The following is a 53716-nucleotide window of genomic DNA, read 5'->3' as shown; positions in this document are numbered from 1 at the left end:
TCATAAGGGAAGGCATTCCCTATTTCTATACAATTCAGAAATCTTTTATGCATTTACACAAGATATTTTACGCTCTCTAAATAACTTTAATAATGGTAGTTTGGCTGCTATCACCGGCGGGTAAAGTAATTTGCCCATCTACAACCTTATTATCATTAACGGTGTACCCGGAAATAGTTGGTACACTTACCTTATCACCCTCTGTACCAGGAAATGATGTTGGCGTATAGCCACTAATGTTGTTACCATTTTTATCGACGGGTTGAATCTCATATTTAGATTCGGCCACATTGGTCTCATATGGAATGTAAGCCGTAAAAGTTGGGTTTGTGTTTTGGCCTTGTCGATAATAAGCAATCATGTAGTTCTTATATGTGTTCTTTACAACTTTCATTTGATTATTCCAAGGATTATCAGTCGTCGCCTCTGCTTGTGGGGCTAAGTCATTAAACAAAAGTGAACCACCACTAATTGTTGGCACGGCACCACCGTAAAAAATTTCAAGATAAGTATGTGGAAAATTTGGACCAGCCGGGTTGTCCTCTGGAGCATAATTTAAAACAACCCCTTGCCGGGCAGCAGAGTAAACTTCCGTTGGCAAATAGTTAACGTCCTTTGGTAACTTCCCCTCAAAAGGTGTTACCCAACTATAAGAATCACTCGGTAAGTTTTTGAATGGTAAAACATATGATTGCCCCTCATACCAAAAGCCATCGGTATATTGTTTAGCATCTAATGACGATAAATCTGAAATGGAATTAAAATTGATGTTCAAATAAGTTACGTTTGGTAATTTACTAATTGGTGTAATATCCGTAATTCGTTCACGACTTAGATCAATTTTTTGAAGTTTAACTAAGCCACTTAAAGGTGAAACATCAACAATATCATTTCTGAATAGATGATGGCCAAAATCAAAATTAGATTGTGAAAGTTCAAGATCGGTCAAATTTTTACAATATTCCAATCCTTTTAATGAATAATTCCCGGGATTTGGATTTGGTTGACCAATTGCCCCATTACCGCCATTCCAAGCATCCAGATTATTATAGTCATCTGACTTATCATCACCTGGCTGCCAAACCAGTTGAGTCATTTTACCCAGATCATCTTTAAAACTGGTTGGAGTAAATTGACTTAATGTGTATTCATCATCAACGATCCCTTGATCCTTCATGTTATACAAAACTAACTGTTGCAATCGTTCGTTAGGCATTAATTCATCAAGTGCCGCGTTAGTATTAGTATCAGCAGCCAGAGTGCGCTGCTGTCCCCCTCCCATCAGATTAAACGATAGGCCAAACAAGACTGTTGCCACGGCCACCATAATGGTCTTAAAAAGCCATCGCAGTTTTGCCTTTTGGTGATAATCAATATTATCCATGACAAAATTCCCCCTCAAAATTTATATATAGTCTATACAAAAAATACATACGCTTATACCCCTTCAACAATTTCATTCTAACATAAAGCGCTTACAAATTGGTCAACATATAATAAAAATCACATCTATCCTCTCCGGATGAATAGATGTGATTCACTTAAATATCTATAAATAATTAATTTATCTCTGCGCTTCCTGGGCCACAATCTCCGCCTCATCGGCACCCTTCTTCTTGGATGAGCCAATTCGGTGTTCGAGATACTGTGACAACAGCGACAGTGAGTAGCAAACGATAAAGTACATAACCGCAAGTGCCAGGAACATGGGGATCGTGTAGTTGGTGTTTTGCCCGTAAATAATCTGAGCGTGGTTCATCAGATCCGGCAGGACAATGATCGTCGCCAATGATGTATCCTTAACCAGCGAAATAAATTGGCTCACAATCGCTGGGATCATATTCTTAACCGCTTGTGGCAGGATAATGTATCGCAGTGCCTGCCAATAAGACATCCCAGTAGAACGGGCGCCTTCCATTTGGCCAACTGGAATTGAATTAATTCCGGCCCGGACAATTTCGGCCACCATTGCCGACTCAAAGACCGCCATGGCAATGACTGACGCCCAAATTGGATCCGGCTTGAAACCAATGTTTGGTAGGCCAAAGTAGGTAAAGAAGATGATCAGGATCAATGGCAGGTTCCGAATGATATCAATCAAAAAACCGACGATTGCCGAAACATACTTGATCTGAACGTAGCGGATCACTCCTAGAATCAGCCCAAATATGTAACTCAGGATGATCGAGAGAACTGAAACCAGAATCGTGACCCAGGCCCCTTCAAGAAGGAACCGAATGTTAATCCATGAATATGCACCTAAGATCGTTAACATATGATCATTCCTCCCTTAAGCCAATTTCTTTTCAAGATAACGCATGTAATAACTCAACGGCAAGGTCAAAATCAAGTACAATATCCCAACGCAGAGGTAAGTGCTCATACTTTGCAGTGAGTCGGACGCAATTACGTTACCTTGGTACATCAAATCAAAGCCGGCAACAAAGGCCAGGACTGATGAATTTTTAACCAAGTTAATAAACTGGTTGCCCAATGGGGGAATCACGTACCTAAACGCCTGTGGCAACACAATGTATCTCATTGATTGCCAGAAGGACAAGCCAGTTGAGCGAGCCCCTTCCATTTGACCAGGATCAACGGATTGGATTCCAGAACGAACCGTTTCAGCGATAAAGGCCGATGAGTAAAGGATCAAACCAATTGTTCCGGAAACGAAGCCGCTAATTTCAACAATATACATCGGAATGACCACGTAGAAGAACATGGTAATAACCAATAATGGAATGTTTCGAAAAACTTCGATGTAAATTTTAGCAATTACTCTAAAAAACTTGTTCGGCACAACTTCTAGGATGGCAAACCCTGAGCCGATGATTAACGCAAATACCAAGGCGATAATACTGCACAGGAGCGTTTGCCCTAATCCATATAGGAGCGCACCACCATAATTTTGAAATATACTAATCATCGTTCTGCCCCCTTGAAGTCAAAGCCTTTAACTTTATGGAACCACTTATAAAGAAGCTTGTTGTATTGGCCAGAATTTTCGACCTTGGTCAAAGCACTGTTCATGGCATTCCTAAGCGGTGCCTGACCTTTATCAACCGCAATCCCATATGGTTCATTGGTGAATGTTCCACCAACAACGGAATAACCGGGGTTTTCAATCGACATCCCGTAAAGGATCCCGTTATCAGTGGTTAAGGCATCCCCCTGCCCAGACTTCAGAGCAGTTAAAGCTTGCGAATAATCTGACAACTGAAGCACCTTAGCTTTGGGCGCAAACTTGCCGATGTTTTGAACGGAGTTGGAACCCACAACGCCAAGGACAACGGCGCCCTTCTTATTCAAATCACGGACATTCTTAATTGGGCTGCCATTCTTAACCAGAATTGCTTGCCCAGCGTCAAAGTATGACCGGGAAAAATCAACTTGCTTGGCTCGTTCCGGCGTAATGGTCATCGTCGCCATAATTGCATCAATATTACCATTTCTAAGTAACGGCATCCGTGTTTGGCTGGTAACTTGAATGAACCGCGCCTTGCCATCTTTACCAAGGATCTGCTTGGTCATGGCCTTGGCGAGATCGATTTCAAATCCCTTAATCTGATTATCCCGAACATCCATCAATCCAAATAGCTTGGTGTCGGCTTTAACACCCCAGGTAATGGTCTTCGTCTGTTGGTCGTCTTTAAGCACATTCTTCTTGGAAGCCGAACTGCTGCACGCTCCCAATGACACGACCATCACAGTTAGGGCAACTAATAACCCTATCTTTGAAAAAAGCTTTTTCATGATGTGACCCTCCAATACCAATTTTAGTGGGTAATAATCTTACCAAGAAATTGTCGTGCCCGTTCATTGGTAGGCTCACCATTAAAGAATTTATCGCTGCTATCATCTTCCAAAATGCGGCCGTCATCCATAAAGACAACCCGGTTGGCAACTTCACGAGCAAATCCCATTTCGTGGGTAACCACCAGCATGGTCATATCTGAGTCGTTCGCAATCTCTTTCATAACATTTAAAACATCGTCAATCATTTCAGGATCAAGGGCACTGGTTGGTTCATCAAATAAGAGGCACTTAGGCTTCATTGCCAGTGAACGGGCGATCGCAATTCGTTGTTGCTGACCACCTGATAATTGAGCTGGCAGCTTGTTAGCCTGGCTTCGTAACCCAACTTGATCCAATAACTGCAATGCGACCTTTTTGTTCTCATCTTCCGGTCGGTGCAATACGATCCGAGGTGCCAGCATGATGTTCTCCAAAACCGTCTTATTTGCATACAAATTAAAATGTTGGAAAACCATCCCGACGTTTTTCCGAATTCTGTTCATATCCGTCTTACGGTCGGCCAAATCCTGGCCATTCACAATTAATTTACCTTCTTGAATCCGTTCAAGACCATTAACCGTCCGAATTAGGGTTGACTTTCCAGAACCTGAAGGGCCGATCAGAACAACGGTTTCGCCTGCTTCAATTTTTAAATTAATGTCCTTGAGGGCGTGAAAGTCGCCATAGTACTTTTGGACATCTTGAAATTCGATCATTGCCATGTCTTTCTCCTCCAATATATTAGGCTTCATTAAAATCGCCTAAGAATGATACTAATTCCATATTATGTTAAAAATCCTCATTGGTCAAAAAATTGTTACAAAAGTTTTACTTGATTGTTATCATTCCGTAGCACAGCCAAAAAAGCAAACCTTCAGATTAATAAATTCGGGTATCGATTGAATAATTATATCGAATATTTTATGAAAATACAAATCGGCACTGATAACGGTACTGTTTATAAGTATAAGTGTATAATTATACCTCTTTAAGCAAAAACGACCATGCGTTCCAGAAACGGAATGCATGACCGTTTTCATTCGAAATTTGGGATCAAATCCATTTTAGTCCCAAAATTAGTATTCCAAACACGATATTAAATTCACGATCGTTTCTTATACGCAACTGACGCCCGAACCGTGTACTCCTGGGGGGCTTCAATCACGCCGGAGCGACCGATCTGCTTGTAGGGGCCGCCCACCAGAGTGACGGATGCGAGGTACAGTTTCACTTCCGATAAATCAAGGGGGCGAACCGATTGCAGTCCCACCCGCTTAATTTCGCCGACTGGATAAATCTCAGATTGATTCATGCCGCAGTAGACGATCATTGACAATCCCTGCTTCCGCATTTCAAAGTAAGGCATTAACACGTCTTTGCCGATTGCGTAGATTGGCTTACCATCGTTGACCTTGAGCAACTCGTAAATCTTGCGGTCACTCATGCCATCGTAATCGGTGGTAAATAAGCCCTCCTGTTCCATTTGAGCAGCTAATCGATTGATGTTTTGCTGCTCTGAGGCAGTGACTTCAATCTTAGCCGGTAATAGATGAGAGTCATCAAACAACCCATTGGCGGCAATGTTACTTCGCCTCGTTTCCGGCACCACTGTCGACCCCATCCGTGAATTCACCTGAGTCTCTTGAGGATGTTCTTGAATGTGCAGCCACTTAGCCAATTTGGGCGAAATGTCAAACCACGGCTGCTTGGTTGTAAAATAATAGAAGAAATTACAAAGGGTGAAGTACAGCAAAATGATCGCAACCGCCAAGATCAGCGAGCCTTGCTTCAAGTAGCTATTTTCCAAGAACCGGAAACTAATGTAAAACAAATAAAGGTCACCAAAGGCTCCCAGGATTGTGTAGATGCGGCTCTTTAATTTGACGTTAATATTAAAATAACCGAGGTAATGATTGACCATGTCTAAAAAGCTAAACATTATTGATTACCCCCTTCACCATCCTGCGTGGTGGTTGTATTTCCCGCAGTTGTTGTGCCAGTATTGCCACCGGTGTTGCCCGTGGTTGTACTGCCAGTTGTGGTGTTGGCATTATTATCCGTTGTGCCTGTCTGAGTGTTGTCATCATTATTCGTCTGAGTATCACTCTTATTAGTGGTGCCACCGGTTGTTGTTGATTTATTGGTATTACTCTTGCTACCAGTAGTACCAGTTGTCGATTTTTTGTGCCAGTCGTTTGATTGGTATCGGTATCGTCAGTCGTTGTGTCGGTATTATTTGATTCTTCTTTTGCTGAAGAAGCCTTCTTGGATTCCTCGGCTGCTTTCTTTTCAGAGGATTCCTTAGCAGCTTTTTCAGACGATTCCTTAGCCTTCGCTTTTTCCTTCTCGGCGTCAGAATCCGACTTCTTTTTAGGTGTACCAAATATTTTATTTGACGTATTTTTTTGATTGGTCGTCTGAGTGGTAGTAGGCGTTCCTTCATTAGTGGACGTTACCTTATTAACCACGACGTTTGTAGCTCCGAGTGCGAGCGAAATTGACAGAATCGCAAACGGTGTTATTAATGGCGGAATTCTATTATCCATTCACAAAAACTTCCTTATTCAGATTTGGTAGACCAATTATCGCACATTAATTTGAACGATTGGTAAATTTTTATTTAATTATTCGTTAAGTTGAGCGCATTCAGGACACAGGCCATAAATCTGGAAAAGGTGGCCGGTCACTTGGCAACCCTGCAATTGGTTAACGATTTCCTCGCTTAGTGGGCAGTCTTTTAGCTCAATCACCTTGCCGCAATTGCTACAAATAAAGTGATGATGATGTTCATGTTCAAAATCACATTGAAATTTAACTGAGGCTCGGTCACCCTGGACTTGGCGCTCAACGATTCCCAGATCCGCAAACTCAGAAATATTGCGATAAATTGTGTTGTGGCTCATATTGGGGAACGTCTGGCGCATGAAGTCATCGATGCTGGTGACTTCAACGTACTTCTTTTTGGCCGTGTTAAATAGAAATTCAAGCATGGCTGTCCGTTGTTTCGTGATTTTTAAATGATTACTTTTTAATACGTTCGTTGCTTCTTTGACTGTTGAAGGCATTCTATTCACCTCATGATATTGTTGGGTGGGATTCACTTGTTTGAGTTGATTTGGACTGGGTTACTCAAAACTTGAATCGGCACTTTCGTTATAGTAACAATTACTATTTAAGTGCATACTATCACATTTAGCTCCTTGCAACAACTATCCCATTGGTTCAATTAAATATTGAGTGACAATCTTGTCAACTTTACGCTGAGTTTTGCCAAGATCCCAGTTCACGATTTCATAGGCCTTACCTTCCAGTTCTTCAGGCATTTCCAAGTCGCGAAGATATTCCTTACTATGGATACGTTTGGCCACCATCGCCGAATTGTCGCCGCGGCAAGCCATGCGTTTTTTCAGCTCTGTCGTGTCACCGACCTTGAGATAGATAATCACCGCTTGATCGCCGAGCTTTTGCTTATATGTAATCGCTCCCGCCGTATCCAGGACGATGCAGGCAAACGGTGACGTCTTCCAAGCGTTCTCCAGGCCTTCATAAGACGAGCCATAGCGATTGCCGGCGTAGACAACCGACTCCAGGTAGTGATTTTTCGGGAATGATTCCTTGGTTTCAAAATAGTAATCGACGCCATTCTTTTCGCCATCCCTTGGTTTTCGAGTGGTATGGGTGATCACTTTGGTCATATGAAATTTATCGTGTAAATAATTCCGCACGGTGGTTTTGCCACTGCCCGCCGCACCGGTAATTACGAAAACTCGATTTGTCATCCACTATTCTCCGATATTTTCTTTATTATAAATATAGTCGTTTGCCCGTTTCAATAACTGCTTCAAGTTGTCATAGGATAATGTGTCATAGGCCTCTTGGAAATTAAACCAGCCGTATTGGTTAATCTCTTCATCCTGCTTGGTCACCTTCACATCGGGGTGAACCTTGCTGACAAACAAGGTTACGTCCTTGTGGTGACCATTTTTCATATCGTATTCCAACTTTTCTTTGAAATTGGTGTCAATAATCGTCTTCAAATTCGTTTCTTCCCGAATTTCGCGGACGGCCGTTTGAATGAGATTCTCATTCTTTTCCACGTGCCCTTTGGGAAATCCCCAAAAATCATCAGTCGCACTTCGCAACAATAGATAGCGGATACTGCCATCTTTGACCTCATAAACAACTGCGCCACTTGCATATTCTGTAACCATCAAAGACACTCCTTTTATAATAGTGTGCGGAACAAAGCGATTAGAAGCCGGAACCTAAGTTACTTTCACCATAAATCCGGGTTTTGGATTTTTGGGGGAAGTGACTTAGGTGCAGACTTCTGCTTTGTGCAGCACGATTCAATAGTAGTGTGCGAAACAAAGCGATTAATAACCGAAACCTAAGTCTCCTCAACTATAAGTCCCGTTTTTGGGGATTTGTAGTTGAGGTGCTTAGGTGCAGGTTATTGCTTTGTGCAGCACGATTCAAACATCAGACTTTCAACGTTCGTTTCAACAACAATGGTGCCACGATCGTCGACAACACGATCACAATAATAATTTCTGAATATAAATTTTTGGCCATTAAATTGGCAGATAGACCAATCTGGGCAATGATCAACGCCATTTCACCCCGAGAAACCATCCCGGATCCCACGACAAAGGCACTCCGCCAGTTCATCTTGGTGATGGCTGCACCAAGCGCCCCACCGAATAGCTTCGTGGCGATTGCCAACAACGTCATGATGACAATGAAGCCTAAATTCTTGAGGACGCCACCAAATTCCATATCCAGCCCGATGCTTACGAAGAAAATCGGGATAAAAAATGTGTAACCAACCGAACTAACACTGCTAGAAACTTCATCTTGGAACTTCGTCTGGGAAACGGCCACTCCGGCGAAGAAGGCGCCAACAACTGAGCTCAAGCCAATCACATCAGCGAGCCAAGCCATTGATAAACATAATACCAACGAGATAATGGCTACCGAGCCGTGAACTGGAATCCGCTCGGCGAACCGTAACCCAATCGGTGCCACGTATTTGACCAACAAGATCACACCTAAAAAATATAACAATTGAAGTATGGTTGCAACCACCAAATTGGGGGCATTATCGTCTGCCACGCCAAATGAGCTGACAAAAATACTCAATAGGATGACGGCAATAATATCGTCAACCACCGCGGCTCCAAGGATTGTCGCCCCTTCCTTGGTGTTCAATTTCTTGAATTCACGGAGAACTTCGACGCTAATCGATACAGAAGTTGCCGCGAAAATAACCCCCCAAAAAATCGACCGTTCAAACCCTTGTCCCATCAACTCACCATAACCATAGAACGCAATCATTGGAAAGAGGACACCAATCGCGGCAACGCTAATCGCTGGCTTGAAATATTTCTTAAGCAGATCTAAATCACTCTCAATCCCAGCAATAAACATCAAAATGATGACACCAATTTCAGAACCAGCGTGCATCAGGTGGGTATTTTGCAGGACACCAAACACCCCCGGCCCCAAAATGACCCCAACAACCAGTTGCCCAATGACTGCGGGCATCCCCAATCGTTGACTAATGGCTGCCGCAAGCAGTGTCGCTATCAAAATCAGTGCTATTTGTCCAATAAACCCCATTCAATATCCTCCAATCTGTCTTGTCCGGTTCGTAACTTATTAATTGTAATAAGTTTACCATATTGAAGAGAACAGTGAGCGGAGTATAGCGATTAGAAACTGGAGCCTAAGTCTCCTATTGCTGAAATTCCTGGTTTTGGAATTTTTGCAATGGGTGCTTAGGTGCAAGTCACTGCTTTGAGAAGCTGTCCTAAGAACAGTGAGTGGATCCAGGCGGTTAGCAATCAGAGCGTAAGTCTCCAAAGAAAAAGAGATCCCCGCCATTGTTTTCGCAGGTGATCTCTCAAAATCTTCATATTATATTGGTAAGTGATTACTTTGTTTTATAACCAAAGTCAGGAATATTTGTCCAACGATCTTTCAGATATCGGACGACCATCTTTGGCTCACGGGCTCTGGTGAAGATGCCCTTCTTGTTCCCCTGAACGCGTTGGATGCCAAATTTGGTCTGGAAGTCCGCAAAGTTCCAAAGCTGTTCGCCAACAAAGTTTGGAAGTTCATCGAAGACTTTGCTGGACATCCGGTAATAATCTTCTTGGAATTCTTCAGAGAATGGCTCGCCGTACTTACTGTGAAGGCCAGCAACTGTGTCGGCACCGTATTCCGTGTACATGATTGGTTTATCAGGGAATTTTGCTTGATATTCCTTCAGCTCATCGCGAGTAGCCGTTTCAGCCGTCTTCAAATCTCCGTTGCCAATGTACCAGCCATAGTACCGGTTCAGTGCGATCACATCAACCAGATCTATACATTCATCCGTCTTTGGATTAGCCATCATAATACTGGTGTAAGTGCATGGGCGTTTTTGCGGATCTAATTCTCTGGCTTCATCGAACAATGGTTTGAAATAGTCATGCGCGCCCTTGGAGAAAGTTGCGGCTTCATTGGCAATCGACCACATCACCACAGATGCATGGTTCTTGTCACGATCGATCAGCTCACGAATGACTTGTTGATGTGCTTCGGCAGTCTTCAATTCTTTCCAAGTATCATCTTCGTAATCGTCACTTTCCAGCATTGAAACGTCGAAGCCAAATGTGACCATCAGCCCAACCGCAGTGGTTTCGTCAATCACAACGATTCCTTCGCGGTCACATAGACGCATCATTTCTTCTGAGTATGGATAGTGAGACGTCCTAAATGAGTTGGCCCCCATGTCCTTCATGAGGTTAATGTCCAAGACGTTGACGGGTTCATTGAAGCCACGACCGTGAACGTAAGTATCCTCGTGCTTACCAAATCCTTTGAAGTAGAATGGCTCGCCATTGATCAAGAATTGACCGTTTTGAACGGCGATCTTTCGAACACCAAATGGTTCCGAGTAAGTATCCTCAACGTCACCATTTTTGATAAGGTCAACTTTGGCTGTGTATAGGTAGGCGTTCAGTGGCTGCCATAAGTTGACATTAGAAATGGTTAAGACTTCGTCGGTGCCCTTGCCACTCGCAACTTCTTCACCGGCGTGATCGAGAATTGTCACTTTGACCTCATCAAAATCACCAGCTGCTTTAATCGTTGTGTGAACATTGGCTGATTTTGCTGCTAAATCAACATCGGGGACAACCGTGATATCATCGATGTGGGCTTGTGGCGTTGAATAAATTTTAACGGGGCGTTGGAGGCCAGCGTAGTTGAAGAAGTCAAAATTTTCGTCAACTTTGCGGACCAGATGACCATTTTCGTCCTTGGATTCACTGTAATGACCAACTGGCAACGTCGAATAATCAAGTAAGTTGCTCAATTTAACGGTCAAGCGGTTATTGCTATCTTGAAGATAATCATTAATTTCAACTTCAAACGGGGTGAAGCCACCCTTATGATGAGTAATTTCTTGACCATTTAAATAAACCCAAGCCTCATGAGTAGCGGAGCCAAACCGCAAAACCAGTCGCTGTGAACGGAGGGGCTTGGCGATATCAAAGTTGGTCTCGTACCAAAAGTAACCGGAATGATCACGAATTTTTTGAGAAGCCGTCTGGTCATTAAATGAAGCGGGAACAGCCAGCACTTCATCAGTTGGTAGCGGCTTGGTGACATCGATTGGGGTCACTTCTTCATCGATCATGAATTTCCAAAGGCCTGATAAATCAAGTAAGGCGCGGGTAGGTGTTGCAGTTGGGTATAACATAAATGAATTCCTCCGTTCAATTTGAATTGTGTCGTTGGTTAAAGATTAACCGAATTAGCCAACATATTCTTCTACTATTTTTACATAAATTGATCTATAATGACTTTTATGGAACCGCTAACATTTTTTTAAGGAGTGACCCTTTTGCCTTCACCAGATTATCAACAATCAGCCAAGCTATTTCATTCGGCGACCCAACTTAATATCGCTATTTATAGTCATACCGGTGACCAACTATTAGACCTAACCGATAGTGACGCCATTCAAGCCTTTCATAGCCACACCGAATTTCACCAAATCGTGATCCAAGTGGCCGCTCAACCCGCTAATCGTTACCTGCATTTTGTAACAGCCACTAAGCTCGAATACCTGATTGTGGGTTTAATCAAGCAGCCTCAATCGGTGGGAATGGTCGTTGTCGGCCCCTTTATCACGAATACCTTCAACCGCGAGGCCGTCAATGACATCTTAATCGACAATTCATATACCGTCAGTGAACGGCGGCGTTTGGAACAATTGTACCAAGGGCTGCTAATTCTATCGTCGACGAGAATCGCAGATATTGGCGCGCTCTTGGTCAACTTATTTAATCACGCACTGATTCAGCCCAAACCAGTCAAGCTTATTGATAAACGGGTCCGCCCTCACCAACCGACCTTGATAGACGTCAGTGCTGAATCTCAGGTCCAAATTGAAAAGCGGTATCTGGAAGAACAGGAACTCATAGATGCAATTGCGGCGGGGAACAAACAGGGCGTTGAACAACAGCAACATTCGATTGCGCGGATTACCGAGCTGTTTTCCAACCGAATTCCCCATCAGCCGCTCCGCTCAACCAAGAATATTTCGTTTGTCTACAATACCCTTTGCCGAATTGCCGCTCACCGTGGCGGGGTTCAACCAGTTTACCTGAACGATATCTCCGAAAAGTATGCCCTACTGATCGAGCGGCAGAACACCGTTTCCGGATTGAAATCATTGACAGCTGCAATGGCACTGGAATATTGCGCACTCGTCGATTCAGTCTCAACCAATCAGTACAGCCCCATGATCAAACGAGCGGCAGACTACATTTTGCTCAACCTGGGCCATCATATTTCACTGGCACAAATTGCCACTGAAATCGGCACGAATCCTTCTTATCTGTCGCGAAAGTTCAAGGCAGAGGTTGGCTTGACCATCACCGATTATCTGAATGAAAAGCGTATTTCAGAAGCTAGGAAATATCTCGAACGACCCACGCCGTCCGTCACTGGCATCGCTTTGATGACCGGTTTTAACAACGTCACCTACTTCATAAAGGTGTTCAAACGGGTTGTTGGGCAAACGCCATTAGACTATCGGAATTCGGTTGGGCGAAGATAACTGTCATCGTTTGGTTATCCCCTTTATGAATATCTGTAAGAAGGTTAGCACCTTCTGAGATAAATTTTTGTGAAAATCAATGGCAATCATGGCTGGAAAAGTAATGTATAATGGCTTTAACAATTGTTTTGGGGTGCTGTTTTGGGCGGTATCCTGGATCTGCGTTTTTAGGACAGCTGCGCAAAGCAGGAGTCTGCACGTAAGCACCTCCAACAAAAATCCCTAAAAACCAGGGATTTCTGTTGAAGGAGACTTATATTCCAGTTCCTAATCGCTTTGCTACGCTCACTTTTGGAGGTATTCACATGAAAATCAATCAGTTTGCATATGTACCCACTAGTCATGACCAAATCATCAAGGAATTGGCCGACGTTCGTTTTTTAACATCCCGGACTTCCAAGATTTCTGATCCCGTCATGCTGTTCCGCCAATTTTTGCTCAAGTTTTACCTTGAAAAGCAAGGACTTTCCACCCGAGTTCAAAAAGTTGCTAATCTCATGGCTACCAGTGATCTGAATGCCTACGACTACACTGCCAATGAAGGTACCCTGACAAAAGATGCCTTCTATAATGTTGCCTTGCAGTTACTGGGCTTTGAGGTTGGCTTGGACTTCAGCCTGAACGATCCCTTTACTACAATGAAAAAATTGAAGCTACCGACTGCCAATGTCAGTGATCAGCTCAGCCGCGACGACGTAATAGATGCCTGGTACAAATTACTGAACACCCGCACCAAGTATGGTCAGACGTTAATCGACTATCTGGCCGGCCAGGGCTATTATCATCAATTTGCCGATGATGGCTTAAAACGGCCACTAATCTTTAATGGCAAATCGCAAGCCGTATTCGATACCAGCAAACTCATTCACGAAGTCGTTTACGTGGAGGCGCCACTCGATACCGACCACGATGGCAAACGCGACCTGCTAAAAGCCGAAATCATCCGCCCGGCAGAAACTGAAGCTGGTTTGAAAGTGCCAATTGTCTTCACCGAAAGCCCCTACGATCAAGGAACCAATGACAAGCAAGCCGACGATTTGACCCACAAAGTTAATCTACCGCTCGAACGCAAGAAACCAAACACCCTTACATACGATGACATCAAAGTGACCTATGACAATTCTAATCTCCCAGCACCGCGTGCCGCCAAGGAAACAACGAAAGTGGCCGAAGAAACCTTCGTTAAGACTTGGACCTACTCACTGAATGATTATTTCTTGGCACGCGGCTTTGCAGTTGTCTACTCTTCCGGTGTAGGCACCAAAGATTCCGACGGTGTACGAACAACCGGGACTCCCGATGAAACGATCAGTGCCACTTCAATTATTGAGTGGCTTCATGGTGATCGCCAAGCCTTTACCAACCACCACGATCAAGTTGCTATCACCGCCTGGTGGAGTAACGGCAACGTTGCAATGACGGGTCGCTCTTATCTTGCTACGCTTGCAACGGCTGCCGCAATGACCGGAGTTAGTGGTCTCAAAACCGCCGTCGTTGAAGCCGGCATTTCCAACTATTACGATTATTATCGTGAAAACGGCTTAGTGGTTGCCCCCGGTGGTTTCCAAGGAGAAGATACCGATGTTCTTGGTGAATTTACGTTTAGTCGGGAACAAACGGCCGCTGATTATCTTAAGATCAAGGATACTTGGCTGGCTCAGTTAAAAAAGTTAACTAGCGGTCAGGATCGAAAAACCGGCAGCTATAATTCCTTCTGGGACAACCGAAATTTACTAAAGAACGTCAATGTCAAGGCGGATATGTTGCTGGTTCACGGACTGAATGACTGGAATGTTAAATTATCACACGTTTATCATCTCCGGAACCGATTAAAGAAGGAAGCAATCACTCAAAAATTAGTCCTCCATCAGGGGCAACACGAGTATTTAAACAATTTCCGGTCAATTGATTTCACCGATATCGTTAACTTATGGCTTACCAACAAATTACTCGATGTCGATAACCAAGCCAACGACATCGTTCCAGACGTGCTGGTGCAGGATAATGCCGAACCAGAAACCTGGACGCCATATCAAGATTGGGGCGGAGATGCCAAAGTTGAGAAAATTTCATTGGCTGATAAACGTTTCACCGATCTCAATGAGAACACCAGCTTCACAGACAGACTAGACGATGACCTGTTCAAACACTATATTTCAGACACCAAGAAGTGGCAGCGGGCCCTCTTCACCAAAGAACACTCCAAGATGGACAAACATTGCATCAAGCTGGTTTCCGAACCTTTGAGCGAAGATCTGATTGTCGATGGTCAAGCCACGATTTCGCTGCGTGGATCAACCAGTGCCAACATTGGGCTATTAAGCGTTACCTTGGTAGATTATGGCAAGGCCAAGCGCTTAAAGCCAGTGCCCCAAGTTTTGGCCGCTCAACAAATTCTCACTGGCTACCATTGGCGCAAGGATGATTTGAAAGAATTTCTGCCAGAAAAAAAGGCCACCGCTTACAAGAAATTTACGGACGCTCATATGAACATGCAAAATCGAACTAATAATTATCGATCAGATGAGCTGCTGCCAAAGCAACTTTATACATTTGAGATGGCCTTCCAACCAACCTTCTGGCGCTTGCTGGCCGGCCACCAACTTGGACTGATCATTTATGCAACCGACATGAATTACACCATTCGTGGCAATCAAGATATTACTTACACAATTGATTTAGCGGCTTCAAACATTGAGCTACCCTACTTACGGTAGTTGAAACGGTTTCTTTCAAGCAGTATTATGATTACAAATACAAATTAAGGATTGGTGATTACATGCGAACAGGAACAAAGATCATTACCCTGGATAACGGTTATCATTTATGGACCAACACGCAAGGCACTGGCGACATTCATTTGCTGGCACTGCATGGTGGCCCTGGCGGTGAACATGAATATTGGGAAGATGCTGCCAAACAATTGGCTAAGCAAGGCCTTAACGTCCAAGTAACCATGTACGATCAATTGGGTTCATGGTATTCAGACAGCCCTGACTTTAGCGATCCCCAAGTGCGTAAGGATATTTTGAACTACGATTACTTTTTGGATGAAGTTGACGAAGTTCGTGACAAATTAGGCTTGGATGATTTCTATTTGATTGGTCAATCATGGGGCGGCTTATTAGTTCAAGAATATGCAGCTAAATATGGCAAACACTTGAAGGGAGCCATTGTTTCCTCAATGGTCGACCGGATCGATGATTACACCGAAAACTTGGAAAAGGTTCGAGAAACTGCCTTGACCCCTGACCAAGTGGCCTACATGAAGAAGTGCGAAGCCGCCAACGATTATGACAATGACAAGTATCAGTCATACGTTGATATTTTGAATAAGGGCTACATTGATCGGAAACAACCTTCTAAGTTGTCGCATTTGATTGATGTCACCAACACCGATATCTATGGTGCTTTCCAAGGTGATAACGAGTTTGTTATCACCGGGAAATTGGCAGAATGGAACTTCACCGACCACTTGAAGGATATCAAGGTCCCAACGCTGGTCACATTTGGTGAACATGAAACCATGCCAGTGGCAACTGGAAAACGAATGGCAGAAATGATTCCAAATGCCAAGTTCGTATCAACCCCAGAAGGTGGCCACCACCACATGATTGACAACCCAGATGTCTATTACGACCATCTGGCAACGTTTATCCGCGAGGTTGAGGCGGGAACGTTTAACAAGTAAGCGTGCGGAGAAAAACGCTTTGACGCGTCTATATAAAGCCTTTCAACTTCAATCCCGGTTTTGGGGATTTGAGTTGGAAGGTTTTATATAGTTAAGCGTCAGTTTTTTGGAGCACTACTAATCTATGTAATGGAGAAAGCAGGCGTCAGGGCTGTCGGAGTGCATTTACTCAATATAACGGAGAAATTCCCGAAAGTAGAACTGGTTTTAGTTCAGGAGCTCTTATGTATCTAACACCGGTTTTTCAGAGCACTACTCACCATTTACAAATAGAATACCAACCAACATAAAATCTTCTCGTAGTATTTACGTATTTGTATTTATATAAAGTAAGTGTCCCCATTTCGCTTGCTTTCATACGTATCGATACGTATAACACAGATAGTTGGAGGAGAAGAATGAAAGTTACAGTTAAACAGGTTCTTGAGATGTTGTCTGCTCAAGGATTTGTTGAAGATAGAATAAAAGGCGATCATCATCGTTTTGTTGATCAATATGGACATAAGGTAACAGTCCCGTACTCACGCTTGAAGCAAGAAGTCAGCCTTTCCACGTACCACTACATCAAACGTCAGGCAGGTATTAAGTAATTATGAAAATCATTACAGGAGGTTTCTCCATGAAAAAACGAATTGTTGCTTACCCAGCAGAACTCATCCCTGATAAAGGAACGTATACAGTCATCTTTCCCGATGTCCCCGGCGCAATTTCTCAAGGAAATGGCATTGCTGAGGCCATTTCAAACGGTAGTGAAGCCTTAGGATTGATATTATACGACGAAAAAGAGTTACCAAAGCCCAGCGATCTCGAATCCATTAAACCAGATGAACCTGGAACAATTATTAATTGGATTGCGACTGACTTAGATGAAATTAAACGAACCGTTCGTGAACCAACGGTCAAAAAGAACACCACCATCCCTGGTGACCTCGCTCGAATGGCCGAACAGAAAAACATTAATTTTAGTGCGTTACTTACAGACGCACTGAAAGCAAAACTGAATCAGTGATGTAAAGAAGGAGCACCTGACTTGATGAAGACAGCCAGATGCTCCTTTTGCATTCAAAATACCTGATCATTTCTCACTCATTAAGTATTTTTGATAAATACTTCTGGATCCCTTACCCTAGCCATCTCAATATCGATATGTTCGAGAAATTGTAGCGATTTTTGTTGGCTTAAATCGAACCTTTAGTAAAACAAAAGCGAAGCCCCTCGACTCCTCTTTTCGCACTTTTTGAATTTATCAAACTCACTTCGTCAACCCTTCTGGCACATCCGGGTTCTGCGACAACAGTTGACTTCTTCGCTCGTACAATCTGAACAAGACATAACCGACCATTCCGAAGAAGAACGGTCCGATCAATTCAAGCGTCAAATCCCAATACTGCCCTTCAGAAATTGCGGAAATGGCCGTTGAGAACACACCGATCATCAACAGGAGATCCACCACAACGGTCACCGTCATGTAGACCCATTTGCGTTTGTAAATCACAAACGGTTTTTCCAATGACAGATTGGCCTTGAAGAATGGAAATGCGGTAACCAAGAATAGATATGGTAACGTCGATGATAAGTTATCCATCAGCGTCAAAACATTATAGAAATCAACGGCGGATTTGCCACCAAATGAGGTCATCGCGATCAAGGCACTGACCACGCCGGCCTGCATCCACATTGCGTTAGCAGGCATCCCGTATGCATTTAACTTTGGTAATGCCTTTGGCCACAACTGCTTTGGCGTTCCTAAAATGAATGACTTAATCGGCATATAAACGATCACGAAGAATGATCCCAGATAACTGATCAGCATGGTGAACGATCCAAACCGGGAGAACCAGAAACTCAGGGTTTGCGATCCAGCGGTACCAAGCGAGAACTGCTGACCTAAACTATAGCCCAAGTTGCTCATTAAAACATAAGTCGTATTTCCTAAATTAACTCCTGAGCCATCGAACACTTTTGACCAATTGGCGGAAGCGCCCCACAGAAAGATAAATAGTGCATAAATCATGGTGATTAAAAACGCACCCAATGCCATGGCCAACGGGAAGTTCCGTTTGGCATTTTTCATCTTATCGGACACACCGCCCATGGCTTCAATCCCGGCGTAGGCATAAATTGCAAATACCAGGAACGACACGATTGAGCTCAATGATTGGTAACTTGATCTTGGTGACTTTAACAAACTAGTTGGCAAGTTCATCGGTTCTGCGAGTTGAAACCCGTTCATGCTCAACAATATCAGACTGGCGATACAGAAGAAGATTGTCAAGACAACGGCGGCAATTCCACCAACGGCTGCTAATTTAGCGACTTTGGTGAGCCCCTTAGTGGCGACAAAGGTCACGATGCAGAAAAACGCGATGCTCAAGATGCCGATTGTTTCGGTGGAATCCAGCCCGCCGAAGCGCCACTGGCCAGTTTGATCTGAGCCACTAATCGTGGTAGACAGCATGATCCAAATTTTAGAAACGGTCGACACAATCAAGATGATCCATGAGGCAATCCAAACGAAGCCACCAACAAACGCCCATTTAGTCCCCAGCGAATTGGATAACCAGGAGAACACGCCACCGGCTTCGTTCCGCAAAGATGCCCCGTATTCTGAAAACATCAGTGATGAGGGCACGAAGAACAACAATGCAGCCAAGACATACCAGATAATGCCGGCGTAACCCATTGTGTAATAAGCGATCGACGTATTATCAAAGGCAAAGGTTGAGGTAAAGATCATCAACATGACGCTCATCAAAGTTAATTTATTTGTTGCAATTTTCTTCATAAGCAATGCTCCTTGTCTCGGTTATCATTTGTTGTGTGGAATGGATTGTTTTTGTGATTAGGACGGCTCCGTAAAGCAGAAGTCTGCATGTAAGCACCACCGAGAAAAATTCCAGAATCGGGAATTCCTCTCACTAGAGGCTTACACTCCGACTTCTAACCGCTTTAGTTCGCTCACTTTCTTAAGACAGCTCCTCCAGGCAACAACCTGGATCCGCTCACTTTTCTTAGGACAGCTCCTCAAAGCAGAAAGCTACATGTAAGGACCTCGGAGAAAAATTTCAAAACCGGAAATTTCTCTCCGAGGACACTTACACTCCGCTTTCTAACCGCTTTGATCCGCTCACTTTTCTTCAAAACGATTTTCAATCGCTCTAGCGTGGGCTTCCAAGCCCTCAACCCTTGCCAGCGTTGTAATAGCATCCTTTTCCTTTGCCAAGGCTTCTCTTGTATAGGAAACAAACTGTGTCCGTTTCACGAAATCTTGGACACCCAATGGTGAGAAGAATCGTGCCGTACCACCCGTTGGCAAAATGTGGTTAGGACCGGCAAGATAGTCACCAAGTGGTTCTGAAGCTGAGAAGCCTAGGAAGACTGATCCGGCGTTCTTAATTTGATTTAGATATTCGATGGCATCTGGGAGTTGAACTTCCAAATGTTCTGGCGCAACAGCGTTCATCAGGGTGAAGGCATCATCAATATCATCAACGACTGCGATAAAGCCTTCATTATCCATGGCAGCCTGGGCAATTTCTTGGCGAGGCAATAACGCAACTTGGCGCGCCAATTCTTTGTTGACGGCGTCGGCTAACTGCCGATCATCCGTAATCAACATTGGCCGAGCCAACTTATCATGTTCAGCTTGTGACAGCAGGTCTGCCGCTACTTGGCTGGGTACTGACTGGGAACTGGCAATCACGCCAATTTCAGATGGACCAGCGATCATATCGATATCGACTTGACCGAAGACCTTCTTTTTCGCAGTTGCCACAAAGACATTGCCAGGACCGGTAATTTTATCAACCCGGGGAACTGTTTCGGTACCATAGGCCAATGCAGCAATCGCTTGAGCGCCACCAACCGTATAAATTTCATCAACGCCGGCAATCTTGGCAGCGGCTAAAACGGCTTTGATCAAACCATCCTTTTGAGGTGGCGTCACCATCACAATCCGGCCAACTCCAGCAATTTTGGCGGGAATCACGTTCATCAGAATGGATGAAGGATAAGCAGCCGTCCCACCGGGAACGTACAAGCCAACGGCAGCCAGCGGTTGAATCTTTTCCCCACGAATGACGCCTTTCTTCTTGGCGTCAATAAAGCTTTCTTCAACCTCCATTTGTTGGAATGAAGTGATGTTAGCCTTAGCCAGCTTCAACGCATCAATCACCTTTTGATCAGTTTGGGCATAGGCATCATCAATTTCTTGTTGACTGACGCGCAGGTTTTTGAGGTCAATACCGTCAAATTTCTTCTCGTAATCCTTCAGCGCTTGATCACCATTTTCAATGACGTTGGCAATAATATCGTCAACTGCTTTTTCAACCTCAGCTCGGTTGGCTACCTTGTTAGTTCGAATCGCTACCTGTTTCAATAAGTTGTCTAATGAATCTTCAATAATTTGCATGTGTGCCACTCTCCATTTCTGTAAATATGCTGGTTATAATTAGAATTTAATTAGGACAGCTCCTTGCAACTGATGCTAACATCTAAGGAACTTCAGACTAAAACCCAAGCCCGGGCTTTCAGCCTAAAGCACCTTAGATACCGCATCACCCGTTGCAATCCGCTCACTCAATAAAAAAATCCCCAGACATTACGTATAGTAATATCTGAGGACGATCTGTCGCGGTTCCACCTCATCTTTGTCGCCACCTCACGATGAAACGACCTTACGCTGCTCATAACTAGTCGTCCATTAAAATGGAGAACAGTCACAGTAGCCGTGGTAACGCTGACTAGCGGAGTAACCTACTTAATTCAATCACTCAGTTCATAGATGTGTTTTCATCATTCACCACAACCCCTTCTCATCAAATAGTGAGCGGAGCAAAGCGGTTAGAAGCTGGCGCCTAAGTTGTCTTGACCGGAAATCCTGGTTTTGGATTTTTGGTCGAGACGGCTTAGGTGCAAGCTTCTGCTTTGCACAGCTGTCCTAACATAGTGAGCGGAGCCAGGCGGTTAGAAACCGGAAGATAAGTCTCCTCAAGCGGAAATTCCCGGACTTGGAATTTTTGATTGAGGTGCTTATGTGTAGGTTTCTGCCTGGCACAGCTGTCCTAACAGGGCTCTCTTTATGTGAAATGAACAATTACTTTTCTAATCATAACTTCATATTTATTATTATTTTTTAATTTGTTGATGCTGCAAGAATACCACCTCGAAATAATATGTCAAGCCACTTTTTGAGGCTTGAATCATCATTTGCACGTAAAAAAGCCCAGCATCCCAAGAATGCCAAGCTTTGAAATCAAAATTTACTTTTAAGGTTCTTCTCTAATCACTGGTTGTTCCTTTAAACTCAGCTTCTCAACGTTAAGCACCTTATCAACCAAGCCATCATAAAAACTATCCTCATGACTCACGATGATTAAGTTACCCGGAAAACGATCCAATGCGCGCTTCAAGGCTTCCTTAGTCTCTTCATCCAAATGGTTGGTTGGCTCATCCATAATGAGGAAGTTAGACGGTGTAAATTCCATCATCGCCAATTTAACCTTGGTCTGTTCACCACCAGAAAGTTGGCCGATTGGCTTCATTGCATTAGCGGAATCGAGGCCACACTTCGCAAGCTTGGTCCGAATTGTTTTTTGATTGAGTTTGGTGAACTTGTTTGAAATAATTTGCATCGGCGTCATCCGGTTATTGTCCCAGGAAAGCTCCTGGCTGAAGTAGCCAATCTTTGATGATGGTGAAAATTTCGCCGTTCCACCTTTTGCGGTTAATTGGCCGAGAATCGTCTTAATCAAGGTTGACTTACCAACCCCGTTAAACCCAGCAAAGCCGAACTTTTCACCCATTGAAATTGTGAAAGTCACCGGCTTCAAAAGCGGCTTATTATACCCAACGGAAAGGTGATCAACCGTCAAAGCTTCGTGAGAGCCGGTTTCCTCATAAGGAAAGTTGAAACTTGCCTTAATGTTCGTTGAAGGCGGATCAATTTTATCCATATGCGCTAGCTTTTTCTCACGTGATTTCGCCATCGTTGCCTTAGAGCCAGCCTTGTTTTTCCGAATAAAGCGTTCAGCCTTATCAATTTCAACCTGTTGCTTATCGTACTCCCGCTGTTGAAATTCTTCTCTCTCTGCTCGCTGCCGCATGGCCTGTTTGAAGCTCCCGCGGTACTTCGTGATCTTTCCGAAAGCAACGTTAATGATACAATTGGTAATTTTCTCTAAGAAATCATAATCATGAGAAACCACCAGGGCTGATCCGGAAAAACCGTTTAGATAGTCAATCAACCAATCAATTTGAGCTGTATCCAAATAGTTAGTGGGCTCATCGAGCAAAATAACATCTGGATCAGCTAACAACATTTTGGCCAAAATGATCTTAGAACGCTGACCACCAGACATCTTACCAACCAAGTGATCCCGGCCAATGTTATCAAGCCCCAAGCCAGTAATTGTTTGATCAATTCTGGTATCAATTTCATAAAAATTACTGGAGTCTAATTCATCTTGCAGCTGACCGGCACGTTCCATTAACTTATCGTTGCCGTTGTCAGCGTAATCAGCGTATAATTTATTTAATTGCTCACTCTTTTTATAGAGATCAGCGAATGCGGTCCGCAAGAATTGAGTAAGTGTTAAATCACCTTCAACGTCAGCGTACTGATCCAAATACCCAATCTTGATATTTTTCTGCCACTTAATATTTCCAGATAGTGGTAATTCGCTTCCCGTGATGATCTTAATGAGCGTTGACTTACCGACCCCATTTTGGCCGACAACTCCCATGTGTTCACCCTTTTCAAGCGTGAATTCAGCGTCTTTGTACAGATCTTTTTCCGCAAAACTCATTGAAAGGTCCGAAACAGATAGTAATGGCAAAAGATTCACTCCTTTTTAATAGTGTGCGTAACAAAGCGATTAGGAATCGGAACATAAGTTTCCTTGGCCGGAAATTCCCGGTTTTGGAATTTTTGGCCAAGGTGCTTATGTGGAAGTTTCTGCTTTGCGGAGCACCATTCGACTAGGTAGTTTAGACCAAACCAGTGCGTCAGTAAAACCAAGCGCCATCAAAACGCATCGTTAACGTAATCGAAGTGATTCGGATACCACTGCAACTGTCAGCACACTATTCAACTAAAATACCTAAGAATACATACAAATTATTATGTTACTCTTAATTAAAGTCATGGTCAAGTCATGCAACCGCTCGTGAATACAAGTAATGGTATATAATATATTCATTGGTTTGGGACAGATTCTAATCACTTTGTTCCGATCACTTATTTTTTAAGGATGTTAAAAAATCAAGAAAGTAGGTGCGAGGCAATTCCTCTCCCGATTAAAATCGGCGGTTTTTTTGCCTCAATTTTAAATGAATATTAGAGAAATTGAATATATCACAATTCCAGTATCAAACTTAGAGGTTAGTCTACGATTTTATCATGAGGTATTTGACATGCAGATCGTTGATTTGCCCAATGGGGATAAGGGTGCTGATCTGCGAAAGATGTTCTTAGACTTTCGACAAGTCGACAATGTTAGCAACCCCATTTCGTTTGGCTTAATCGCCAAGGATTCCATGGAAGCTATCAAGGCGCACTTAATCAATTATTTTGTCGATATCGTCGACGAACCATCTACCAAAACTGAAGTGAGGAGAAAAGTTAACTCAATCACCATTTTAGACCCAGATAAGAATCGGATTGAGGTTAACGAATTCAAATAGATGAAACTGACGCAATTGATTCATTACAGCACCACTAAGTCCCTGCAAATTATCAAGTGGATTGGCTTTTTGTTTATCTATTTACTTGCCTCAGGCAGCCTTGATATTGCTGGTAGCTATACCGCCCTCGTTCAGTTACGAAAGGTGCTGGGTATCTCGTTACTATTAATTGCGGTAATCCTTGGCTTTATCGGCTGGCGGTACGGTAAACAGCTCACAATCGCTAATCCACGGCATTTTGGTCGATCAAAGGCAACTTTTAGTCACATTAGTCAACTGATCATCATTTTTGCGGTTATTCTTATCGTTCAGTCCGTTTGGGGCTGGCTGGTTGTCCATCATGTTCTAGATTTACCAACAAACCAAAAAGTCATTAATGAAACGGTTACCCATTTACCACTTTGGAATAATTTGTTTGCAATTTTTCTGGCACCTATCTTTGAGGAACTTATTTGCCGGGGGATTTTTATGAATTACTTTTTTAACAAGGATAACCGACTTAATAATATTTTAGCTATCCTTGCTAGCGGCATGGTATTCGGCTTTCTCCACGACATGAGCTTCGACGTTAATTGGCTTTTGTACTCGGCCTTAGGATGTTTGTTGGCATACACCTACATCCATTTCAGAGATATCAGGTACAGTATCGCACTGCATGTCATGAATAATTTGTTATCAATACTATAAGACTAAAACATTGACGTTTATCCCAGCGTTTAGCGGCGAAGGGCCATCATTCCTGATCATTCGGAATGGTGGCCCTTCGCCGTTAAATAACACGGATTTATCATTTTCCCCAATTTTTTAATAGGCTTTTGGTTGTGATTCCAAGTGAAGAATAACGACCATCTCAGCCCACCGACTACCTATAAATTACTTGTAGTAGGCTCTAACCAATTTAGGATTAGTGGAAATGAAACCACCTTTGACTTCGAATCGTTTAGTTCCGCCCTGCTTAATTGAATCTTGATGGCTAAACGTGAATCGTTTAACAGCAATCTTGTCACCCTTAGCAAAGTGACCGTTTTTCTTAGTGAAATCAGCGTCACGATAGCGATTGAGCCCTTGTTTTAGAACCACTTGCTTCGGTTGCTTATGTCGCCCCATTTTAACCAACTTTCGATTTCCAGTGACGTAATGACCGTTGGTTAATTGATAACGGGTCGTAAGATTATGAGTGACAAATTTCTTAACCCGCAATACCGTTCCCTGTTTAAAGTTTCGGACTTTATTGGTCAAATTCTTATTGGTATATTCATTGACCCCCTTGGGATTAATCGCAGTTAACGTCTTATGACTGCTGTGGTAATAAACTGGGCGAACATAGGCAAACTGCGTCGTAATATAGCCCTGCCAGCCATCGGTCTTGCTTTGATGATTGACATCCCGAACATGATAGCGCAGTCTGCCGTCTTTGGAATGGGCGTAACCATCAACGACGAACATCGGCCGAAATACCCGTGGCTTCTGGACATAGCCAGCTTTTCGCTCAGATGATTTAAAGGTTGGATTCTGGTATAAATAGATTTTCTTCAGTGAATAAACCGCCTCATGAATTTTAGCGACGTTCTCCGGTGCAGCAACTTGGGTTTGCCTTTCCGACGTTGGCTCTGTCATCACAGGTTGGTCTGGAACACTTGGCGTCTTCGGCTTATCTGGTGTAGTAGGCGGATCTATCGACTCATTCTTCGGGGCAACGGGTACATCTGGTGCCGTGTTTTGTATAAACTAATTTCACCGTTTGCGCCTGTCCCGTTAGCTCGCCGGTCTGGATTGGATCATACGCCTTAAACGTATAGCCAGGTATTTCCAATTGATAGTCGGTCTTCGATAGATCAAATGAATCACCCAATTTACCAGTAATCGTCTGAACTCCATGAATCGCGGTCCCCTTCTCATCCTCGTATTTAACGGTAACTGGCTGCACCTGAACCTTATCGATGACGTAAGGCAAATGATAACTCATCACGGCAGTCGAATAGCCTGCCCGCTCCGGTTCAGCGCGATATTTCACCATCATATAGTATGTGTGTTCATTAGCAAGCAAGGTCCCGTTAATATGGGCAGCCTCTCTTGACGGGGCAACGACCCCACCATTTCCTGATTCGGGAACGAGACCACCTTGTTGGGCAAGTGATATTCCTTCACCTGGTGACACCTGTTCCGCCAAATCAGCAAAGTGAACATCATCCCCATCTAGCGTCATATTTTGAGTGGCGGGCTTAAAAACTTGAATGAAATCTGTCTCATCTTCTTCGCCAGCATAACCACCCAAGTCATTATAGTTAGAACTCTTTACCATATGAATATTTTGGGACGTGTATGGTTCCCAATGATTGGTCGGATCGGCAACGTGCTTTGGCAACGCATCTTTGAATGGTGCTTTCCACGTGTAGGCATTTTCGGTTAGATGCTGAACCGGAAAAACAACGTGTTGGCCGAGATACTGGAATTCATCATAATTATCCCGATCCAAAACATTCAAATTCTTAATCGAATTTGAAATCAATATCAGTTTCTTAACCGACCGCATTCCAGCAATCGGCGAGATGTCCTCAATTCGATTACCTTCCAAGTTGAGATTAGCCAATTGAGTTAGGCCACTTAGCGGCGTCACGTCTTTAACGTCATCAAAGTAATACCGACCATAGTCAAGATCATGTGCCAAATCCAATTCAGTTAAATTAGTGGCATTTTCTAAACCCTTAAGAGAATAATTTCCAGGATTAACGCTAGCTGGCCCAATTGTCCCATTACCACCATCAATTGGTTCATAATCAGCTCGTTGATACTCGGGAATTGTCCGCCAATTAATACTGGTTAACTTACTAAGCGCTATCTTAAATGACCCAGCATCAAATTGGCTGAGATCAGAATCACTTTTCACAATATTTTGTCGCTTCATTTCATACAATACTAACTTTTGTAATTGCTGATTCGGCATGACATCATTGATTGACTCTTCATTGGCGACGGTTGCCGCTTGAACATTTGGCATCGGCTGATCGCCTATCCCAGTATTCTGCATACTAAATAAAATCACTGACCCCAGTAGCAAAGTCGTCGTTAATAATAATTTGTGAACCTTCATAACTATCACCTCAAAGAATATCCCTTCTATTTCGATTACATCATACAAGAAAGAATACGCTGGTGTATATTATTTTGACTGCAAAGTTATGTCATCAATAACAAATAAGTTAATTACATAGACAGATTATGATCATTTTTAATAGATCACCCCAATAACCCATTACCGATTCAAAATCGCCTATCAAGTCAAAAAAGCTGGCCCTACGTTCAGGCCAGCCATTGAGTGATTAAATAAGTCATTATTCTAAATGTTGTAATGCTTTCTTGGGAATTTCATTTCTCTGAACCTGTTCGTAAGTTGCCACCTTTTGGGCTCTTGACCAGCCCACCTTAATGTAGCGGCCCTTCACGAATCGGTGACCACCAACGGAACCGACTTCCATTCGTTTATGTTGGCCATCCTTATTCCAGCCATCGATCAGATAATAATACGTGGTTGGATTGCCATCTGGTTGTTTTTCATATCGTTCCATACTGCCAACTTGCCCATAATACCAAGTCTTTCCGTAAGCATGATGATACCAGGTACCACCTGCAGCCGCCAGCACAACAATCACGAGTAACGTTATCATCGTTCCCTTTTTCATGACTTAGCCCCCTGTTATTTGGTTAGTTACTTATGTAAGTAACTATATCTCGTAGTCGATAATAAGTCAATGATTTAGCCGATCTTGGTTGATCATTCGTTCGAGATAAGCCTCTAACTTCGGATCATGAGCGTGCAGATACATACCTTTGATTCCGCGGCGCAACAACACATTTAGCGAGTTACGCAATAGGGTTTCTTTACTTTGCTCGAAAACTTGGTTATCCATATCCGGCCGCCGCTTAAATATTTCAACGTCAGTTACCTTACTGGGATCGACTCCTAATCGATTATCCGCAGTCAAATAAAACGGCGGTCCAATAATAATCCCAATATAATTGAGGTCAAATCCCTGCACGGTATAAATACTACCAACTTCATTGATCGTCTGGGGTTGTTCAGCCCACGGCGTGCTGGTGAAATTGTACTGATCCCACGGTAAGTGAAAGTTACCCTCATTGACCAAATGCTTGCCACCATCCAGTGTCGATGGGTAGCCACTGGTCGACGTCATTCGGGCAAGCCCAGAACGGTTATTCTTTTTGATGATTAGTTGAAACATCTGCTGAGCATCGGCAAACGCCCTAAAGTCATAATCCCCAACATCCGCGGGAACTGAGCGGATGACATCGCCATCAATAAAATGATCCAGCCAGTCCATTAATCGGGGGCTAGCCTGCATTCGGAACTGCTGCTTTAGATGAACAATCTGGTGGGGATGCGGCGCAACTAAATTTAATAACCGTTCCTTATTCCAAAAACTCTTGGTGCGCAGAACCTGGTGGGGATCAAACACGACAATGGTTACGTTACTAAGCGCCATAATATCTTCAAGTTGGTTATTGCCATAATAGTTGTTGTAGTGATCCGGTTTGCTTAACAACAAGTGAGCCTCGTCGATAACCGTTAAATTGACCCGTTTACCAAGTTTGTGCAACTTATTAATGAAACTAGTCGGTCGCTGATAATATTTTTTTAGCATATGGGGTGTCTGACCAGCCAACTCCCGGTATACTTTGAGTAATTCAGGATGATTCACTAAAAAATATGCGTCAGTAACGTTTTGAGCCAAATTAGTAAATAGTTGATTAAGAATGAGACTTTTGCCAGTCCCAGCATCCCCCATCAGGACAAACACAGCGTGATCATCCTTCTCTAGGTGGTCGCGAGTAAAAGCTTCAATGGTATGGAGAACCTGATTCTGTTTTTGCGTCAGCTGAACGTTTCTTGAAAACGCGTTTAGGGTATGGGATTCTAGTGATTGCATCGTCAACCTCCATTTCAAAAAGTCGTACTTTCATCATAACGCTTTGCCACCATGACTAAAAGTTGCTTCTACGCTCGCCATCAGCTACTATTTAATCAAAAGTTCAAAGGAGCCACGTTTATGCCAACATTTATCAACGCCAATATCTTTCTAGGACTGGATACCTCAAGCTTTGCGACAGCCATGACGGTCACTAATGGTCAAATTACGTGGATTGGCAATACCAACACGGTTAGTGATCCAACCGCCATCGATTTACGCGGGCAAACAGTTCTCCCTGGCTTAATCGACGTCCATACACATCCCAAATACATTGCCGATGCCCTTCACGGCGTGGCTTGTACCCCACCCAATGTTAATAGTATTGCGGAAATGAAAACGGCTTTGCGGCAGTCACCCCAATTCGGCAAGGGCGAAAAAGTTTGGATTGAAGGCTGGGGCTTTGACGAAACTAAATTAGCCGAGCACCGCACACCAACGATTAACGATTTGGATGACGTCTCAACGACCCAGCCGATTTTCATTTATCGCTCGGATTGTCACTCCTCAGTTGGCAATTCCAAAGCACTTGAATTAGCTGGTATTAGTCGAGACACGTCTGATCCGAAAGGTGGCTTTATTGGTCATTTTGCAGATGGTCGGCCAAACGGTTACATGAAAGAAGTCGCTGCCAGCCAATTATTAATCCGTGCCAAGTCTGTCCAAAGCTTTGCTGGTGACGTTGAAAACATGGTCGCCAGTTCCGATCATTATTTGGCCAATGGGATCGTCGCTATCGGTGAAATGATGGGCCGAAAGAAGCCAACTGATTCGCTCGAACTCTATCAAGCCGCCGTTGAAGCCGGCTTTAAACCTAAAACCGCCATCTACTACGTTTACGATGAAGTCGCCGAAGACAAAGCCTTACAGCCGACTAGCGAAGAGCAGCTGCGGATTGCCGGCATCAAAGTTTTCATGGACGGCAGTATTTCTGGTGAAACGGCGGATAATCAAGTTCCTTATCTAAATGGTCAAACTGGAGTCGCCATCACAAACGCTGCTAAACTTCACCAGGCGGTTGATTACGCCCGCCAGCATCATCTTCAAGTCGCAGTTCACGCTATGGGGGACGCGGCCATTCAACTTGTCTTGGATGTCACCCGCGAATTAACGCCCTGGTTGGCAGACCGGCCATCCATTCGAATTGAACATGCTTCCATTTTAAGTGACCAAATGCTTCACCAAATTAATGAGGCCACCATGACCTATGCATTGGTCACCCAGCCGATTTTCTTTTTTGCTGAAGACGAATCCTATCGCCAGTATTTATCACCCGCGCAATTTAAGTTGATTTATCGAGACAGATCAATGTTAGCATCTAAAGCAGCTTTCGCGCTAAGCTCGGACGCGCCATGTACTCCGTGGGCCGAGCCTGACAGTCCATTTGTTAACATTTACGCGGCAGTCACCAGGAAAGCCGCTAACGGCGACCTGGTGAACCCAGCTGAGTCGATTAGCGTCCCGGAAGCAGTCTTAGCTTACACAAACTGGCCGGCAAAGATTGGCGGCTTTAAACACAATGGTACCCTCCAGCCGGGGATGGCAGCTGATTTTATTATTTTGGATAGAAATATCTTTTCGATTCCTGCAGAAGAACTCAAAGACGTCAGGGTCAAGGAGACGTGGCTAAATGGCCGGAAAGTTTTTGGGTAAGGATTATTTTTGAATATAGGACAGCTGCGCAGAGCAGGGATCTGCGCGTAAGCACCACCACCAAAAATCCCAGAATCATGGATTTCTGGTGGCGGAGACTTACACTCCGATCCCTAATCGCTTTGCTCCGCTCACTCTTGATGGTCACAAAAGGCCGACATGCAAAATCGCATGTCGGCCTCTCTAGTTAAGTCAATTAAGTTTCTTCACTTAACTATGGTTGAGCAATAATTAATTTCTTATTAGCTGTTAAATAGTGACCGTTAGTCAAAACAAATTTGCTTAATGATCCTTGTTTAACATGTTTCTTCACTTTAACAATTGTTCCTTTTTTAAGGTGAGTCGAACGATTAGCTTTACTAAAGGTTGGTTTGGTATACTCATATGTTCCAGCTTTTGCCAAAACAGTTACTTTCTTAGGCGCTGTTTGATAGTAAAGGTTAGCAACATACTTACTGTTAGCTGTGATATAACCTGCAGCTGTCTTGTATCTTAAAGCGCCATTCTTAGAATAGGCTTTACCAGTTACTATAAACGTTTTGGCATTTGTCCGTGAATGTTTGGCGTATGATTTAACGACATGTTTGAAGTCAACACCTTTGTACACACGAATTCCTGTCTTGGCGTATACTTTGAACTGTTTAAACTTTTTAGTCGCAGCAGGTTGAGACGTTGTGGTTGGTTGCGTCGTACTTGGTTTAATCGTTGTTGCTTGGCTACTTGAACTTGGTGTGGTGATTGTTCCTGTGGTACCCGTATTCGTTGAGTTGTTATTATCGGGTGTTGGTGCAGCTTGACCAGTAATGCTGACTTTGAAGTTAGCACTAAATGACGCATCATCCTTCTTCGTCGCAGTGACGGTCACATCTTTTTGGCCAACAAAGTTTGAATTGACTTTTAACTGATAGCTACCATCTGCCTGCTTTTCAACCGCAACATCTTGGGCATCGTCAGTTGTGATATCAAAGTCAGCCGCACTGCTGTCAGATAATTTGACGGTGAAATTAGCCGTTTTGCCCGCAGCTAATGACGTTGGCTGGTTTGCAAATTGAACAGTTGCTCGATGATATTGAGCAGGGAGATCGTAAACCATGGAAGTAAGAATATTGTCTTCTGTCGAATCAGGCGCTTTTAATCTACCACCACTAACTAGCAAAACTTGATTATTTGGCAAAGCTGTCAATGATCGAGAGTATGCGTCATCCATAGGCATCTTAACATCTTCCCAGGTACCAGTACCATTATTTTTATTTACAAATAAGTCACCTTGCCCAGCCGTATTAGCAACAAGTGTCCCATCTGGTAACACTGTAATATATGGTGAACCACCGTAAGCCAATCTTGTACCCTCACTAGATGAATCCCAATTAAGACCGTCATCGGATATTTTAAAGTTGGTCCGCCATTCCCCAGAGTTAACGACCTCATACGTCATAATGTATTTTCCATTTGGCATTTGAGCCACTGTAACCATACCAGGGCGCGCAGCAGAATTATTGAAATCAACATCATCAACAACACTTCCCCAGTTCACACCATCGTTTGACACTTGATGAACCAATTTCTGAGCGTAATGAGTTTGATCCCGTTCGTCAGAGTAATAACATACCAATTTATGATCAATTACTTTCACAAATGGTTCCCAAATAGGGCCGGGGGTACTCCCCATAACTGCTTTGCCGCCATTTGCAACCGTACTTAAATACGACCAACTACGGCCATGATCGGTACTCTTATATAAAACAATCGAAGAACTTGAGAGATCGCCAGGAATGGCATTACCCGCGCAAATCAGGGTTCCTTCATCCATATTGCCAACCTTTTCAGGTAATTCGTATAGGAAGGGTTGATAGCGATTTCCAACTCCCTTGTTAAGATCTTTAACCTCACCTACCACTTTCCATGTGCCACCGTGATCAGTACTCTCCGAAATAACAAACGAGGGTGTACCAGTGACATAGTGTTCAGATGTTGCATACAATCGACCATTATATGCAGGATCACTTTGATGTTCAGTCACCATTCCCCGACCGTACAAGAAATCTGGGGATTTAGTTCCTGGTAATTGATCTTTAGTTGCTACCGTGATAACCGAATTATCACTACTTGCACCACCATCCGTTGCATAGGCCGGTTGGCTAACTACTCCGCTCAAACCAATGACGCCAAGGCCAACGGTTCCAATGATAACTTTGGTCAATTTCTTAACTAATGAATACATCTAATTCCTCCTCAATGACTATCAAGCGCTTACATTTTCCTCACAATAAAAGGGACTACGATCCCATTACGTGACCGTATCCCCCCCTATTTAATTGTTATTGAACTGAAATAAGTTCTAAATTACTTATGACTTAGCATTACCCTGCTCGTCAACTTCACCAGCTTGTAGCTTATTTTCCTTCTTAAGAACAAAGGCTGCAAAGAGTGTTACAACAGCAACGATTGCACCAAGAATTAAGTATGTGTGGTGGAAACCAATGGCGTCATACATATTACCAGCAACAGCTGAGAAGATGAAGACTGATATTTGTTTAGCAAAGTTTGACGCTAACGCATAAACGGTGGCGTAAACTCGAACATCGAAGGCGCCGGCAATGTATTTCATAATTGAAACCAGTACCAAAGGCATTTCGAATCCGGCTAACAGACGTAGGAAGATAACCCAAATCAAACTTGGTGATAATGCTGATCCGATGATCCGAATTGCCAGGATAACACCATAAGCAATCAAACCATTTCGTGAACCAATCCGGTTAATAATCCATGGCATTGGGAACATCAGTAAGAATTCCAAGCCAATTTAAGCAGTTGTCATATAACTGTATGCCTGCGTTCCGGCAGCAGCTGAATTGAAGAATGACTTGAAGAAGATGATAAATTGTTGATCAAAAACATCATAAATAGCTGAAGTACCAATGTAGAAAATTGAGAGATACCAGAAGTTCTTTAATTTGAAGATTTTACCAATCATGCTTAAGTCGAGTGAATTAGAAGTATCACCAGCGGCAGAAGCGTTGTCCATATCAACTTTATCACTAAATAAAAGTAATCCAGTCAAAATGGTGGCTGAGATTGTACATGCCCAAAAGATTGAATTTGGATGCCACAAGAAGATTTGACCACCAACAAATGAAGCAACCATTCCGGCTAATGATCCACCCATTCGTGAGTGACCATATTCAAAACCGTTAGCTAAGCTGGCCCGTTGAACATATTGTTCAATAACTGAAACCCCACCATTAAAGATGAAGCAAAGATAGATTCCAGTTACAATGGCAACTAACATTGAATTAATGTGCATCAATGGCATAAATACCCACTGGAAGTACGGCCCAATTAGCATTGCGGCAATTGCAATTGTAAATAACAGGTTCTTCTTGAATAAGAGCTTATCTGAAATAACACCGAATGCTGGTTGGAATAAAAGTGATAATCCGGCCATAGCTGAAAACACAACTCCAGCTTCGGCACCATTCATATGCCCGACTTGTTCCATCCAAAGAGTTAAATAACCAAAGATAATTTGCCACATGAAGAAGTAAGTAAAGTGGGTAAACGGGAATCCCCAGAAATGCTTACTCTCCTTTTTTTGTGGTGTTTTTGCACTGTTTTCCATTACGAGTGCCTCCTATTAAATTTTTTAATCATAATTATATGGAACTGGCTTGCCAAAATGAGGCGTCCCGTCATCATTCCAGGTAAATGCTTGAACCTTGGTATGACGGTTTGGATCATATAATGGGTCGCCTTTAATTTCGGTATAATCGCGACAATGATAAACCAAAATATCAGTTTTGCCGTCCTCGGCAACAGTGAATGAATTGTGACCTGGGCCATATTGATGAGTTGCCATGTCACTTTGGAAAACAGGATCTTTCGACTTAGTCCAGTTACTTGCGTCCAACAAATCTGCATCATCGGGAACACTTAACATACCCATTGCATAATGCTCGTCGGTAGCGCTTGCAGAATAAGTTAAGAAGTAACGGCCGTTTCGATGAATAATTGCAGGTCCTTCGTTAACCCAAAAACCAATCGTTTCCCAATCAAATTCTGGTTTCGTCAACATCACTGGCTTTGTCTTGAGCGTCCAGGGATTTTCCATTTCGGCAATATAAATGTTGGAATTACCACGAATTGCCGGATCCTTTTGGGCCCAAACATAATAAAGTCTATCATTTGCTTCAAAGCAAGTTGCGTCAAGTGAGAAGCTGTCCATGCCTGTTTCAACTTGACCATGTTCAAACCAGTCATCTTCACTTCTCATTGGATCTTCGGCATCACATTCGATACAGAACATTCGGTGTTGGAACATCCCATTCTGATCCAAGGCAGTTGTTTCAGCAGCTGCAAAGTAGATGAACCATTTGCCATCAATGTAATGAATTTCTGGTGCCCAGATCAGCCGTGACATGGGACCGCTTTCATGCTTGCGCCAAATAGTACGTGGAGCAGCATGAGCCAATCCGGCTAAAGTTTTAGCCCGGCGAATTTCGATCAAATTATAAGCAGGGACTGAAGCGGTGAAATAATAATAACCGTCAGTGTGCTTGTAAATGAACGGATCGGCTCGTTGAACAATCAAAGGGTTGATATAATCAGTCAATGTAAACTCTCCTTTTCACTACGTAGTTTTGTAAGCTCCTTGTGCACATTTTTATAATATGGCCTGTAGAAACCGATTACAATGGTTTTTGTGAGTATTTCATCATATTTTGACTTAGATAAATGTTTTTGATAGTATAAAAGCAGCCATAAAGCGGTTACAAAATCAAAAATTAACATAAATGTTGATTAAAGCACTTTCATCCCTTTCATAGCAGGATTGTTAGTGAACATTCACACAATAAGTGTTATGTTAAATAAGGAGCTCATTACCATGGAATTAGACATATCTCAGGACTCTCTGAAGGTTTACAAAGCACTGGCTAGCCCGGTGCGAATCCAAATCATTCAGGCCCTCTCAACGAAAAGGACCAGTGTTCAGGAGCTATCTAAGAAGCTCAATCTCAGTAGTACCATTGTTTTAATGCATCTCAATAAGCTCGCTGAAGCTGGGATTATCGGCTTCGAACGTCACGGCCATAAAAAGGTTTCCTATTTGAAAGTTGATAATATTAATGTTCACTTTCCAAGTACGATCTATCCGGCGTTTGCGGAATACGATACCGAAGTGCCGGTTGGCCAGTTTACCAACTACTCGGTGACGCCATCCTGTGGCCTGGCTGGAAAAAATGATTATATTGGTAAAGTTGACAATCCCACTTATTTCATGAGCCCAGATCGGATTAAGGCTGGCATGATTTGGTGGACCGATGGATTTGTTGAATATCAGTTCCCCAATTATTTAGAGGACAAAGATCATTTGGAAATGCTAGATTTGTCGATGGAATTAGGATCTGAATTCCCATTTTCCAACAACGTCTGGCCATCTGACATCACGTTTTATATTAACAATGTTGAGATTGGGACTTGGACCAGTCCAGGGGATTTTTCAGATATTCGGGGTAAATACACGCCTGATTGGGTTCCAGATAACGTTAACCAATATGGGCAACTCAAGGTTGTCAGGGTGACCGACCATGGGAGTTATTTAGATGGACAACCCTTCACGGATGTTTCCATTGATGATCTGGATTGGCGGCAGCCCACAATTTCGGTACGATTTGCAATCAAAGACAACGCTAAACACAAAGGCGGCTGCACAATCTTCGGTCACGGATTTGGTAACTACGACCAGGATATCCAGATGAAGCTATTTCATAGTTAAATAAATCTTATAAAGAGGGTAGATCTCATGAGTCAAAACGATAAAATGCGAGAATTCATCTTAAGTTACCTAGAAACCCAGCCGAATCAGGTCAATCTCCAGAGTGTTCGTAAATTAATTGAGTATGGTAAGAACAATGATTATGCTGCGCCGGATATTTTAGCCGAACTTTCGAAGATGGACGATAAGCATGAGGGAATTCTTACAGCGACGTTTGACGTTGATTTTGTTGACGGGGTGAAGCTATTTACTAACAAAGCTACCCGCTGGCTGACCCCTGAAGGATTGAAGTACTTAAGCGATCTCAAGCACGGAGAAAATGCCCACTCTGACATCAAACTAGCGGACGATGATAAAAGAACAGCGCAAAAATATGATGGTTATCTTCAGCAATTAATCTCCGCAAAGGGCGACATGCAAACCGAGTCTGACCAGGTAACGTTACAGGAATTTTCACTGGATCTGCGTCATTTGTTAACTGACAATAAAAAGCTGGAGCGTGGTGCTCTCAATAAGTTCAATCCATTTGTTGAAAGAAATTGGCAAGAACTTTCAACCCCAATGACCCCAATCTTCATGGAATTGTCGAAGCGGTTTTTGTTCGACAAAGATTATGATGCGTGAGAATACCCATCAACAAATTATTGATAAATGTAACTTGCCCCACCATTTATATTGACAAAGTTTCTGACAAACGGCTGAGTCCAGCCATTTAGAAAAAAAGACCAACTATTCCAATAATAATTAGGAATAATTGATCTTTTTCGTTAAATTCTGGGATCAAAACGCCGATTGTCCCAGTCTTTTCCTACTCAAATTGTTTGAGCCATTCCAAACACAGTGGGAACCATTTGGCAAAATGAGCATCCGTTCTGTCGCGGTTAACCACTCCCGTATATTTGTTGCCCAAACTAAATCCATGACCACCTGAGGCAAAGAGGTGAAGTTCAAATTGAACATCATTCTCAAATAATGCCTTTGTATATGGTTGAATGTGATCAACATATGGGGCCAGTCCATCACCACGGGCCCCAAAGATAAAGGTTGGGGCAGTCTCTTTAGTAACCAGTTTGGAGACATCCTCACTTTGAATGCCCATTTTCTCATCCAAGGCCTGATTAACAACTGGATAACCTAAAATGGCAAATTGGGCGTGGTTGCCCTTTTCACACGAGTAAGCGGCTGCCAGCTGGCCACCAGCTGAAAAGCCGATGACGCCAATATTTTTGGGATTGACTTTCAAGCCTTTTGCGTGTTTAATTATGTAGTCAAATGCGGTGCTGATACTTTCTTTGGCTACTTGATAATTCTTCTTTTCATTAATCGGGTATTCCAACACAAAAGCTTGGTAGCTTTGCGTCAAGAATGTCAAAGCAACCCGCTCCGAATCTCGTTCTTTAAATGGCTTATAACTGCCACCAGGTAGAATAACGATCCCAGGCAGATCAACATCACTAGCACTATCATAAATATCTAATTTTGTTCCATTGTCTTCATTTAACACAACTTGTTTAAAATCCATACAATCACCTCAACTACTATGATAAGGTGCCAGCACCAAAATTGCCATTCGAAATTAATGGTAAATGCCGGTAGAACACCCAGCACGCATGATTTATACGGATATATCACAATTATTTATGGGGATATTGAAATTCTTTATAACTTTCTTTAGATTTTTGTCGTATAGTAACCCAGTGGGTAGCTAATAGCCACTGATACATATTTCTCGTTACATTCGTTATCAATATTTTGAACCGGGGGAATTTTCACATGATTTCAATTAACAAACGCGTCACCCTTTTAGTGGCGGCTTTTGTACTAGCTACCCTTTCATTTGGCTTTGGTTGTCATTCGACAGCGGATACCGGCACCGCCAAAGTGAGTGTCCAATTCAAGCTGCCCATTCACGCGCATGCCTACGCGCTTAAAAAGAATGCGACGTTGTATTCAAATGTCCATTTAACAAAAAAGGTATCGAGCAAAGGTCTGCTCAATACCACTTGGTATCGCAACAAAATTGCCAGTGTCACGATTAATGGTAAACATGCTTATGTTTATCGCTTAACCAGCGCCAACAACAAGCATACCTATTGGGTTCTACATTCCCAAATTAAAGGCATTTACAGCAAGTCGTTTAACGTTAAATTACCGCAAGCCGGCAATCGCTTTGTTGGTAAGCAAATTGGTGTCTTTGGTGATTCAATTCCATCCGGCTGGGACGGGTTTCACTTCTACTTGAACAACTCCTACTTCGATTGGTTAAGCAAATACCTTGGCACTAATAAACGAGTTATGAACTATGCGGTACCAAGCGCCAAAATCGTCGGTCATCGGTTTGCCTACGTCGGCGTCAAACATGTCGCCCAGTATTTGCCCGTTGCCATCAAGTATCATCAGGCTCAAATAAAGAAAATGAATATGATCTTTATTCACGTCGGCACCAACGACTACACTAATTTGTCAGGTTCTGGCAATCTGCGTAACGTTACTCGCCATTTGTACCAGGATGTAGCTCGGATTAAGGCAATTAATCCTAGTGCCCACATTTATGGGGTCTTGCCAATTTCCAGATATGACGAATTGGGTGAAAATCGGCAAAACATGGTTAACCAATATGGCTATACGTACGGTCAATTGCGGGAAGCCGAAGCAAGAGTTTACCGCAAGCTTGGCGCAACGGTGATCAATTTCCAGCAATTTGCGCCTAACATTATTACCGACCAGAATAAGGACCTAACGCTGGAAGATCATGAGATTCACCCAACCGCACAAACCGCCCAAAAGATGGGGTACGCGTTGGCAAAGGAATTAAGTAAATAATTGATTATTATCCAAGCCGCATATCAGCGGACACAAAAAGAAGCTGGGAGCAAAACATCATCTGTTTTGTCGCCAGCTTCTTTTTGATCTTCTAATTTGGACCAAACTGCTGACCTGGTCCAAGCCATCATTACTTTATTCATCTACTGAATGATAAATTTTTCTTTGAACGAGATAGTCATCTTTGTGTAAAAGAATAAACAACGGTGAGGATTCTTCAACCACATCGCTAAACTCCAGGCCATACCAGGAAATTGGTGAGGCCGTCACATTTTGGAGATAGATTCTACCTGCAATTAAGCGTTTATCCAGCGGACTAATTTCATCACTTACCACCAAATCGGCAGGCTGCTCGTTGACAATGACAAACTTGAAGCCACCGACTTTGCGACCCTTCATGGTCGTGTACTTTGGTACTTGGGGTTCAAGTACGCCTTGCTCGACCAAGTTATCAACGATCTGGTGAAGATAGACACTCACGCTTTGCAACTTTCTAAACCCGAGATAAAGCTGAACGTTAATGATATTTTGGGTCTCCAACATATCAACCGTATACGTACTTTCAAACGGCACATTGGTCTCATTAACAGTCACAAACCAGTAAACTTTTGCCCGTTTGGGATCTTTATCAAGGATTGAATACATCGCATCCCGCTTAATCTGATAATTTCCCTTAATCTTGGTCATATAAACCAAGTTAGTGGTATACAGCGGCACACTTCCATCCTTAGTAAGTTCTTCCAGCTGATCTCGATAATCCAGCAAAGAAACGTACTCACTTTCGCGCTCGTAATGTTCCCGTCGCTTATTGCCGAAGTACCAAACCCACATAATATACAGAATCATCAACATAATCAGCAGCGTGATATAACCACCATGAATGAATTTAACCAGACTCGCGCCCAAAAATACAGCCTCAATCAAGCCAAAAAATAGACTGATGGTGATAGCAACCGGCCGCTTCAATTTGGTTGATAAAAATTCTGAGAGCAGGACCGTCGTCATCAGCATTGTGACCGTGATGGCAAGCCCATAAGCTGCCTCCATGTGCTGCGAAGTTTGGAAATACCAAACGACTCCCAGCGTGATCACACATAAGATCCAGTTGATTTGCGAAATGTAGATTTGGTTCTTGATATTACTGGGATGCTTAACAATTAATCTTGGTAAAAATTTTAATCCAATCGCTTCATCCGCCAATGTGTATGATCCTGTTATCAAGGCTTGTGAGGCGATAATCGCTGCCAGGGTCGCAATAATGATGCCAAACAGTCGCCAAGAATTCGGCAGCATTTCATAAAACGGGTTGACCGTTCCTAAGTTACGATAGGCCGCATCTTGGGCATGATTAATCACCCAGGCCCCTTGGCCAAGATAGTTCAAGAAGAGTGATGCATAGACTAGTGGCCAAGTGACATAAATGTTTTTTTTACCCACGTGCCCCATATCTGAATAAAGGGCTTCCGCACCAGTCGTTGCCAGGAAGACACTGCCTAAAATAAAGATACCAACTTTATTGGCTGGGCTAAACAAAATATCAATGGCGTAGTAAGGTGACAACGCTTTGATGATTTCAGGATAACCGGCTAGATTCATGATTCCAGAAACCGCTAAAAAAGTGAACCAAACCATCATCACCGGTCCAAACGACCTGCCAATTGTGCCAGTTCCAAACCTTTGGATGATAAACAAAATTAAAATAATCGTCGAAGTGATCAGCAAAACATCCGTCTGCGAATTACTAAATTGAATTGGTCCCAAGTGCTGATTCTTTAATCCTTCAATTGCTGAGGTTACAGTAACAGCAGGCGTCAACGTCCCGTCAGCAAGCAAGGCAGCTCCCCCAATCAACGCCGGAAAGATCAACCATTTGGCGTGTCTACGAACCAACGCATAAAGCGCGAAGATCCCACCTTCGTGATTGTTATCTGCCTGCATTGCAATCAAAACATACTTAAGGGTCGTGATGATCATCAAAGTCCAAAAAATCAGTGAAATTGAACCGATAATATATTCCTTTGATGTTTGCCCCATCGTGCCTGCATCCCCAATAATGGCATTCATTACATACAATGGTGATGTCCCAATATCACCATAAACAATCCCCAAAGTAACAAGCATACCAGCGAGCGTAACTCGATTTAACCTGTTATTCATTGGAATGCAACCTCCTAATTTTCTTAGCATTAAGTACAGATAATAATCGTTTTGGCAGAAAATACAATCCTTTTTGGCTATTTTGTTAAAAGTATCAACTAATTCTAGAATTTAAGAAAAAAGCGCAGTGCATTCGGTTATTTCTGAATACATTGCGTTTTTCCCCTAAACTATTGGACTAGAGTGGCTTTCGTCCCAATTATTACAACTATTTAATTATCAACACGACCCAAAATAAATACATAGCCATTCCAACGAGTAGGGGTGTCATTTTCAGAACCATAACCTTTAATATTGTTAACGATCTGATTCCCCAGTTTATATCCAGACAGCGAATCCCGTTTACTTGCGGGATATCCTTCTTTATCCAGTAACTTCTTAATCCCAGTTAATTTAGTCGCGTTAGAGGCCATTTCATGGGCATACAGCCATTTTTGAATGTTGGAAAATGATTGGATATCCGTGTAACTCGTCTTGCTGATGGGAGTTGGATCGCCATCGGGCGTACTTTCAAACGTATCATAATCGTGAGCAGCAATCCTGGATAAGCCTAAATCAACCGGACTGTTAGGAAACAAGTTAACAATCGCCCTGGCAAGTTTTTGCTACTTGCCATTTTGAATATAGTTTTGATAGTCGGTGCTGTCGGTAAATTGGTCAATCTGGGTATATTCGATCTGCTTATAATTCGTATTATGGCCAGCTTCAACCTGAGAAGCGGCAACGTAACCATAGACATTCTTTGCGGAATTCCCATCTGCCTGCATTCTAACATAATAATAGTTACGATGCTTCTTATGATGAAGCATCGTAAATGTTGCCTTACGATATAGGTTGGCAGCAGGATAATTCTTTAAATTAGCTTGTTTTTTGGTGTGCCGCCAATTCCAAACATAGACATTCTGGCTAGGATTCTTGGCGTGAAATGTTGCCGTTTGGTTACCCCACTTCTCTTTGACAATCTGGTAGCCGTAAGGACTGAAGCCTTTGATCAAGGCACTGGGACGAACCCAGCCCTGATAATCGTTACCTCTATATGCAACGTAGTAATACGTGGCCCGCTTGTGTTGATGATAAACACTGGCCTTCTTTTGGATAAAGAGCGTGATGCCCTTTAATTTAGAAACTTTATAGAGCCGTTTTTGAAAGTCCTTTTGCTTATCAGAGGGATACCGTTTGCTTGCCCAAATGTAAGCTTTGGATTTTAGATTGGCGTGATACGGATTTGCCGGTGAATTGCTTGAATAAGTCTTAAGGACCTTAACCTGATAACTACCGTGCGCAGCTTATATTAAAAGCAATTCCCAGAGCAGCGAAGCCCAGCATCACACCGATAAGTTTAACGATTCTTTTCATGTATGTAACCCCTCTTTCCATAATAGATATCATGATCAGGTTACCAGAGTGTTAAATAATACATTCATTTTCATTATATATTCCAACCTCACATGTTGACGAACCTCCCCCAATCATTTAGAATTATATGTATTCATTAACGAAAGGAAAGATTGCTATGAGTTCACTTGTTAATCGCAGTTGGCAAAGCCGGTAACAAGTCACATCGTCTGGGACAGATGCGACTTGATCTTAAGCATGCGATCATGAACGCATCTGTGCCGGCAATCTTTTCCAAAAGAAATGGTCTGGCCAGATGATTCCGGCAGACCGACTTCACTACGAGTATTTCGGTCGGACCGGAATGCTCGTTTTTTGTTCGCATTGATAATTTGCAACTAATTTATTTTATATTGAGGAGATTGCTATTATGAAGAAAAAATATTTAATATCAGGTGCCGTTTTAATCTTAGTTGTTATTTTAGGGATTGCTTTCTTCCAAGGTAAGCAAAAACAAAAGCCGCAAGCAAAACCAACAGTCGGCATTTTACAGTTAATGTCTCATCCCGCTTTGGACGCCATCCACAAGGGCATCCTTCATGGGCTTGAAGAAGAGGGCTACAAGCCTGGTAAAAACATCAAAATTGATTTTCAAAATGCTCAAAATGATCAAAGTAACTTAAAGACCATGAGTTCTAAATTTGCCAACGAGGATGCTGACCTTTCTATTGGGATTGCCACTCCTTCCGCCCAAGCCTTGGCCAACACAATTAACAAAAAGCCCGTCATTCTGGGGGCAATCACTGATCCTAAGGGTGCCGGCTTAGTCAAGAACAATAACAAGCCTGGTGGCAATATCACCGGGGTATCTGATCAGGCACCACTAAAAGAACAGCTAGGCTTAATCAAGCAATTAATGCCAAAGATGAAGACACTCGGGATTATCTACACCTCAAGTGATGATTCAGCCGTTGCTCAATACAAGATGTTCGTTAAATTGTGCAAGCAAGAAAGCATCCCATTAAAGGCCTATTCTATTGCCAACACCAATGATTTAACCCAAGTTGCCCAACAAGCTGTCCGCTCCGTTGACGCTATCTACGTCCCAACCGACAATACAATTGCTGGTGCTATGCAGACATTAGTTGGTGCTGCTAACAATGCCAAGGTACCAGTGTTCCCTGCTGTAGACACTATGGTTAAACAAGGTGGCGTGGCAACCTATGGGATTGATCAATATCAACTCGGCGTCGCCACTGGTAAAATGAGCGCCCAGATTCTTAAAGGTAAAAAGAAGCCAGCAAGTACGCCAATCAAATTCTTCCGTCATGGAAAATTGATTATCAATGAAAAACAAGCAAACAAACTGGGCATTAAAATTCCTGCTAGTTTAATGAAGGAAGCCCAACAAAAAGGAGAACTCATCAAATGAGCATTATCGTTTCAGCCATCGGCCAAGGCCTCACTTGGGGGATCGTTGGCATCGGCCTATTTTTAACATTTAGAATTTTGGATTTCCCCGACATGACGGTTGAAGGCACCTTTCCAATGGGCGCTGCGGCCTGTGTTGCTGCCATTTATTCTGGGGCATCCCCGCTGGTCGCCACGCTCATCGCGTTTTTAGCAGGGATGTTAGCCGGCTTGGTCACTGGCCTGTTGTATACCAAAGGAAAAATTCCTGTTTTATTAGCTGGAATTTTGGTCATGACCGCCGCTTACTCCGTTAATTTGAGAATCATGGGTCGGGCTAATTTATCATTATTCGACAAGCCAACTATGCTAAAGACCCCCTTTCTTCAGTCACTGCCGCCCTACTTTGACAGTGTCGTGCTTGGGATCATCGTGGTTGTCATCGTAACGGCAGTTATTATCTACTTTTTGCAGACTAATCTGGGTCAAGCCTTCATCGCAACTGGTGATAACCCCAATATGGCGCGTTCGCTCGGCATCAGCACGGATGCGATGCAAATCATGGGTTTGGGCGTTTCCAATGGCCTAATTGGCCTTGGCGGTGCATTGGTCGCCCAAAACAATGGCTTTGCGGACGTTAATATGGGAATCGGCGTCATCGTGGTTGCCTTGGCTTCCATCATCATTGGGGAGGTCGTCTTTGGTGACCTAACAATGAACCAACGCCTGATTGCCGTTACAATCGGCAGTATCTTGTACCGTTTCGTTATCTTACTGGTCTTAAAGCTTGGGTTCAACGCCAACGATTTAAACCTCATTTCTGCCATTGTCCTGGCAATCTTCATGATGCTGCCAGTTCTCGAAAATCGCTTCCGGATTCGCCATACTTTAGCAAAGGGGATGACCAAACATGACTGAGCCAATTTTTGAACTCAATGATATTGTGGTAACCGTCAATCACGGCACCCCCGAGCAAATCAACATCATGGATCACGTCAATTTAGCGATTTATCCCGGAGATTTCATCACCATTCTTGGCTCAAACGGGGCCGGTAAATCAACGCTCTTTAACGTCATTGGTGGCAATATTCCCGTTACAACCGGCCAGATTCTCCTTCATGGCAAAGACATCACCAGCATGTCAGTTGAACGACGCACCCGTTTCTTGAGTCGGGTCTTCCAAGATCCAAAGATGGGAACCGCCCCCAGAATGACGGTTGCCGAGAACCTACTACTCTCAGAAAAACGTGGTCAACGCCGGGGGTTAGGTGCCCGGCATCTCAAAACTCACATGGCCAAATTCAAAGACATTACCTCAGTTATGAATAACGGCCTTGAAGATCGCTTGAACACCGCCACCGGCAAATTATCCGGCGGCCAACGCCAAGCGCTCAGTTTCTTAATGGCGACAATCAAGCGCCCGGAAATTTTGTTGCTCGATGAACATACAGCAGCCTTGGATCCCCAAACTTCTCAAGAGCTCATGCAGGCAACCAATGATCAAATTACCCGTAACCACCTCACATGTTTGATGATTACCCACCATTTAGATGATGCCCTCAAATACGGCAATCGGTTAATTGTGCTGGACCACGGTAAAATCACTTATGATATTGTCGGTGATCAAAAAGATAATTTGACCAAGGAGGAATTATTGAGCTTCTTTAACGATCTGGATGGATAAGCTGGATTCAATGATTGTGAATATATAAACTTGACCCATCAACCGATTCTTCGACTCTCGGTTGATGGGCTTTTTGATTATCTCTTTTCGGGCTTCATTGACAAAAGTGTTGTTTTGTCGGGGAATGTTAACCTTAGTTAACTAATTTTTTATCAATTCATAAGTTTTTTCATTTTCATTATCATGATGATTTATTTATACTATGGGTAAGCAAGATGTTTATATTTTTCTTAATTGTGAACATTAATATAATTCTTCTATAATTGTTCACGGAAAATTTATAGATATTTTGTAAAATTTACTCAGAAAAAGAAAAGGAAGTGAACATCATGCAAAATCAACAAACAACTCCGAAAAAGAAATTCAAAATGCCTTCCGCGTATACGATCTTATTCCTGATCATTATCTTCGTTGCAATTTTAACTTGGATTATTCCAGCGGGTCAGTATTCAACTGATAAGGCAGGCAATATTATTGCCCACACTTACAAAGCCGTTGCTTCTAACCCTCAAGGAATTTGGGACGTATTCTCTGCGCCAATCTATGGGATGATTGGAAACGACACAACTGAAGGCGCAATTTCAATTTCGCTATTCATTCTGGTCATTGGTGGCTTCTTGGGCGTCGTTAATCAGACCCGCGCCCTTGACGATGGGATTGCCAGTATCGTGTCGAAATATAAAGGCAAGGAAAAAGTCTTAATTCCCTTACTGATGATTCTGTTTGCCCTCGGCGGATCCACTTACGGGATGGCTGAAGAAACCATTGCCTTCTATCCATTGCTTATCCCCGTAATGATTGGGGTTGGCTTTGACTCATTGGTTGCCGTTGCGATCGTCTTGGTCGGCTCACAGGTTGGTTGTTTGGCCTCAACCGTTAACCCGTTTGCCACGGGGGTTGCTTCACAGACGTTAAACATCTCGCCGGGTGACGGAATTTTATCTCGGGCCGTGCTTTTTGTCATCGTCGTAGCCATCAGTATTTGGTTTGTCTACCGTTATGCATCTAAGATTGAGAAAGATCCATCCCGTTCACTTGTATATGAACAACGAGAAGAAGATCTTAAACGATTTGCTTTGAACCATGAAGACAAGCCTGGCACCAAGATGACCGGCCGTCAAAAAGCCGTTCTCTGGATGTTTGGTCTTACCTTCGTCATCATGATCATGGGCTTAATTCCATGGGATCAAATTAACGAAAAATGGACATTCTTCGTTAGCTTCACCAAATGGGCTCAAGACATTCCAGTCCTGGGCAGCCTCATCGGATCCAATTTAGTACCGTTTGGCTCATGGTACTTCACGGAAATTACAACCCTCTTCTTCTTGATGGCTGTAATCGTGATGTCTGTCTTTAAAATGAAAGAGTCCACTTTCGTTGAATCATTCTTAAGCGGCATGAGTGATTTCATGTGCGTTGCAATCGTTGTTGCGGTTGCTCGTGGAATCCAAGTTATCATGAACGATGGGAGCATTACCGCAACCGTCCTTCACTGGGGCGAAATGGGATTATCAAACTTAGGCTCCGTTGTCTTCATCATTTTGGCCTACGTTTTCTATATTCCAATGTCATTCCTGATCCCATCAACTTCAGGACTGGCAGCCGCCACAATGGGGATTATCGGTCCTATGGGTAAATTTGCAGGAGTTGACCCAAGCTTGGTTGTGACCGCCTATCAAAGTGCATCAGGTTGGGTTAACTTGATTACCCCAACATCCGGTGTGGTTATGGGGGCCTTAACCATTGCGCACGTCAACATTACTACCTGGTGGAAATTCATGTTTAAGTTAATGATTTACCTGTTCTTGGCAACAGCCGTATTCTTAGGCATCATGGCCATCCTGTAATCAATAAAACGTCATTATAGCGGCTTCCTTTTAAAATCCATTGAGTCGATTTGAAAGGAAGTCGTTATCTGTCATATGATCGCTTTAACAAAATAAGAATGCGTTTTCATATCCATCAGTTATAATGAAATAACAAGCAGTCAATCAGTATCAATCAAAGGAGGAATTCCACAATGACCAAAATCGTAACAGAAACTCAGCAAAATGAAGCCGTCGAAGCACTCAAGCGTCTCGTTAGCAAGCCTTCCGTCAATGATGAATCGACTAAAACGGCAACCACCCCATTTGGTAAAGGGATTGATGATGCCCTCACAGAGATTCTCACGATCGCCAAAGAAAATGGATTCAAGACTTATAAAGATCCTGAGGGCAACTATGGTTATGCCGAAGTTGGCACCGGTGATAAAATCTTTGGCATTATCGGCCACGTTGATGTCGTCCCTGCTGGTGACCCTAACGACTGGGACAGTGATCCCTTCACCGCAACGGTCAAGGATGGGTACATTTATGGACGTGGTACTCAAGACGATAAGGGGCCATCAATGGCAGCCATGTTTGCCGTGAAAGCTTTGATCGATCATGGTTACCAATTCAATTGCCGCATTCGATTTATTTTTGGAACTGATGAAGAAACTCTCTGGCGAGGAATTGCCGTTTATAACAAGAAAGAATCGCCAATTGATTTTGGGATCGCCCCAGATTCAGAGTTCCCGGTGACTTACGCAGAAAAAGGTTTGGAGCAGGCATATTTGGTTGGCCCTGGGATGGCTGATCTCAACATTGACCTGGAGAATGCTTTTAACGCTGTCCCTGCCAAAGCTCCGTATAACGGACCCAAACTTGATCAGGTGAAGCAAGCATTGGACAATCATGGTTTTAAGTATGAAGATCACGGGACGGATGGCATCACGGTGATTGGCAAATCCGTCCACGCGATGAACGCACCTCAGGGAACCAACGCCGTCCTGCGGTTAGCAATGGCGTTAGACGATATTTTCCCAAGTCAGCCACTTGATTTTATCGGCAAACTTTTCAAAGAAGATGCAACCGCTACTAATCTCTTGGGTGACGTTGAAGACAATCAGTCCGGTCATTTAACCTGCAACATTTCAAGCCTCAAGATCGACAAAGATGAGACCCGCATGCAAATTGATATGCGAATCCCAGTGACAGTTGATCGAGACGAGCTGATCGAAAAGTTAAAGAAAGCCGTTGCACCATTTGACCTGCACTACGAGGCATTCGACTATTTGGCACCATTGTACGTTCCGACTGACAGTGAACTGGTCAAAACCTTGATGTCAGTTTACAAAGACTTGACTGGCGATGACACCCAACCAAAGATTTCTGGTGGTGCCACTTATGCCCGAACCATGAACCAATGTGTCGCATTCGGTGCGATGTTGCCGGGTTTGCCAGACTTCATGCATCAAGTCAATGAAAATTGGGAATTAAAGAGTATGTTTAAAGCGATGGATATTTACGCTGAAGCCGTTAAGCGGTTATGTGTGGATCCAGAGTAGATCGTAAGAAATCGGGATTTTTATACCAGAATTTAGCAAACAAAGACAAGCATTCCAGATTTTCGGGATGCTTGTCTTTGTTTGCTAAATAGTCGAGAGTGAGTTGATATCCGAACCCCTTCATATATGAATTAAGTTCAATCTTAATTTACTTTCGGCGCGTTCTTAGCAGCGGCCTTCAAAGCAGCTTTTTGACGCATTTCCATTTCAATTTCCTCAAGACTCTTGCCTCGAGTTTCTGGGACCATGTAGATAACAAAGAAGATTGAAACGATGGCAAAGAAAGTAAAGACGGCAAAGGGTCCACCAACATTGTTATTAAAGACATGAAGTAATTCCAAGAAGAATTGAGAAACGATAAAGTTCCCAATCCAGTTGGCAGCTGAACCGATGGAGTTACCGACTCCTCGAACATTTAAGGGGAAGATTTCACCGATCATCAACCAACAAATTGGCCCCCATGAAACGGCAAATCCGAAGATATAAATGCCAATCAAAATCATGGTTGGAACCGCAGCATCGGCAACGTTCAACGTGAAGTTCAAGACCGACAAGATTCCAATTGAAGTGGCCATGACAATTGAGCCAAATAGCAGGATCGTTCTCCGATTAAATTTATCCATGATGTTGTATGCCAAGATCGTGCAGACAAAATTGACAATCCCAATCCCGACGGAAATCCAGATCGCATTGCTTTCAGGAAAACCAAATCCCTTGATAAAGACTTGTGGTAAGAAGTAAATGACGGAATTAATGCCGACTAATTGCTGCAGTAACATCAAACAGATCGCCACAATCACAGCTGGCCGAGCAAAGGTAAATAGTTCCTTCAACCCACCTTTAGGCTGGTTGGCAACCATTTGAATGTCGGACAGCTCTTTGTCTGGATCCTGATTTGTTTTGGCACGAAGTTCATGAAGCACATCACGCGCCTCATCAACGCGTCCCTTTTCAACCAAGTAACGTGGTGATTCTGGTAAAATCATTGAACCGATAAACAGTAACAGTGCAGGAATCAAAGCTGATCCAAGCATCCATCGCCAATCACGTAATCCAAGCAAATTGTGGTGCAAAAAGGTTAAGTTAGAGACGTATGCCAGCAAAATGCCCAGGGTAATCATTAATTGAAACATTGTTCCTAATGATCCACGATGAGGGGCATCGGCTAACTCTGCGAGGTACGCCGGCGTGAGTGCGGAAGCTGATCCAACGGCAAAGCCTAAAATAATTCTGGCAATCACCATTGAAACAAAGCCTTGAGCAAACATCGATAAACTCGACCCAATTAGAAACAGAATGGATGCCAGCACAAGGAGTCGTTTCCGACCAAAGCGGTCTGATAGCGATCCAATCGATAACGCACCGATCGATGATCCAATCAGCACTGAAGAAACGATAAAGCCGGTTTGCTCAGTTCCCAAGTTAAAATTACTTTCAATTAATGGTGAGGCGCCAGAAATAATACCTGTATCAAATCCAAATAAGAGGCCACCTAAAGCACCGAAGAAGAAAATAAAGAAAGTACTTAAATGCCTTGCTTTCATGTTTATCCCTCCCCAAGGAAAAAAACGTGAGCGGATCCAAGCGGTTAGGGATCGGATTGTAAGTCTCCTCAGAGAGAAATCACGGATTTGGGAATTTTCTCTGAGGTGTTTACATGCAGATTCCTGCTTGGAGGAGCTGTCCTAAAATATGCATTATGAATATTGTTAATCGAAGGCCACTTTTACATAAAGCCTCGGCACCCGACCACTGCTAATCTCAAGACCACCGCCTTTTATCACGACTTTGTGTATTTGCTTGGTATCGCTTTCATTGTAAGAGGATGCCCGCTGTTTTACAAACTTTTGCGCTTTTATATTCAGCTTTGATGTATGATTATGAACTAATGCCGTCAAAGATGGGTGGGATCTCTTAAAGCATTTAGGTTCCGAATCACTTTGCTTGCCTTCTAAAAAAATCCGCGTATACTTTCAGTTGTTAGGTACCTAAATATACTTGTTAGGACAGCTCCTCCAGGCAGCAACCGGAGCGTAAGCACCTTTGGCGAAAATCCCAGAATCAGGGATTCCCGCCAAAGGAGACTTACGCTCCGGTTGCAAACCGCCTGGATCCGCTCACTTTTTTTAAGGAGAATATCTATGACAAAAACAAACGCAGAACTTCTAAGAAAAATCTTCGGCTTTATCCATCGCACTCAGCGCTTGGCCCAGATGCAGGACCGTCCATACCATATGCACGGCCAACGTCGGGCATTGGGCGTTCTTGCCAAAGAAGGCACCCTCATCCAATCTCAATTAGCTGAAATTTTGGACATCCGTCCTTCTTCACTTACTGAGTTATTATCCAAGTTGGAAGACCGCGGCTTGATCACCCGCACCACCGACGAAGATGATAAACGTGTCACTAAGGTTTCAATCACCGATGAAGGCAAAAAGATCATCGAAAACGATGATGAATCTGCCGACAAAATGCTTGATACCATCTTTGAGGGATTATCTGATGATGAGGTGAACGAGTTAAGTCAACTTTTCGACAAACTCAACACATCATTAGAAGGTAAGCTTCCCGACAGAGAAGAAGGCCCTCATGGATTCCCACATCATCACCATGGCTTTGGTGGTCCCCATCGCGGCCCATTTGGCGGCCATCGTGGTGGTTTCCATGGACCAAGAGGTTTCGGTGAATAACCTCATTTATCAATAAACTTTTCTCCGCATGCCTATTTGGTGTGTGGGGATTTTTTAGTTGCTGACCTTTCATTCCCATTCTTAACCACTTTGCGACCCATTTCAGCAGGCACATTTCTTCCGCTTAAGCCTGGTTTAAGATTACTATAGTAAAAATAGAGTTGAACATTGAAACTGTCCAAATCTTATACGGAAGGTGATCGCGGAATTATTATGGTTAAGAAGAGAATTGAATGGATCGACATTGCCAAAGCTTACGGAATTATCGCCGTTGTTCTCGGCCACGCCTTGGCAAGCGGAAATACAACTAACATTATCTATTGGTGGCACATGCCGTTATTCTTCATTATTGGTGGCTTCTTCCTCAAACCAATTGATATTCATAAACTCACTGTTTGGAAGAAGTTTTTCAACAAACGGATCTATCGGGATCTGACAATCTACTTTAGTGCTGGAATCGTTTTAATTTTGGCGTACAGCATCCTTTATAATAAAGACTGGCAATATTTGGTTAACCATTTGTCGCGGTTGATTGTGGGTGGCCGAACGCTGAATCTATACACCAGCACGTTCTGGTTTGTGAACGTTTATCTGCTCTCGATTACTGCCGTTACCCTGCTCATCTCAATCACCAAATCACGAGTGATTCAGCTGGCAATAGTTGGGGCCGGTGTCTTTCTGGCAACCTGCTATGACAAGATTGATTGGTTAACCTTATATAATTACAAAACGATGCCTTGGAATGCAGATATTGTCCTCATTGCGGCTTTCTTCACCTATATTGGGTATCTATTTTTCCACACAAATTGGAAATGGATTGAAAAGCCACTCCCGATTGCAGGGCTGGTCATATCTGCGGGTGCGCTCATTTGGTTCTACTTGAATCAAAATTTCAGCTTTGAATTTTCAATGAAGTCTCACTTGATTCAATCATCCGAGCCAAAAGTCTTGATGATGACAACGATCCCACTGATCTTCTCGTTTGCGGTGATGGGGATTTCCCATTTGACCACCTATTTGCCAATCAATTGGTTCCTGTCGCTGATCGGCAAACACACCATGATCATTATGTATATGCACAACTTCTTATTAGACATCCTGGGTCGCGCCGGCGTTGAAGACGTCTTGACCAAGGTCACGATTGCGGTAATGGTTCCGCTTATTATCGTTACCCTAGAGAAACCAATGACAGAAAAGCTCATGAATCAGCGTCATTTATATCTTGATTCATATGTATTTAAATAAAAATGGCTGAAAACGCGTTTGGAAGCTGAAGCGAAGCCATTCGATAAAAAGGACCAACTATTCCTGTGATCTTGGAATAGTTGATCCTTTTCATTAAATTGCCGCAGCGGCTTTATATTCAAATTCTGGGATCAGAGCGCCGATTGAGCCAGTCGCTTCGCTTATTAACGCAATTGAAGCTCCAGATACTCCGCTCCATCCAGGGGAGTCAACCACTCCTGAATAAATTCAGGAGCTTGTGAGAATAACACCTCACGGTGTCACGACCACAATTTGCTTAGATACAGCGGTTGCCTGCAAGCAG

The 53716-nt window shown here is 43.2% G+C and carries 44 protein-coding genes and 1 pseudogene; 18 read left to right on the top strand and 27 right to left on the bottom strand.

The features are described from left to right. Positions 1–76: 76 nt before the first annotated feature. From QUF07_RS03670 to uidA, 12 genes are all read right to left on the bottom strand, one after another. Positions 77–1384 (bottom strand): leucine-rich repeat domain-containing protein, encoded by a 1308-nt coding sequence (locus QUF07_RS03670; protein ID WP_289426814.1) that lies wholly within the window; start codon positions 1382–1384, stop codon positions 77–79. Positions 1385–1564: 180 nt separating this feature from the next. Next, positions 1565–2275, bottom strand: a complete 711-nt coding sequence (locus QUF07_RS03665) for an amino acid ABC transporter permease (protein ID WP_217341447.1) — start codon at positions 2273–2275, stop codon at positions 1565–1567. 15 nt (positions 2276–2290) lie between these two features. Beyond that, a complete protein-coding gene (locus QUF07_RS03660) occupies positions 2291–2929 on the bottom strand; it encodes an amino acid ABC transporter permease (RefSeq protein ID WP_217341448.1) in 639 nt (212 codons plus the stop codon). Next, entirely contained in the window at positions 2926–3756 is an 831-nt protein-coding gene (locus tag QUF07_RS03655) for a transporter substrate-binding domain-containing protein (protein WP_217164142.1), read from the bottom strand. The genes QUF07_RS03660 and QUF07_RS03655 overlap by 4 nt, the downstream gene beginning before the upstream one ends. Before the next feature lie 23 nt (positions 3757–3779). Next, entirely contained in the window at positions 3780–4520 is a 741-nt protein-coding gene (locus QUF07_RS03650; RefSeq protein ID WP_289426813.1) for an amino acid ABC transporter ATP-binding protein, read from the bottom strand. Between the two features lie 380 nt (positions 4521–4900). Then, positions 4901–5737, bottom strand: a complete 837-nt coding sequence (locus QUF07_RS03645; RefSeq protein WP_289426812.1) for a DUF6681 family protein — start codon at positions 5735–5737, stop codon at positions 4901–4903. Then, positions 5730–6344 (bottom strand): hypothetical protein, encoded by a 615-nt coding sequence (locus tag QUF07_RS03640; protein WP_289426811.1) that lies wholly within the window; start codon positions 6342–6344, stop codon positions 5730–5732. The genes QUF07_RS03645 and QUF07_RS03640 overlap by 8 nt, the downstream gene beginning before the upstream one ends. Positions 6345–6422: 78 nt before the next feature. Continuing rightward, complete coding sequence (locus QUF07_RS03635; protein WP_217164137.1) at positions 6423–6863, bottom strand: Fur family transcriptional regulator; 441 nt, start codon at positions 6861–6863, stop codon at positions 6423–6425. A 144-nt stretch (positions 6864–7007) separates the two neighbouring features. Next, entirely contained in the window at positions 7008–7577 is a 570-nt protein-coding gene (locus QUF07_RS03630; protein WP_217164136.1) for a guanylate kinase, read from the bottom strand. 3 nt (positions 7578–7580) lie between these two features. Next, positions 7581–8009, bottom strand: a complete 429-nt coding sequence (locus QUF07_RS03625; RefSeq protein WP_217164135.1) for a bis(5'-nucleosyl)-tetraphosphatase — start codon at positions 8007–8009, stop codon at positions 7581–7583. Between the two features lie 271 nt (positions 8010–8280). Then, complete coding sequence (locus QUF07_RS03620) at positions 8281–9420, bottom strand: cation:proton antiporter (RefSeq protein ID WP_289426810.1); 1140 nt, start codon at positions 9418–9420, stop codon at positions 8281–8283. 313 nt (positions 9421–9733) lie between these two features. Beyond that, entirely contained in the window at positions 9734–11548 is a 1815-nt protein-coding gene (gene uidA, locus QUF07_RS03615; RefSeq protein ID WP_217164133.1) for a beta-glucuronidase, read from the bottom strand. Positions 11549–11692: 144 nt separating this feature from the next. Here uidA and QUF07_RS03610 point away from each other — a divergent pair, with 144 nt between their 5' ends. The 5 genes from QUF07_RS03610 (at position 11693) to QUF07_RS03590 (ending at position 17613) form a co-directional block, all read left to right on the top strand. Continuing rightward, positions 11693–12913, top strand: a complete 1221-nt coding sequence (locus tag QUF07_RS03610) for a helix-turn-helix transcriptional regulator (protein ID WP_217341451.1) — start codon at positions 11693–11695, stop codon at positions 12911–12913. Positions 12914–13218: 305 nt separating this feature from the next. After that, the gene (locus QUF07_RS03605; RefSeq protein WP_289426809.1) at positions 13219–15630 is read left to right on the top strand and encodes a Xaa-Pro dipeptidyl-peptidase; all 2412 of its coding nucleotides are present in this window, start codon (positions 13219–13221) and stop codon (positions 15628–15630) included. A gap of 62 nt (positions 15631–15692) precedes the next feature. Continuing rightward, a complete protein-coding gene (locus QUF07_RS03600; protein ID WP_217341453.1) occupies positions 15693–16604 on the top strand; it encodes a proline iminopeptidase-family hydrolase in 912 nt (303 codons plus the stop codon). Between the two features lie 398 nt (positions 16605–17002). Further along, positions 17003–17194, top strand: a complete 192-nt coding sequence (locus QUF07_RS03595) for a type II toxin-antitoxin system HicA family toxin (RefSeq protein ID WP_217164126.1) — start codon at positions 17003–17005, stop codon at positions 17192–17194. Positions 17195–17223: 29 nt separating this feature from the next. After that, entirely contained in the window at positions 17224–17613 is a 390-nt protein-coding gene (locus QUF07_RS03590) for a type II toxin-antitoxin system HicB family antitoxin (protein ID WP_249778471.1), read from the top strand. 243 nt (positions 17614–17856) lie between these two features. Here QUF07_RS03590 and yjeM read toward each other — a convergent pair whose 3' ends face one another. The 3 genes from yjeM to QUF07_RS03575 all read right to left on the bottom strand — a co-directional run bounded on the left by yjeM (position 17857) and on the right by QUF07_RS03575 (position 23440). Beyond that, a complete protein-coding gene (gene yjeM / locus QUF07_RS03585; protein ID WP_217341454.1) occupies positions 17857–19389 on the bottom strand; it encodes a glutamate/gamma-aminobutyrate family transporter YjeM in 1533 nt (510 codons plus the stop codon). Positions 19390–19731: 342 nt separating this feature from the next. After that, on the bottom strand, positions 19732–21015 hold the full coding sequence (gene hisD / locus QUF07_RS03580) for a histidinol dehydrogenase (RefSeq protein WP_289426808.1): 1284 nt from the start codon (positions 21013–21015) through the stop codon (positions 19732–19734). A gap of 856 nt (positions 21016–21871) precedes the next feature. Further along, entirely contained in the window at positions 21872–23440 is a 1569-nt protein-coding gene (locus tag QUF07_RS03575) for an ABC-F family ATP-binding cassette domain-containing protein (protein ID WP_502878966.1), read from the bottom strand. 493 nt (positions 23441–23933) lie between these two features. On the opposite strand from QUF07_RS03575, the gene QUF07_RS03570 reads away from it, so the two are divergent. Continuing rightward, positions 23934–24287, top strand: a complete 354-nt coding sequence (locus QUF07_RS03570; protein ID WP_217164597.1) for a VOC family protein — start codon at positions 23934–23936, stop codon at positions 24285–24287. Then, entirely contained in the window at positions 24288–24974 is a 687-nt protein-coding gene (locus QUF07_RS03565; RefSeq protein WP_289426807.1) for a CPBP family intramembrane glutamic endopeptidase, read from the top strand. It abuts the gene before it with no gap. A 186-nt stretch (positions 24975–25160) separates the two neighbouring features. On the opposite strand, the gene QUF07_RS03560 is transcribed toward QUF07_RS03565, so the two are convergent. The 4 genes from QUF07_RS03560 to QUF07_RS03545 all read right to left on the bottom strand — a co-directional run bounded on the left by QUF07_RS03560 (position 25161) and on the right by QUF07_RS03545 (position 29233). Beyond that, a complete protein-coding gene (locus QUF07_RS03560; protein ID WP_289426806.1) occupies positions 25161–25904 on the bottom strand; it encodes a DUF5776 domain-containing protein in 744 nt (247 codons plus the stop codon). Between the two features lie 64 nt (positions 25905–25968). Next, positions 25969–27378, bottom strand: coding sequence for a MucBP domain-containing protein (locus QUF07_RS03555; RefSeq protein WP_289426805.1), 1410 nt, complete (start codon positions 27376–27378; stop codon positions 25969–25971). 241 nt (positions 27379–27619) lie between these two features. Beyond that, on the bottom strand, positions 27620–27967 hold the full coding sequence (locus tag QUF07_RS03550) for a YxeA family protein (RefSeq protein ID WP_217164600.1): 348 nt from the start codon (positions 27965–27967) through the stop codon (positions 27620–27622). Between the two features lie 66 nt (positions 27968–28033). Next, positions 28034–29233, bottom strand: a complete 1200-nt coding sequence (locus tag QUF07_RS03545) for a DUF2075 domain-containing protein (RefSeq protein WP_217164602.1) — start codon at positions 29231–29233, stop codon at positions 28034–28036. A gap of 120 nt (positions 29234–29353) precedes the next feature. Between QUF07_RS03545 and QUF07_RS03540 the strand changes: the two genes are divergently transcribed. After that, the gene (locus tag QUF07_RS03540) at positions 29354–30925 is read left to right on the top strand and encodes an amidohydrolase (protein WP_217341458.1); all 1572 of its coding nucleotides are present in this window, start codon (positions 29354–29356) and stop codon (positions 30923–30925) included. A gap of 214 nt (positions 30926–31139) precedes the next feature. Here the strand turns inward: QUF07_RS03540 and QUF07_RS03535 are convergent, their stop codons facing one another. The 3 genes and pseudogenes from QUF07_RS03535 to QUF07_RS03525 all read right to left on the bottom strand — a co-directional run bounded on the left by QUF07_RS03535 (position 31140) and on the right by QUF07_RS03525 (position 35534). Further along, positions 31140–33146: a DUF5776 domain-containing protein gene (locus QUF07_RS03535; protein WP_289426804.1), complete on the bottom strand. Its 2007-nt coding sequence runs from the start codon at positions 33144–33146 to the stop codon at positions 31140–31142. A gap of 126 nt (positions 33147–33272) precedes the next feature. Beyond that, positions 33273–34544, bottom strand: a pseudogene (locus QUF07_RS03530) (oligosaccharide MFS transporter). 24 nt (positions 34545–34568) lie between these two features. Beyond that, positions 34569–35534, bottom strand: coding sequence for a glycoside hydrolase family 43 protein (locus QUF07_RS03525; RefSeq protein WP_217164610.1), 966 nt, complete (start codon positions 35532–35534; stop codon positions 34569–34571). A 273-nt stretch (positions 35535–35807) separates the two neighbouring features. Here QUF07_RS03525 and QUF07_RS03520 point away from each other — a divergent pair, with 273 nt between their 5' ends. Beyond that, positions 35808–36698, top strand: coding sequence for an ArsR/SmtB family transcription factor (locus tag QUF07_RS03520; protein ID WP_217164612.1), 891 nt, complete (start codon positions 35808–35810; stop codon positions 36696–36698). 27 nt (positions 36699–36725) lie between these two features. Continuing rightward, positions 36726–37322, top strand: a complete 597-nt coding sequence (locus QUF07_RS03515) for a hypothetical protein (RefSeq protein WP_217164614.1) — start codon at positions 36726–36728, stop codon at positions 37320–37322. A gap of 184 nt (positions 37323–37506) precedes the next feature. Here the strand turns inward: QUF07_RS03515 and QUF07_RS03510 are convergent, their stop codons facing one another. After that, positions 37507–38220 carry an alpha/beta hydrolase gene (locus tag QUF07_RS03510; protein WP_217164616.1) on the bottom strand — a complete coding sequence of 238 codons (714 nt, stop codon included), beginning with the start codon at positions 38218–38220 and terminating at the stop codon, positions 37507–37509. A gap of 251 nt (positions 38221–38471) precedes the next feature. Here QUF07_RS03510 and QUF07_RS03505 point away from each other — a divergent pair, with 251 nt between their 5' ends. After that, the gene (locus QUF07_RS03505) at positions 38472–39521 is read left to right on the top strand and encodes an SGNH/GDSL hydrolase family protein (protein WP_289426803.1); all 1050 of its coding nucleotides are present in this window, start codon (positions 38472–38474) and stop codon (positions 39519–39521) included. Between the two features lie 135 nt (positions 39522–39656). Here the strand turns inward: QUF07_RS03505 and QUF07_RS03500 are convergent, their stop codons facing one another. The 3 genes from QUF07_RS03500 to QUF07_RS03490 all read right to left on the bottom strand — a co-directional run bounded on the left by QUF07_RS03500 (position 39657) and on the right by QUF07_RS03490 (position 42673). Then, the gene (locus QUF07_RS03500; RefSeq protein ID WP_289426802.1) at positions 39657–41678 is read right to left on the bottom strand and encodes a KUP/HAK/KT family potassium transporter; all 2022 of its coding nucleotides are present in this window, start codon (positions 41676–41678) and stop codon (positions 39657–39659) included. A 212-nt stretch (positions 41679–41890) separates the two neighbouring features. Next, on the bottom strand, positions 41891–42256 hold the full coding sequence (locus QUF07_RS03495; protein WP_249778514.1) for a hypothetical protein: 366 nt from the start codon (positions 42254–42256) through the stop codon (positions 41891–41893). A gap of 27 nt (positions 42257–42283) precedes the next feature. Further along, positions 42284–42673: a hypothetical protein gene (locus QUF07_RS03490; protein WP_249778515.1), complete on the bottom strand. Its 390-nt coding sequence runs from the start codon at positions 42671–42673 to the stop codon at positions 42284–42286. Between the two features lie 770 nt (positions 42674–43443). Between QUF07_RS03490 and trpX the strand changes: the two genes are divergently transcribed. From trpX to QUF07_RS03465, 5 genes are all read left to right on the top strand, one after another. After that, positions 43444–44445, top strand: a complete 1002-nt coding sequence (trpX, locus tag QUF07_RS03485; protein WP_217164978.1) for a tryptophan ABC transporter substrate-binding protein — start codon at positions 43444–43446, stop codon at positions 44443–44445. Further along, positions 44442–45341 carry an ABC transporter permease gene (locus tag QUF07_RS03480; RefSeq protein ID WP_217164979.1) on the top strand — a complete coding sequence of 300 codons (900 nt, stop codon included), beginning with the start codon at positions 44442–44444 and terminating at the stop codon, positions 45339–45341. The genes trpX and QUF07_RS03480 overlap by 4 nt, the downstream gene beginning before the upstream one ends. Continuing rightward, the gene (locus QUF07_RS03475; RefSeq protein WP_289426801.1) at positions 45334–46107 is read left to right on the top strand and encodes an ABC transporter ATP-binding protein; all 774 of its coding nucleotides are present in this window, start codon (positions 45334–45336) and stop codon (positions 46105–46107) included. Before QUF07_RS03480 ends, QUF07_RS03475 begins: the two co-directional genes overlap by 8 nt. A gap of 329 nt (positions 46108–46436) precedes the next feature. After that, positions 46437–47954: a YfcC family protein gene (locus QUF07_RS03470; protein WP_289426800.1), complete on the top strand. Its 1518-nt coding sequence runs from the start codon at positions 46437–46439 to the stop codon at positions 47952–47954. Positions 47955–48127: 173 nt separating this feature from the next. After that, positions 48128–49477: a M20 family metallopeptidase gene (locus QUF07_RS03465; protein ID WP_289426799.1), complete on the top strand. Its 1350-nt coding sequence runs from the start codon at positions 48128–48130 to the stop codon at positions 49475–49477. 143 nt (positions 49478–49620) lie between these two features. On the opposite strand, the gene QUF07_RS03460 is transcribed toward QUF07_RS03465, so the two are convergent. Then, entirely contained in the window at positions 49621–51021 is a 1401-nt protein-coding gene (locus QUF07_RS03460) for a sugar porter family MFS transporter (protein WP_217164982.1), read from the bottom strand. 597 nt (positions 51022–51618) lie between these two features. Here QUF07_RS03460 and QUF07_RS03455 point away from each other — a divergent pair. Continuing rightward, positions 51619–52167 carry a MarR family winged helix-turn-helix transcriptional regulator gene (locus QUF07_RS03455; protein ID WP_217164984.1) on the top strand — a complete coding sequence of 183 codons (549 nt, stop codon included), beginning with the start codon at positions 51619–51621 and terminating at the stop codon, positions 52165–52167. A 213-nt stretch (positions 52168–52380) separates the two neighbouring features. Beyond that, positions 52381–53412 carry an acyltransferase family protein gene (locus tag QUF07_RS03450; protein ID WP_217164987.1) on the top strand — a complete coding sequence of 344 codons (1032 nt, stop codon included), beginning with the start codon at positions 52381–52383 and terminating at the stop codon, positions 53410–53412. The last annotated feature ends 304 nt before the right edge of the window (positions 53413–53716 follow it).

The organism is Lentilactobacillus sp. TOM.63, from assembly GCF_030361045.1.
Lineage (GTDB): Bacteria > Bacillota > Bacilli > Lactobacillales > Lactobacillaceae > Lentilactobacillus > Lentilactobacillus dabitei.
The sequence above is the reverse complement of the archived record's forward strand: the minus strand, read 5'-3'. Positions and strand labels throughout refer to the sequence as shown.

Excerpts from the sequence above, each read along its gene's own strand:
- QUF07_RS03555 (WP_289426805.1), bottom strand. The coding sequence starts at position 27,378 with ATGAAGGTTCACAAATTATTATTAACGACGACTTTGCTACTGGGGTCA.
- QUF07_RS03635 (WP_217164137.1), bottom strand. The coding sequence starts at position 6,863 with ATGCCTTCAACAGTCAAAGAAGCAACGAACGTATTAAAAAGTAATCAT.
- QUF07_RS03550 (WP_217164600.1), bottom strand. The coding sequence starts at position 27,967 with ATGAAAAAGGGAACGATGATAACGTTACTCGTGATTGTTGTGCTGGCG.
- QUF07_RS03480 (WP_217164979.1), top strand. The coding sequence starts at position 44,442 with ATGAGCATTATCGTTTCAGCCATCGGCCAAGGCCTCACTTGGGGGATC.
- QUF07_RS03660 (WP_217341448.1), bottom strand. The coding sequence starts at position 2,929 with ATGATTAGTATATTTCAAAATTATGGTGGTGCGCTCCTATATGGATTA.
- QUF07_RS03465 (WP_289426799.1), top strand. The coding sequence starts at position 48,128 with ATGACCAAAATCGTAACAGAAACTCAGCAAAATGAAGCCGTCGAAGCA.
- QUF07_RS03560 (WP_289426806.1), bottom strand. The coding sequence starts at position 25,904 with ATGACAGAGCCAACGTCGGAAAGGCAAACCCAAGTTGCTGCACCGGAG.
- hisD (WP_289426808.1), bottom strand. The coding sequence starts at position 21,015 with ATGCAAATTATTGAAGATTCATTAGACAACTTATTGAAACAGGTAGCG.
- QUF07_RS03515 (WP_217164614.1), top strand. The coding sequence starts at position 36,726 with ATGAGTCAAAACGATAAAATGCGAGAATTCATCTTAAGTTACCTAGAA.
- QUF07_RS03545 (WP_217164602.1), bottom strand. The coding sequence starts at position 29,233 with ATGCAATCACTAGAATCCCATACCCTAAACGCGTTTTCAAGAAACGTT.
- QUF07_RS03640 (WP_289426811.1), bottom strand. The coding sequence starts at position 6,344 with ATGGATAATAGAATTCCGCCATTAATAACACCGTTTGCGATTCTGTCA.
- QUF07_RS03665 (WP_217341447.1), bottom strand. The coding sequence starts at position 2,275 with ATGTTAACGATCTTAGGTGCATATTCATGGATTAACATTCGGTTCCTT.
- QUF07_RS03605 (WP_289426809.1), top strand. The coding sequence starts at position 13,219 with ATGAAAATCAATCAGTTTGCATATGTACCCACTAGTCATGACCAAATC.
- trpX (WP_217164978.1), top strand. The coding sequence starts at position 43,444 with ATGAAGAAAAAATATTTAATATCAGGTGCCGTTTTAATCTTAGTTGTT.
- QUF07_RS03650 (WP_289426813.1), bottom strand. The coding sequence starts at position 4,520 with ATGGCAATGATCGAATTTCAAGATGTCCAAAAGTACTATGGCGACTTT.
- QUF07_RS03505 (WP_289426803.1), top strand. The coding sequence starts at position 38,472 with ATGATTTCAATTAACAAACGCGTCACCCTTTTAGTGGCGGCTTTTGTA.
- QUF07_RS03540 (WP_217341458.1), top strand. The coding sequence starts at position 29,354 with ATGCCAACATTTATCAACGCCAATATCTTTCTAGGACTGGATACCTCA.
- QUF07_RS03565 (WP_289426807.1), top strand. The coding sequence starts at position 24,288 with ATGAAACTGACGCAATTGATTCATTACAGCACCACTAAGTCCCTGCAA.
- QUF07_RS03670 (WP_289426814.1), bottom strand. The coding sequence starts at position 1,384 with ATGGATAATATTGATTATCACCAAAAGGCAAAACTGCGATGGCTTTTT.
- QUF07_RS03470 (WP_289426800.1), top strand. The coding sequence starts at position 46,437 with ATGCAAAATCAACAAACAACTCCGAAAAAGAAATTCAAAATGCCTTCC.
- QUF07_RS03590 (WP_249778471.1), top strand. The coding sequence starts at position 17,224 with ATGAAAAAACGAATTGTTGCTTACCCAGCAGAACTCATCCCTGATAAA.
- QUF07_RS03570 (WP_217164597.1), top strand. The coding sequence starts at position 23,934 with ATGAATATTAGAGAAATTGAATATATCACAATTCCAGTATCAAACTTA.
- QUF07_RS03475 (WP_289426801.1), top strand. The coding sequence starts at position 45,334 with ATGACTGAGCCAATTTTTGAACTCAATGATATTGTGGTAACCGTCAAT.
- QUF07_RS03455 (WP_217164984.1), top strand. The coding sequence starts at position 51,619 with ATGACAAAAACAAACGCAGAACTTCTAAGAAAAATCTTCGGCTTTATC.
- QUF07_RS03510 (WP_217164616.1), bottom strand. The coding sequence starts at position 38,220 with ATGGATTTTAAACAAGTTGTGTTAAATGAAGACAATGGAACAAAATTA.
- QUF07_RS03500 (WP_289426802.1), bottom strand. The coding sequence starts at position 41,678 with ATGAATAACAGGTTAAATCGAGTTACGCTCGCTGGTATGCTTGTTACT.
- QUF07_RS03595 (WP_217164126.1), top strand. The coding sequence starts at position 17,003 with ATGAAAGTTACAGTTAAACAGGTTCTTGAGATGTTGTCTGCTCAAGGA.
- uidA (WP_217164133.1), bottom strand. The coding sequence starts at position 11,548 with ATGTTATACCCAACTGCAACACCTACCCGCGCCTTACTTGATTTATCA.
- QUF07_RS03620 (WP_289426810.1), bottom strand. The coding sequence starts at position 9,420 with ATGGGGTTTATTGGACAAATAGCACTGATTTTGATAGCGACACTGCTT.
- QUF07_RS03460 (WP_217164982.1), bottom strand. The coding sequence starts at position 51,021 with ATGAAAGCAAGGCATTTAAGTACTTTCTTTATTTTCTTCTTCGGTGCT.
- QUF07_RS03625 (WP_217164135.1), bottom strand. The coding sequence starts at position 8,009 with ATGGTTACAGAATATGCAAGTGGCGCAGTTGTTTATGAGGTCAAAGAT.
- QUF07_RS03645 (WP_289426812.1), bottom strand. The coding sequence starts at position 5,737 with ATGTTTAGCTTTTTAGACATGGTCAATCATTACCTCGGTTATTTTAAT.
- QUF07_RS03535 (WP_289426804.1), bottom strand. The coding sequence starts at position 33,146 with ATGTATTCATTAGTTAAGAAATTGACCAAAGTTATCATTGGAACCGTT.
- QUF07_RS03520 (WP_217164612.1), top strand. The coding sequence starts at position 35,808 with ATGGAATTAGACATATCTCAGGACTCTCTGAAGGTTTACAAAGCACTG.
- yjeM (WP_217341454.1), bottom strand. The coding sequence starts at position 19,389 with ATGAAGAAAATTGCAACAAATAAATTAACTTTGATGAGCGTCATGTTG.
- QUF07_RS03600 (WP_217341453.1), top strand. The coding sequence starts at position 15,693 with ATGCGAACAGGAACAAAGATCATTACCCTGGATAACGGTTATCATTTA.
- QUF07_RS03450 (WP_217164987.1), top strand. The coding sequence starts at position 52,381 with ATGGTTAAGAAGAGAATTGAATGGATCGACATTGCCAAAGCTTACGGA.
- QUF07_RS03655 (WP_217164142.1), bottom strand. The coding sequence starts at position 3,756 with ATGAAAAAGCTTTTTTCAAAGATAGGGTTATTAGTTGCCCTAACTGTG.
- QUF07_RS03630 (WP_217164136.1), bottom strand. The coding sequence starts at position 7,577 with ATGACAAATCGAGTTTTCGTAATTACCGGTGCGGCGGGCAGTGGCAAA.